Source organism: Mesorhizobium sp. WSM3873, assembly GCF_001672445.1.
Lineage (GTDB): Bacteria > Pseudomonadota > Alphaproteobacteria > Rhizobiales > Rhizobiaceae > Mesorhizobium.
This window is the reverse complement of record NZ_LYTM01000006.1, coordinates 111152-164769: the sequence shown is the minus strand read 5'-3', so window position 1 is coordinate 164769 and position 53618 is coordinate 111152. Positions and strand designations below refer to the sequence as shown.

Genomic DNA, 53618 nt, shown 5'->3' with positions numbered 1-53618 from the left:
GCCAAACGGACGGCCGAGACCGTCTGCCAGGCGATCGGCGAAATCCTCAACCGGACGACACCCGCCGAGTGCTCAAACTACTTCGCCAATGCAGGATACGACCGGAGATGACTTCATCCCGCTCTAGCAATTGGCCGGTGCCTACGCGACGTCGTCATCCACGGCGGGAGCGGGAGCGAAGCGGACGCGAAGACCCGAGGATCCATGCCGTGACCTTGGTCGAAGAATGCCGCCGAGCAGAATCCTGCACCGCTGCAACGCTCATAGATAACGGAATGGATTTTATGGTCTGCGCCGCGTCGCTTCGCTCCTTGCTCCGCCATAGAATGACGATGCGAGAAGCGTTTCGGCCAATCACGAAGGTAGGCGATCCGGCCGCCACTGCTTCAGCTTAATTGACCTCAAAACCCAGCTTCTGCCGCAGCCTCACCATCCGCTGGTCGGAGATGCGCAGGCGTTGCTCCCCGCCCTGTGCCACCCGGTTCAGCATGCTGAGCAGATCGTCCCGTTCGTGCGGCTCGAGGCGCTCGCGCAGGAACGGCGCCAGCTTGTCGATGACGATCGTGGTGTCGTCGACCTGCGCGGCCGCCCATTTGGCGTAGACGACGGCCTCGTCGGTTTTCTTAGGGTTGTCGGCAATCTGCGCGATCACCTCACGGATGACGGCTTCGCGCTGCGGCAGGATCGGGCCATGTTCCGAAACGATCGCGGTGATCAGCGTCGCGGCGGCCACGACCGGATCGTCGATCGCCGTCAGCGGCGAAAGTGCCGCCTGTTTGCGCAGCTTCTTGCGGCGGATATTGCCCTGCACGCGGCCGATAACGTCGGCGACCTCGCTGGCCGCCTCGTTCATCGCCTTCAGCCGGTACCACCAGATGGCCGCCACGCCGAGCAGGCCAAGCATAGCGAGCAGAAAAGGCATGCCGAATTCCCCCGAAACCGCGGCAACGATAGAAGAAGTACAGCATCGCTTCAACTCGCGACAATTGCGGCGATGAACAAACCGCTAATAGCTCCGGGTCATGACCCCGGTATGTCGTAGACAGCCCTGACCTCGACGGTGCCGAGCTCGGCCAGCGGAATGCCGTCTGCGATCGCCATCGCCTCGTCAAGATCCGCGGCCTCGACCATGACGAAGCCGAGCAGCTGTTCTTTCGTCTCGGCGAACGGCCCGTCGGTAACCAGCCGCTTGCCCTTGCGACGCCTGAGCGACTTCGACATCTTCACCGGCTGCAGCGCCTGCGCGATGATCAGCTTGCCTTGTCGATCGAGTCCCCTGTCATAGGCGAGCGAATCGGCGTCGAGCTTGGCGGATCGTTCCGGCGTGAGCGCGAAGAGGTCCTTTTCCTCGCCGTAGACCAGCAGGACATATTTCATTGTCAGTTCCCTTCCTGCGATGAACCATAGGAGGCGACCGCGATGCTGTCAGCCTTGCTTCTGGCCGCCGCATGATCGAGCAGGCATGCCGCAACCCCGATTATGGCCACGGCCGCCGCCAGCCGGCCGAGGCCGAAGGCCGGGGGATCCAGCCAGAACTCTTCCGGTCGCTGCACCCTTCGGCCGGGGCGCCTCCAAAGTGCGAAAAACAGATTGTCCATCTTCAACCTCCTTCGGCCCCGAACTTCGTGGCCGCCCCCAGGACGGTCCGGCCGCCGGGAAGTCGACATTTTTGCACGCGTTTTTTTCGAGAATTTTTTTGCGCGCGTCGACTTCGCGGGCACAATCGCGCCATGGTCTTCCGGCGCGCTCGCGCTATAGTTCAGCGGAACGCCGGCGCCCGCCGGCGCGAACCCCGACAAGCCAGGAGGACTTCATGGACCGCACCGCAAACGCCGTCTGGAAAGGCAATCTTAAAGAGGGCAAAGGCACGCTGGAGACGCAGAGCGGGACTCTGAAGGGCATACCCTATTCCTTCAAGGCGCGCTTCGAGGATGAGAGCGGCAAATCCGGCACCAATCCGGAAGAGCTGATCGCCGCCGCCCATGCCGGATGCTACGCCATGCAGCTGTCGCATTTCCTCGCCGATAACGGCACCCCGGCCACCGCGCTCGACTCCAAGGCTGTTGTGACACTGGTGCCCGGCACCGGCATAACCGGCAGCGCCATCACCCTGGTCGGCAAGGTCCCGGGCATCGATGCGGCAAAGTTCCAGGAACTGGCCGAGAAGGCCAAGGCCGAGTGCCCGGTCTCAAAGGCGCTCGGCGCCATCAAGGTCTCGCTCGACGCCAGGCTGGGCTGACTTAGACTGCGCGGGGCAGCGATCCGTCGCGCCCCTCTCTGCCCTGCCGGGCATCTCCCCCACGAGGGGGGAGATCGGATATTCGCGCCGGCTTTCGCCAATCACCGACGCCGCAGGAACGAGCGAGGCGCTGGAACTGCCAATCTCCCCCCTTTGTGGGGGAGATGTCCGGCAGGACAGAGGGGGGCGCTGTCCCGCCATCATCTCACGCTAGCCGCCCAGCGCCTCGATCTTCGCCCGCAACGAAGCAACCTCTTCCTCCAGAGCCCGCACCCGCGCTTCGAGATCGGACTCCGACGCCGCCGATTGCCAAGGCGCCGCCGCCGTGATTTCCACCGGCCCGCTCAAAAGATGCACGTAGCGCTCCTCGCGCTGGCCCGGTGCGCGCTCGAGCAGTTGCACCAGCGGCGGACGGCGGCCGATCATCAGGTCGAGATTGTCGCGAAGCTCTTCGATCGACCCGAAGCGCGCCATGCGCTCAGAACGGGCGAGCAGCTCATGCGCCGTCTGCGCGCCGCGCAGGAACAGCAGACCGACGATCGCGATCTGCGGCGTGGTCAGCGAAAAGCGCTGCGCCATCAGATGTTCGTAGCGCTCGACCCGCGAAGCAAAAGCCTGGCGCACCAGACCCTTCTGTTCGAGCGAGCTGAGCGCGCGCCTAACGTCGGTCAGTTCCAGCGCCATCACCGGCTCGCGCGCCGTCTTCTGGTTGGCGGCGGCATGCGCACCGTTGAGCGTCAGCGGATAGACATCCGGCGTCAGCTCCTTCTTCTCGATCAGTGAGCCGAGCACGCGGGCTTCGACAGGGGAGAGGGTGGGAAGATCGGTCATTGGGTTTGGCTTTTCGATAAAGTCGGTTCTCCGGGTACCGATTTTGACAGAAATCGGATCGCCGCGACAAGGCAGAACCTTCGGAACGTCGGCGGGACAGCGCCCCCCTCTGTCCTGCCGGACATCTCCCCCACTTGGGGGGAGATCAGCAGCTTCGCCGACGGCGCTCATCCTTCAACGTTGGCGATTGGCGAAAGCCGCGATGACAGCCAATCTCCCCACCCGTGGGGGAGATGGCCGGCAGGCCAGAGGGGGGCGCGAAGAATCGCTGCGTACGAACTTGAGCCGCTAAACTCTAGACGCGCCGCTCAACCATCATCTTCTTGATCTCCGCGATCGCCTTCGCCGGATTGAGCCCCTTCGGACAGGTTTGCGCGCAGTTCATGATGGTGTGACAGCGATAGAGGCGGAACGGATCCTCGAGATTGTCGAGCCGCTCGCCGGTCGCCTCATCACGGGAATCGATCAGCCAGCGATAGGCCTGCAGCAGCGTTGCCGGGCCGAGATAGCGCTCGCCGTTCCACCAGTAGCTCGGGCACGAGGTCGAGCAGCAGGCGCACAGGATGCACTCATAGAGCCCATCGAGCTTCTCGCGGTCTTCATGGCTTTGCAGCCATTCCTTGGCGGGCGTCGGCGAGACCGTCTTCAGCCAGGGCTCGATCGAGGCATGCTGGGCATAGAAGTTGGTAAGGTCGGGCACGAGGTCCTTGATCACCGGCATATGCGGCAGCGGATAGATCTTCACCGCGCCGGAAATGTCTTCGGCGCCCTTGGTGCAGGCGAGCGTGTTCGAGCCGTCGATGTTCATGGCGCAGGACCCGCAAATGCCTTCGCGGCAGGAGCGGCGCAGCGTCAGCGTCGGGTCGATCTTGTTCTTGATCCACAGCAGCGCGTCGAGCACCATCGGGCCGCAATCGTCCATGTCGACGAAATAAGTGTCCATGCGCGGATTCTCGTCGTCGTCCGGCGACCAGCGGTAGATGCGGTATTCGCGCAGATTGGTGGCGCCCTCCGGCTTCGGCCAGGTCTTGCCCTGCTGGACTTTCGAATTCTTGGGAAGCGTGAGTTCGACCATTACCTGCGGTCCTTTCGGATGACGAGCTTCAGCCCGGACCAGATTTCGTTGAGGGCCGCGACCTTGACGTCGACAAGGTCGCGCTTGAGCGCCTCGGCGCGGATGACGTCCTCGGTGACGTCGGTCGGCACGTTCGGAGCCTTCTTCAGCCAGGAGACCCAGACCATGCCGTCGCGCTTGATCGCCATCTCGATGCCGGCCAGGCCGTCCTCGATCTCGGCGCGCTGCCGGGTGAACGCGTGCACCGCATCGTATTTTCGGTTGCCCGAGATCGCCGACCAGTTGGGCAGCCGATCGACCCCGGCAAACGCGACGGCCCCAGCCAACTCGTCGAGCTCCGGCGGCAGCGCGATGAAGGCGGCGACCATGCCGTCCTTCAGGCCGAGCTTGGCCGGAAGGGGCGTGCCGGAATATCCCGCGGCCGCCAATGCCATGTCAGTAGACCCTGGCCTTTGGCGCGATCTTGGCCAGGCTGATGCCGCCATCCTTTTCCGCCAGCAGCGGGTCGGTGTGCACCGGGCGGTAGGAAAGCGTCACCTTGCCGGCCTCGCCGACGTGGGCCAGCGTGTGCTTGCGCCAGTTGGCGTCGTCGCGCGCCGAGAAATCCTCTCGCGCGTGCGCGCCGCGGCTCTCCTTGCGCGCCTCGGCGCCGTAGACCGTGGCGATGGCATTGACCATCAGGTTTTCGAGCTCCAGCGTCTCGACCAGGTCCGAGTTCCAGATCATCGAGCGGTCGAAGACCTTGACGTCCTTGAGCTCGCTCCAGATTTGAGAAACGCGCTGGCAGCCATTTTCCAGCGATTCCTGCGTGCGGAACACCGCCGCGTCTTCCTGCATCGCCCGCTGCATCTTTTCGCGCAGCGCCGCGGTCGGGGTCGAGCCGCTAGCGTGGCGCAGCTTGTCGAAGCGGTCCATGATCTTGTCGACCGATTCCTGATTGGGCGACGCAATCGCCGACTTGCGATCGATCACCTGGCCGGCGCGGATTGCGGCCGCGCGGCCGAACACGACGAGATCGATCAGCGAGTTGGAGCCGAGCCGGTTGGCGCCATGCACGGAGGCGCAGCCGGCCTCGCCCACCGCCATCAGGCCGGGCGACACGCGGTCGGGGTTGTCGAAGCTCGGGTTGAGCGCCTCGCCCCAATAATTGGTCGGCACGCCGCCCATATTGTAGTGGACCGTCGGCAGCACCGGGATCGGCTCCTTGGTCAGGTCGACGCCGGCGAAGATCTTGGCCGATTCGGAGATGCCCGGCAGCCGCTCGTGCAGCACCGCCGGATCGAGATGGTCGAGATGCAGGAAGATGTGGTCCTTGTTCTTGCCGACGCCGCGGCCCTCGCGGATCTCCAGCGTCATGCAGCGCGAGACCACGTCGCGCGAGGCGAGGTCCTTGGCCGACGGCGCGTAGCGCTCCATGAAGCGCTCACCCTCGGAATTGACGAGATAACCGCCCTCGCCGCGCGCGCCTTCGGTGATCAGGCAGCCGGCGCCATAGATGCCGGTCGGATGGAACTGCACGAACTCCATGTCCTGCAGTGGCAGCCCGGCCCGCGCGGCCATGCCGCCGCCGTCGCCGGTGCAGGTATGCGCCGAGGTGGCGGAGAAATAGGCGCGGCCATAGCCGCCGGTGGCCAGCACCACCATCTTTGCCGAGAAGCGGTGGATGGTGCCGTCGTCGAGATTCCACGCCACCACGCCGGTGCATGTGCCGTCCGGCTCCATGATCAGGTCGAGCGCGAAATACTCGATGAAGAACTGCGCGTTGTTCTTCAGCGACTGGCCGTAGAGCGTATGCAGGATGGCGTGGCCGGTGCGGTCGGCGGCGGCGCAGGTGCGCTGCACCGGCGGGCCGTCGCCATAATTCATCATGTGGCCGCCGAACGGACGCTGATAGATCTTGCCCTCTTCGGTACGCGAGAATGGCACGCCGTAATGCTCGAGCTCGTAGACGGCGGCCGGCGCCTCGCGCACCATGTATTCCATGGCGTCGACGTCGCCCAGCCAGTCCGAGCCCTTGACCGTGTCGTACATGTGCCACTGCCAGGAATCCGGGCCCATGTTGGAGAGCGAGGCGGCGATGCCGCCTTGCGCCGCGACCGTGTGCGAGCGCGTCGGGAATACTTTGGTGATGCAGGCGGTGCGCAGCCCCTGCTCGGCCATGCCGAGCGTGGCGCGCAACCCGGCGCCGCCGGCGCCGACGATCACCACATCGAATTTGTGATCGACAAAGGTGTAGGCCGAAGCCGTGCTGGCTGTGTTTGCGCTGGCCAAGACGTCAGCCTCCGAATGCGAGTTTGAGCAGAGCGAAGAGCGAGGCGACGCCGACTGCAATTGAGAAGAATGTGTTGAGGGCGATCAGCGCCAGCTTCATGCCCTCGCCATGCACATAGTCCTCGATGATGACCTGCATGCCGATCCGCATGTGGTAGAGCGCGGAAATCAGCACCAACGACAGCACCAGCGCCACGAAGGGGTTCGCGAGCGACGCCCGCACTTCCGCATAGCCGTGGCCGTTGAGGGCGATCAGGAAGCCGACGAAGAACAGGATGAGCGGGATATTGGCCACCGCCGTCAACCGCTGGCGCCAGAAATGGCCGGTACCCTCACGCGCCGAACCAAGGCCGCGAACCTTCCCGAGCGGCGTGCGCATGTCCGAATTCTTTGCGGTCATCAGAGTGCCCCCCGCGCCATGTAGCCCGCGATCCAGATCAAAAGCGTCAGCACGATCGAGCCGGCGAGCGTTGCCCATGCGATCCTCGAGGCGGTGTGTTTTTCGAGCCCGGCGCCGGTGTCCCAGACGAGATGGCGCAACCCGCCCAGCATGTGGTGCATCAGCGCCCAGGTGTAGCCGAACAGGATCAGCCGGCCGAGCCACGAGCCGAAGGCCCAGTTGATCCAGTCGAACGCAACCTGCGAACTCGACGCAGCGATCAGCCAGGCCGCCACTAGGAGCGTGCCGAAATAGAGCGCGCCGCCGGTGATGCGATGGATGATCGACATCGTCATCGTGATCGGGGGCCTGTAGATCGTCAGGTGCGGCGAAAGCGGCCGTTCACGTCTGGCAATTGCGCGGGTGGCTGGTGATTTGCTCATGGCTCCCCCAGATCGGCGTTCCTGAGCCGCGAAGGATGCGGCTTTTGCCGCACAACATAGGGCCTCGGATAGCGGGTTTCTAATGCGCTTTTTGCACCGCGTCAAAGCCGGAAAATCGTTTTGAAAACGTCATTTAGTCTGACAAAACGGGGAAATTCAGCTTCAATCGATTAGCGGCCGATCTGCAGCCGGCGCAACGTCGCTGCAGTGCAATAAGATCCGTTATCTTTTGCAGCTCTGCGGCGTCGACCCCTTCTTCATCACCAGCGCCTCGCGACCGTCGATCACGATTGCGTCATGCGTCGCCGCTTCCTGGTAGCGGCTGGTCTGGTTGGCGGGTGACGCTGGAAACACCTCGGCCGAGCCATCCGGCCCGAGCACACGCAGCGAAGAGCCGAGATTTTGGATGGTGATCATGCCGCCGTCGCCGCACCTGTAGATGGCCGTTCCGACGCCGGCTCGCGGCGTGGTCAAGTCGGTGGTGTTTTTGGTTGCGGGTGGCGAAGCTGTTGCCGATGCCTTGGGCGCTGCGGCAGCTCCGGCCCCGGGAGCGACGGGTTGGCTGGTTGGAACGGGCGAGACTGTTGGCAATAAAGTATTCGCCGCCTTCGGCACGCCGTCCTGCGGCACGCAGGCCGTAGCCGCAAGAAGCAGCGGAACAACGAGCGACACCCAAATCGCACGGCCAAACGTCATGTGCTGCCCCTTTCGTGCGCGGCACGCTAGCCACGCAATGCGCCCAGATCAAGCTCGCCTGGGTCAGACCGGGCCGGGGCGGGGCGATGGACGGAGTGGAGCCAAGGCGCCGAAATTAACCATGTTCATTAAGTTCCCCTCCTGAAGCCTGTCTGCCCCTTAACAAAGGTTAAGAAAAGGTTAATTTCCGATTCGCACGACGTTTGCAGGGCGATCCCGAGGGTCGCACCGTCCAAGGGAGAGCGACATGCGTTCGAATTCAGTGCGGGCAGGCCTGGCGGCCGCGACGCTGGCTGCACTTGCCACCGCCATTGCTGTGCCGGCCGAAGCCGGCCTGCGCCATCACGACCGCGTCTATGCCGATTCCTTCGGCAATCTCGTCATCGACAGCGCCGCCGGCTACAAGCGCATCATCGTCGGCGAGGGCCGGCACGCCAAGCAGCTCTCGAACTTCACCGGCGCCGGCCAGCCAGATGTCATCTACGATTCCGACGCTGCCGGCGCCCCGGGCTGCTACCAGCCTCCGGTCTTCATCAAGGGCCGTTCCTATATGTACGGCCTCTCCGACGGCGAGATGCCCAACCTCAGCCCCTGCCGCTGACCGCCGCCGGGAACTGCCGGCGCGCGGTCCCGAGCGAGACGCGAACGCAGTCGCGGCCGGCATTCTTGGCTGCGTAAAGCGCTTCGTCGGCGCGCCGCAGCAGATCTGAAAAATCCGCAGCCACGGCAAGCTCGGCGACGCCGAAGCTCGCGCTGCAGCGATGCTCGGCGGGCAGGCCCTCGATCGGCAGCCCGCCAAACGCGCTGCGCGCGCCTTCCGCGAACAATCGCGCGGCAGCGAGGTTGGTACCGGGCAGGATGATGGCGAATTCCTCGCCGCCGATGCGGCCGGCGACGTGATGCTCGGCCGCCGCCTCGCGCAGGAAGCCTGCGAACGTCTCGATGACACGATCGCCGCAGGCATGGCCGTAGCTGTCGTTGATCCTCTGAAGTGGTCGAGGTCGGCGATGACCAGCGCCACCGGTACGCCCCGGCGCACCGCATCCCGCAACGCCAGCTCGGCATGGCGTTCGAAACCGCCGCGGTTGAGGAGCCGCGACAGCGTGTCCGTCTCCGATTTCGACATCGCCTCGGCCAGCACGTCGCGCACCAGGATGGCGAGCGCGAGCAGCGCCAGCGCCAGACCGAACACGGTGCCAAGCGACTGCGACACCAGCGCATAACCCGTCTGCACATAGGATTGCGGATTGGCGCCCCAGCCGCCCAACGCGCCGGCGATGAAAGGCTTTGATGCGAACTGCAGGGCGCTTGCCGCGAGCACGAGCATCAGGAGGTGATCGAGCCGCTCGAGCCGCTGCCTGGAGGACAGCACGATGCCAAGCGCGGTGCACTGCATGGCCGCATAAGGAAGCTGATAGGCCAACATGCGGGTGAGCGAGTATCGCGGCAGGTCCTGCACCAGATAGACGGCGGCCGAGGCCACGGCCAGGAAGACCAGCATCGGCGCCCAGGGCGGCGTCACGCCATATTTGTGGGCAACCCCGCCGTTGAAGGCGATGGTCGCGCCGAGGAAGACAGCGAAGGCCATGACAACCGGCAGCCGGGCATCGGCAAAAGCGGGGATACTGAACTCGATGGCGAAATAGGCCATGCCGAGCAAATAGCCGAAAGCCAGCCAGCGCGCCGACACACGCCCGACGTCGTGGACGGCGATCGCCACGAAGGCCGCGGCCAACAGCCCGGCGACGACGAGATTGATCATCACGATGAAATCAGCGCTGCCCATGTTCCCTTCGAAGCCCCCCGGGCAGAAACCATCGACGGGCGAAAAACACGTTAACGCCGCATGCCTTCGGGCGGGGATGCTGGCTGTTGTCAGGTGCTCTGGAGTCTCCGATTTCAGCCGACGCTCACCGCTTCGGGCACGAAGGCGGTTTCGGGGCGCTCGTAGGAAAGGCGGACGCTGTCACGGCCATTCCTCTTGGCCTTGTAGAGCGCCTCGTCGGCGCGCCGCATCAGCGGCGCCAGACCTTCCGCGCCGCTGCGGGCCGCAACGCCGAAGCTCGCTGTCACCCTGGTGCCGGGCGGCAGGCCGTCGACGGCCCCGGCCGAATAGAAAGTGCGGATCGCTTCGGCGAAAAGGCGCGCCGCGGCGAGATCACTGAGCGGCAGAAGCACGGCGAACTCCTCGCCGCCGATGCGCCCCGCTGCGCCGCGCGCACCGGTGGCAAAGCGCAGCTTGGCAGCGAAATCGGCAATCACTCGGTCGCCCGCCTCATGTCCGTGCTGGTCATTGAGCGCCTTGAAGTGATCGAGGTCGGCAAGCACCAGCGCGACGGGAAACCCGGCCTTGGCGCATTGATCGAGCAGAAGTGCTGCCCGTTCCTGGAAGCCGCGGCGGTTGAGAAGGCCGGACAACGGGTCGGTGTGCGTCTCGGCCTTCAGTGCCTTCAGCACGTCGAGGGCGGCCGCCGTGAACAGGCAGAGCGCGATCAGAAGCGACAAAAGCGCGTGCGAGAGCAGCGCCGTCGTCCAGTAGGACGAGCCGTAGAAGCCGTCATAGCTTGGGAACGGTCCATGCGCGATGACGACGATCAGGGTACGGGCGGTGAAGTTCAGCGCGGAAAGCAGGGCCAGCGCGAATAGGATTTTCTCAGGGCCATTGTTGCGCACTGTCCTGAGCTCGACGGCGACGAGCAGGCTCAGGCCGCCGAAGCCGAAATTCATGCTGAGCACGCGCCAGGTAAGATCCGGCTGGACGAACATGAACCATGCGAAGGCTGCGAGCCCGCCGCCGGCCATGACACCGATGCCGAAATAGGGCACGCGCCGGCCGTAGCGCGCGATGATCGCGCCGGAAAGGCAGCAGGCGGCTATCGTGAAACATATGTTGGAGATCAGCTTGGTCGCCACGATGCCGAGCGGCAACGTGAAATATTGCAGCAGGAAACCCGACGCCGACAGGCAGTAGCTCGCCGCCAGCACCGCCAGATACGGACGATGGCGCTGATGGAACCACAGCACGAGGAACGCAGCGCCGAGCGCCAGCGCTATCGTCGGATTGAGCAGCGCTATGAGCAGACCGGTGTCCAACGGACCGTGACTTCCCCAAGTTACCCAAGGGGAGATGCTAGTCGGGAAGCACAAACAAGCGGTTAAGCGACGGCACGGAACAGCTCCGGGAGACCGGCGTTCTCAACACAAAACAGGAGAACGCCGATGGCCGGTACAATCACCCTGACCGAGCACGATGCGATCCGTTCCTGGGCGGCGGCGCGCGCCGGATTTCCGGCCATTGTCGACATTTCGCCCGAGGCCGGCACGCAACCCATGCTGCGCCTGGTTTTTGGCCAGAACGCCTATGAGGACGACGACCGCCCGGAGCGGCCTCCCAACGCCGGCGGCTACGAGCTGGTCGAATGGGACGAGTGGTTCAAGATTTTCGACGAGCAGCAACTGGCGCTGATCGTCGCTGCCGACGAGCCTGGCCGACGTGAGGAGTTCCACGAGATTATCCGGCTCGGCGACCGCTGAGCGACAAAAGGCCCGGAACGCGGTGCGCTCCGGGCCTTTGATCGCCTCCGCGGCAGGCCGTTACTTCCAGTCGCGGATATCGACGAAATGGCCGGCGATTGCCGCCGCCGCCGCCATGGCCGGGGAGACAAGATGGGTGCGGCCCTTAAAACCCTGCCGGCCCTCGAAATTGCGGTTCGAAGTCGAGGCGCAGCGCTCATGCGGCTTCAGCCGGTCGTCGTTCATCGCCAGGCACATCGAGCAGCCGGGCTCGCGCCAGTCGAAACCCGCGGCGACGAAGATCTTGTCGAGCCCTTCGGCTTCGGCTTGCTCCTTCACCAGGCCGGAGCCCGGCACGATCATGGCGTTCACGCGCGGATTGACCTTCTTGCCCTCGACAACCTTGGCGGCGGCGCGCAGGTCCTCGATGCGGCCATTGGTGCAGGACCCGATGAAGACGCGGTCGAGCGTGATGTCGGTGATCTTGGTTCCGGGCGTCAGCCCCATATAGTCGAGCGCGCGCAGCTTCGAGGAACGCTTGTTCTCGTCGGCGATGTCGGCCGGATTCGGCACGAAACCCTGCACCGAGACGACATCCTCGGGCGAGGAGCCCCAGGAGACGATCGGCGGCAGTTTTTGCGCATCGAGCACGACCACCTTGTCGAAATGCGCACCTTCGTCGGAATGCAGCGTCTTCCAGTAGGCAAGCGCGGCGTCCCAGGCGGCGCCCTTCGGCGCGCGCGGCTTGTCCTTCACATAGGCGAAGGTGGTCTCGTCCGGCGCGATCAAGCCGGCGCGCGCACCGCCTTCGATCGACATGTTGCAGATCGTCATGCGGCCTTCCATCGACAGCGAGCGGATCGCCTCGCCGGCATATTCGATGACGTAGCCGGTGCCGCCGGCGGTGCCGATCTCGCCGATGATGGCGAGGATGATGTCCTTGGCGGTAACGCCTTCCGGAAGCTGGCCGTCAACGCGCACCAGCATGTTCTTGGCCTTGCGCTGGATCAAGGTTTGCGTCGCCAGCACATGCTCGACTTCCGAAGTGCCGATGCCGTGCGCCAGCGCGCCGAACGCACCGTGCGTGGAGGTGTGGCTGTCGCCGCAGACAATGGTCATGCCGGGCAGCGTGAAGCCTTGCTCCGGCCCGATGATGTGGACGATGCCCTGGCGGACGTCGTTCTCCGAATAATATTCGATGCCGAAATCCTTGGCATTCTTGGCCAGCGCCTCGACCTGGATGCGGCTTTCCTCGTTCTTGATGCCGAACTTGCGCTCGGGCGAGGTCGGCACGTTGTGGTCGACCACGGCGAGCGTCTTCTCAGGATGGCGAACGTCTCGGCCGCTCATGCGCAGGCCTTCGAAGGCCTGCGGGCTGGTGACCTCGTGGACGAGGTGGCGGTCGATATAGAGCAGGCAGGTGCCGTCGTCCTGGCGGTCGACGACATGGTCGTCGAATATCTTGTCGTAGAGGGTGCGCGGTGCGCTCATGTGCGTAAATCCGTCGATATGAGAATGGCAAAAGCTGGCGCCGGGGCTTCTGACCGGCGAAGCGACCGGATCGGTCGCCTCAGCTAAGTCGGCTGGTGAGCGCGCCGCAGACGCGCGCGGCAAATCGCGACGGCAGGCGCTTCCTGTCCTGCAGCACGAAACCCTTATAGGCCGGATCGCTGAAAAGCTCTTCCATGGCGCTGCTCATATCAACGTTTTGGCTTTTCGGCAATTGCGGTAGCTTTGCCTTCTCCCCTTGTGGGAGAAGGGGAAGCCGCGCTCACAGCACCTCGAATACGAAAGTCTTCACCAGCGCGTCCGGGTCGCCGATCGCATAGCAGCGAAACCACGGACTTTCCTCGGCCAGCCGCCATTTCCTTGCCTGCCTGAGATCGTCGAACACCGCCTGGAAGCCACCGCTCTCAAAAACCTGGTCGCGCACTGTGAAGATGGCGTGGCCGCCGCTCTTCGTGATGCGCACGAGTTCGTGCAGGCCCTCGGCCGGCGCGTGGCCGATGGTGAAGACGCCGGTCGAGAAGAAGGCGCGGAAATGACTGTCGGGCCAGGGCAGCGGACCGCCGAGCATCGCCTTCTTCAGCTCGCCATAGGCATTGCGGCTGCCTGCGATCTTCAGCATGTCGTCTGAAAGGTCGAGACCGCAGATGTCGCCATAGCCCAGCGCTTCCAATGACGGCCCGGACAGGCCGGTGCCGCAGCCGGCGTCGAGCAGCGGGCCTTCGCCCGCCGGCACATGCCGCGCCACCCAGGCGGTGATAAGGAAGGGCAGCAGATAGCCGAGCGAGGCGGTCTCGCCGTCATAGGTCGCCGCCCATTCGGCATAGGCCTTGGCGAGCGCCTCCGGCGTCTCGGCCGAATAGACGGAGTCCAGCGCCGCATTGGGCTTGTCGAAATTCATGGGTCAGCTCCTGGACGTTACCAACCCAGCAAGCGTAGCGCGCTCTTGGCCCGGGGGCTATTGCTCATCCTGCCGTCGCAGCCGTTTCTCGAGCGCCCGCAGCGCCAGCGACAGGCCGACCGTCAAGATCAGATAGATATAGGCGACGATCGAATAAGTCTCGAAGAAGCGGAACGAGCCGGCGGCATAGACCTTGCCGATCTGGGTGATGTCGGCAACGCCCAGCACCGAGACCAGCGAGGAGTCCTTGACCATGGCGACGAAATCGTTGCCGAGCGGCGGCAGGATGGTGCGGATCGCCTGCGGAAAGACAATCAGCCGGAAGCGCTGCACGCGCGTCAGCCCGAGCGCCTTTGCCGCCTCGATCTGACCCTTCTCGACCGACAGGATGCCGGCCCGGAACACTTCCGAGATGAAGGCCGAATAGCCGATGGTCAGAGCCATTATGGCGCGCCACAGAAGCGAGATGTCGCGCACCAGGAGCTCGCCGATCCAGCCGGCGCTCTGCAGCGGCGCCGTCAGCGCGTTCCACGCCGCGACGAATGCCGGCGCCCCGGCAAAAGCGATCCAGAACAGCAGCACCAGGATCGGCACGCCGCGGATGATCTCGACATAGAAGCGCGCGATCTGGCGCAGCCATTGCGACCCCGACAAGGCCATCAGCGCGATGCCGAGTCCAAGCGCCGAGGCCAGCGCGAAGCCGACCACGGTGACGAAGACGGTGATGCCGATGCCCTTGGCGACGGTGGCGAAGACCTCGGCGTAAAGGTCGCTGGCGGCGATGGCCAGCGCCGCGGCGAGCGCCAGAACGGCCGCTGCGGCCAGCCACCAAGGGAATTCGGATTTGGCGGTGGACGTCGTGGCGGACATCAGGATGTGCCGCCAGCATCGTTGCGAAGGCCGCGTTCCGGCACAGCCCCCTCTGCGCTGCCGGGCATCTCCCCCGCAGGCAGGAAGATCAGCAGCTTTGTCGCCGGCGCTCTTCTTGCAACGTCGGCGATTTGCGAAAGCGAAGGCGACAGCCAATCTCCCCCTTTGCGGGGGAGATGTCCGGTAGGACAGAGGGGGGTGGGAAGGAATGAGACTTTCGCGGTTTTCCGCCCGCCGCCGTCGCCGATCATTCGCAGCAAAGGAGCCTACTGCCCCATCTTGTAGTCGAGGAACCACTTCTTGTTCAGCGCATCGAGCGTGCCATCGGCCTTGAGCGCGGCGATCGCGGCGTTGACCGGCTTCACCAGGTCGGAGCCCTTGGGGAAGATGAAGCCGAAATCCTCGCTGCCGAGCGGCCCGCCGATCTGCTTCAGCTTGCCTTCGGAGGCATCGACATAGCCCTTGCCGGCGGTGCCGTCGGTCAGCACCACGTCGACATCGCCGGACTTCAGCGCCTGCACGCTGGCGCCGAAGGTCTCGAACAATTTTATGCGCGGGTTCTGCTCATTGCCGTCGAGCACGCTGTAGACGGCGGTGTAGAAGGGCGTCGTGCCGGCTTGCGCGCCGATCAGCCCGTCCTTGAAGGCGGCAAAGCTCTTGGCGTCGGTGAAGCGGCTCTCGTCGCCGCGCACCAGCATGAACTGTTCCGATCGCATGTAAGGGTCCGAGAAGTCGACCTTCGCCTTGCGCTCGTCCTTGATGGTGATGCCTGTCATGCCGATATTGTACTGGTTGTCGGAAACGGCCTGGATCATCGCGTCCCAGGAGGTGTTCTGGTACTCGACCTTGAAATTCAGCCGCTTGGCGATCTCATCCATCGCGTCATATTCCCAGCCGATCTGCTTGCCGGTCTTCTTGTCGATGAACTGCAGCGGCGGGTAAGCGTTTTCGGTCACCACCACGACCTTTCTGCCGCCGAGATCGGGCAGCGTGTCGGCGAGCGCCGCAGCGGGCGCGAGAAGGCAGGCCAATAGGCCGGCCAGCAGCAGTTTCGACTTGATCATGACGAACTCCCGAACGTGACTGGCGGCGCTACGCTCGCCCAAGAGAAAAACCGGCGCCGACTTTAGCTTTCCGCAAGCGCCTTGCAAGCCGATCCGCTGCATCGATAAGCGCCAAAGCGGATTCCCATGCTCTGATCGGCACGCTTCCCGAACCCAGCCTGCGACGGACCATCCCGCGGAATCCGCGACCGCTTCGCGCAACCCGGCGACCAGCCGGGTCGGCGTGCCATGCAGGGCTTTCAGCTCGGCGCGTTCCGGCGGCATGCTGCAGGCAAGCGCCGCTTGCACATCCAAACGAAAAAGGCGGCCGAAGCCGCCTTTCCAAAACAATCTGCGGAAGCGCCTTATTCGGCCGACGCAGACTCCGCAGCCTTCTTCTCGGCGGCGTCCTGCGCGGCTTTCTCCGCAGCCAGCGCCTCGGCGGCGGCGACCTTCTCGGCCTCGATGCGGGCGCGTTCGGCGTTCAGCGCATCACGCTCTTCATCGTTCAGCTTGCGGGCGCGCACGCCGGTGTTTTCCGAAATGCGGGCCGACTTGCCGCGACGGTCGCGCAGGTAATAGAGCTTGGCGCGGCGCACCTTGCCACGCCGCACGATCTCGACGCCTTCGACCATCGGCGAGTAGACCGGGAACACGCGCTCGACGCCTTCGCCGTAGGAAATCTTGCGGACGGTGAAATTCTCCTGGAAGCCGGAGCCGGAACGGGCGATGACGACGCCCTCATAAGCCTGGACGCGGGTGCGGCTGCCTTCGGTGACGCGCACCTGGACGCGCACAGTGTCGCCAGGCTGGAATTCGGGCAGCTTGCGCTTGGCTTCGATCTTGGCGGCCTGCTCGGCCTCGAGCTGACGGATGAGATCCATCTCAAATATCCACTTCTTGTTCTTCCGACAGCCAGAGCGTCCTCGACTTGCCTTGCAGTTCCAACGACCGCTCGGCTATGTCCTTTGCCCAGACATTCAAATCGGGGGCATCGGACAGGGACGGCTACACCGCCATTTGTTGACGGGTCCGGAAGATCGTTCTTCCGGTTCGGGCGGCGACATACAGCTATTTCGGCGCTTTGTCACGCCTTTGACGCCTAATTTTTGAAAACTATGGCCTCATCATATTGCCGCCGTGCCGGGTTGCGCGCGCCATGCAAGCTTTCTAAGTCGGAGAAAGCTATTTCCCAGGCCTCGCTCGATGACATTCTTCGATGCCGTCCTGCTCTTCTTCGCGGGCTTTGTCTCGGGCGCGGTGAACGCCGTCGCCGGCGGGGGCACTTTCGTCACCTTCGGTGCCATGACGCTGGTCGGCCTGCCGCCGATCGTTGCCAACGCAACGTCCTCGGTGACACAGTTTCCGGGCTACATCACCTCGACGCTCGCCTATCTCGACGACATCAGACATTTCTGGCGCCAGGCGCTTGTGCTCTGCGTGATATCCGGCTTCGGCGCGCTGGCCGGTTCGCTCATTCTGCTGGCGCTCTCCAACACGTCCTTCCGTGCGCTTGTGCCCTGGCTGCTGATCGCCGCGACCGCCCTGTTCGCGGCCGGTCCGTGGCTGAAGCCGGCGGCCGGACCGGAGCACCAAGCCTCGCTCGGCTCGCTCGCGGGGTCGCTGGCGCAGTTCCTGACCTCGGTCTATGGCGGTTTCTTCGGCGCCGGCATGGGCGTGATGATGCTTGCCACCCTCGGCCTGACGCAGGCCGGCGACTACCACAAGCTCAATGCGTTGAAGAACATGCTGGCGGTGGTCATCGCGGCGATCGCCATCCTGGTTTTCGTTTCGGGCGGCGTCGTCGCCTGGCCGCAGGCGATCGTCATGATCCCCGGCGGGGCGCTGGGCGGCTATGCCGGGGTGTGGATCGCCAGGCGCGTGCCGCAAGGCGTCGTGCGCGGCTTCGTCGTCGGCGTCGGCCTGTTTCTGGCCTTTTATTACCTCACCAAGGGCTGAGCACCCGCCAGCAGATCGGGCCGGCGCTCCCGCGTCAGCTTCTCCGCCTCGGCACGACGCCACGCGGCGATCTTCTTGTGATTGCCGGAGGTCAGCACTTCGGGGATTTGCCTGCCCTCGAACTCCTGCGGCCGCGTGTAATGCGGATGCTCGAGCAGGCCGTTCTCAAAGCTTTCTTCCTCGCCCGAGACGGCGTTGCCCATCACCCCCGGCAGCAGCCGCACCACCGCATCGAGCAGCACCAGTGCCGCCGGCTCGCCGCCCGACAGGATGAAATCGCCGATCGAGACTTCCTCCAGACCGCGCGCCTCGATCAGCCGCTGGTCGACGCCCTCGAACCGGCCGCACAGGATGACGGCACCCGGCCCGGCGGCGAGCTCGCGCACCCGGGCCTGCGTCAGCGGTTTTCCACGCGGGCTCATCAGCAGCCTTGGACGTTCATCGCCCTGCGGCGAAACGTGGTCGATCGCCCTGGCCAGCACGTCGGCGCGCATCACCATGCCGGCGCCGCCGCCGGCCGGCGTATCGTCGACGGTGCGATGCCGGTCAGTGGCGAAATCGCGGATCTGGATCGCTTCCAGCGACCAGGTGCCGGCTTCCAGCGCCCGGCCGGCGAGCGAAAGCCCAAGCGCACCCGGAAACATCTCCGGATAGAGCGTCAGCACCGAGGCGGCAAAGCTCACCGGTTGCCCCCGGCGTCCTTCGGTCCGCGCGGCCGGCCCTTCGGGTCGAAACCGGGCCGCCCGGCGGCTTCGCTATCCTCGTCCTCGACCAGCCCCGCCGCCAGGGGATCGACCTGAACGAAGCCGTCGGCGATCGACACATGCGGCACCGCGGCTTGCGTGAACGGGATCAGCACGCCCTTGCGGCCCGCGAGCGTGACGTCGAGTATGTCGCCGCCGCCGAAATTATGCACGGCGACGACCCTGCCGATGACGCCGGTATCGTCCCTCACCTCAAGGCCGATGAGGTCGGCATGGTAGAACTCGTCCTCCTCGCCGTCGTCCGGCAGCACCGAACGGTCGACGAACAGCTCCGTGCCGGCAAGCGCCTCGGCCGTGTTGCGGTCGCTGACGCCCTTGAAGCGCACCACCACGACCGTGCCGGCCGGCCGGATGTCGAGGATCTGGAAGGCTCGGCCATCCTTGGCATGCAGCGGCCCGTAGTCGGCGAGCGCCAGCGGATCGCCGGTGAAGGTTTTCACCCGCAACTCGCCCTTGATGCCGTGCGCGGCGCCGATCACGGCCATCTGTACAGGGTTCTCGAGCTTCGACATCGGCATCACTTCCTTTGCCCTGCTCTAACCCTCTGAAGCCGCCATTTCAATGATCGGCTCTTCACCGCTTCCTAACCTGACTGCCCGAAAATGCTGGCATGCAGGAATTCCTAATCCCGGCAAAACCCGACCTCCAGGCGGCGCGCGAGAGCTGGCTCAAGATGCTGGCGCGGGAGCGCCGGCTGTCGCCCGAAACGGTCGAAGCCTATGAGCGCGACACGCGCCAGTTCCTGCATTTTCTGACCGGGCATTGCGGCGGCCCGCCCGGCATCTCCGATATCGCCGACCTGCGGCCGGCCGACCTGCGCGGCTTCCTCGCCGCGCGCCGCAACAGCGGCGCCGGCGCCCGCACGCTCGGCCGCGGCTTGGCCGGAATCCGTTCGCTGCTGCGCTTTCTCGAAAAGCGCGGTCTCGTCAACGCGGCGGGTGCGGCCGCGCTGCGCGCGCCGCGCCAGCCGAAATCGCTACCGAAACCGCTGACGGCGAGCGATGCCAAGCAGGTCGTGACTGTCGAGGGCCAACTGGCGGAGGAACCCTGGATCGCCGCCCGCAACGCCGCCGTGCTGACGCTGCTCTACGGCTCCGGCCTGCGCATCTCGGAAGCGCTGGGCTTGGCCGGGGCCGATCTCGCCACTGAGGCTGACACGGTCCTGCGCATCACCGGCAAGGGCGGCAAGACAAGGCTGGTGCCGGTGCTGCCGGTGGCGCTCAGGGCGGTCGCCGAATACCGGCGGCTGTGTCCCTTCCACATCGATCCGAAAGAGCTGCTGTTCCGCGGCGCTCGCGGCGGCCCGCTCAATCCGGCCATCGTCCAGCGCGAGATGGCGAAGCTGCGCTCGGCCCTCAACCTGCCGGAAACCGCAACGCCGCATGCCTTGCGCCATTCCTTCGCCACGCATCTGCTCGGCCGTGGCGGCGACCTGCGCACCATCCAGGAACTGCTCGGCCATGCCAGCCTGTCGACCACCCAGGTCTATACCGGCGTCGATACGGCAAGGCTGCTCGACATCTACGACCGGGCGCATCCAAGGGCGTGAAGCGTTTGGCGAAGCCGCCCCGCTTCCTCGTGCCAAGGCGGAGCAACGAGCGGAGTGAACCCTGAAATCGTGCTGCAGGTCGAAACCGGCGGCTGTCGAGCAGCTGCAGGTAGCCTGACCCAACCTTGACATTCTTCGAAAGTCGGCCGCCCGTTTCCCGACGGCCGCCTCTCGAATACCCTAGGTCAGCGCATCACATAGACGATGCGCCGCGTGCCCGGATCGACCAGCGCCGGCTGGTTGTTCACATAGACATAGCGGTAGTTGTAATCCGGGATCTCGCGCAGCTCGACCGTGTCGGGCAGCACCGCGCCGGTCACCACTTCGCCCTCGAGATAGACCGGTTCGACCCGGTGCGTGGTGACATAGGTGCCGACCTCGGCCGGCGGCCTGGCGATCGGCTCGATGGCATCGTCGCCGGAAACGATGGCGCCCGTGTAGGTGTCAGTGGTGTAGATATCATCGGTCGGCGGAGCCACGACGGCAATGCCGGCGTCGGCCGGCCGGCGCGTCACGACAACACGGCTGCCGCCGAATTCGGCAGTCACATAGTCGGAATAGACCCAACCTTTGCCGCCGGCTTCGGCGATGGTGCACCATTTGCTGCCTTCGATGCAGCCTCTGAGCGTCGCCGACTGGCCGGCAGCCAGCACGCCGATAACGGGATATTGCGGGCCGGGGCCGGCGCGGACATTCAGATCCGTCACTGCCGAGACGGGCGTGTCGGCAAGCGCCGCGCCCGACATGGCAAGCAGCGCACCGGCAAGTGCCGGAAACAATAGACTTTTCATGATTTCTCTCCGTTCTCAACGCTCCCTCGGGCTCGAAAACGAACCAGAACCTTATGCGTTCCGGCTAAAGTGCCGTCGCCTGCTCACGAATTGTTCCATTTGTTTTGGGCAAGTCGGTCAAAAGCTGGTGAACGAAGGCCAGTTTTTGCGCCGTCACCTCCGAAATGACGAAGGGATAAAGGTCGGGCAGACCCATGCAGCGGTTGATCGAATTGGAGGCCTCCGACAGCACCAGCCAGCGGGCGAGGATCCTTTCGAACGGTTCCGGCGCCGGATCGGGTTCGGCGGGCTCCCGAAGCGGATCTCCCCCTGTATCGCTAGGCGGCAGGTCGTTGGCTTCCACTGTCTCCAGCCGGCCGAGCGGAAAATTCAGCGCATGCACCATCTCCAGCGTGTCGGTGATGTGCAGGTGGTGCGCCCAGGTCTCGGCCCAGTCTTCCCAGGGGTGGGACGCCGCATAGGCCGAGATGTGGCGCTGCTCCCAGTCCGGCGGCGCGCCGTTGGCGTAGTGTGCCTTCAGGGCTTGCTCGTAGTCGACCCGCTCGTCGCCGAACAGAGCGCGAAAGCCCGAAAGTCGCTCGGGATCGTCGCGGATCAGCCGATCCCAGTAGTAGTGGCCGAGCTCGTGGCGGAAGTGGCCGAGCAAGGTGCGGTAGTTCTCGCCCATCTCGACGCGCCGCCGCTCGCGCTCGGCGGAATCGGCCTCGGCGACGTTGAGGGTGATCCTGCCGTTGTCGTGGCCGGTCAGGATGCGCTCGCCGCCTGGTCCGCCGCCGATCGGATCGGCGAGGAAGTCGAAAGCGAGCCCGGCCTCGTCCTGCGGTCCGGCCTTGGGCGCGACCGGCAGGCCGAAGGCAAGCAGCGAATAAACGGCGCGTTTCTTGGCCGCCTCGACGCGGATCCAGCGCCGGCGGTTGCCGTCCACCGATAGGTCGGGGATCAATTGGTTGAGCGCGCAAGCTTGGCAGAAAATCCTGCCCGGCTCGGCACGCCAGTTGCAGGCGCACTCGTCGGCATTTCCGCATGGAACGGCGTCGCCGCCGGAAAGCACGAAACACGCCCGCTCCGGATCATAAAGCACCAGGCTTGAACAATTCAGGCATTGCGCGTTCTCGAAATAGAGACGGTGGCCGCAATGAGGGCAGTCGAACAGCTTCATCGGTCATCGAACCGCGGGAAAAGGTCAACGAAGTTGGGCAACGCCCAAACGCCCGTCGCCGGCCGTCGTTCCGTTTCTATTTCGTCGCGAGCAGGGCGACGCCCCGCCACGCTTTCGCCTGACAATGTCGCACCGCAACACGTCTGGATGAGCGGTCCGGCGACATGCTCGCCGGCGAAGAAGATCTTCTCCGCCACCGCCTGCAACAGTGTGGCGCGCGCTTCGGAACTGCCGGGATGGGCAGCCGCATAGCCGAGCCTGCGCCAATGATCACAATATCGACGTCTTCCCTCAAGACACGCCACAATAAATCCTTGCGCCATAATTTATGCTTGATCGTGGGCAAATTCCCCGGCATTCGCCAGCTTCAAGCGCCGCGCAGCCCGCGCGGGCGGTGACAACCGGGCGCTTCACTGGCAGATTTGCAGCCGGGACGTGATTCAGGCAACCAGGAGAACGATATGGCATTTTTTGCCAAGGGAAGGATTTTCATGGCCGCCGTTGTGGCGGCTTTCGGGCTGGCGACAGGCGCGCAGGCCGCGGCCAGCTGCGGCAAGAACGGCGCCGGCTTCGACGCATGGAAACAGCAATTTGCCGCGGAAGCACAAGCCGAGGGCGTGGGCCAGAGGGGTCTGTCCGCGTTGGCCGGCGCGACTTACGCGACAAGGACGATCGCTGCCGACCGCGCGATCCACAAGGCTTTCAGCGGCTCGGTTGAAGCGTTCATGCAGCGTCGTGGCGGGGCCGCGATCATTTCCAAGGGCCGTGCGTTGAAGAAGCAGAACGCGGCGATGTTCGACAGGATCGAACAGACTTACGGCGTGCCGCCGGGCGTCCTGCTCGCGATCTGGGGCATGGAGACCGGCTTCGGCGCGTCGATGGGCAACCAGAACACGGTCTCCGCCATTCTGACGCTGGCCTATGATTGCCGCCGCCCGGACTATTTCACCCCCCATGCCATCGCCGCCCTGAAGCTGGTCGATCGCGGCGCGCTGACCGCCTCCTCGGTCGGCGCCATGCATGGCGAGATCGGCCATACGCAGTTCCTGCCCGGAAATGTTCTGAAGTATGGCGTCGGCAACGGAAATCTGCGCGACAGGAACACGGCGCTGGCTTCCACCGCCAACTTCCTCAAAGCCCATGGCTGGCAGGCCGGCGCGGGATATGAGGCGAATATGGGCGCCATCGCCGGCTGGAATTCGGCAAGCGTCTATCAGCAGGCCATCGCCCGCATCGCCGAGGCGATCGACGCCAACTGATGCAATATCTCCATTCCGAGGAGAAGCCCGGCCTGCGCCGGGCTTTTTGTTACGGAGCAAGGATCAAAACCCAACCACCGGGAACGACCAGGTTCGATCTCATCACCTAACTCTCAATCATTCGCGTAGCCGCTCAATGGACATTTCCGGGAAACGGGAATCTGGAAGGTACCGGTAGTGCCGTTGCAGGTACGGAATTTGGGGTTCCGCGGCGCTGAAGGAGCCGCCTTTGGCCTGTCCTCGATCACCGTCGGGACTCCGGCAGCTTGCGAGTAGCTGCCGCCTAAGGGGCATTTCTCGGAAGCGGCAACCTCGAAGGAGCCGGTGATAACATTTGAGCAGGTACGGAATTTAGAGTTCCGCGGCGCCGTTGTGGCCGCAGCAGCCGCCTTGGACTTGCCCTTGATGACCAACCAGATTTCGGTCGGTTGGTCGAGCTGCAGCCTGTTTATGTCGGAGTAGCTGATGCGGCCGCTGCGTATCCCCTCGGCTATGCGCTGGCAGAACAAGGCCGGCATGCGCTCCTGCGCGACGCCCATGAAGGAGGCGATTTCGTGCTTGAACGTGATGCTCCATAGATGGACAGCGGAGATGCACCCGTCCAAACTAGCCGCAGGCGCCTGCTTCGTGGCTGCTTGCGAGGACCCGCACGTCATCAAGGTCAACGCCGTTGCGACCAGAAGAGAAATACTACTTTTCACTGTCAAAACCTCCGCATCCCGCTGGCGAACTTAATTGGAGCGGCGGAAAGGTCAAACGATAGTTCTCTGAAGTGGTCTGAACTTTCTTAGATTAGATACGCGAAATAAAACCCGACGTCTCCGCCGGGTTTTTCCCGCTTATCTCAACTTTCGACGTTCGGATATCAGCCTTCGCGGTTCCTTGCCGCCAGCGTCCGCAACCGCAGCGCATTGAGACGGATGAAGCCGGCGGCGTCCTTCTGGTCGTAGGCGCCGCGGTCGTCCTCGAAGGTGACCAACGCGTCGGAATAGAGCGTCTTCTTCGACTTGCGGCCGGTGACGATGACATTGCCCTTGTAGAGCTTCAGCCGCACCGTGCCTTCGACGTCTTCCTGGCTCTTGTCGATCATCGCCTGCAGCATCACGCGCTCGGGCGAGAACCAGAAGCCGTTGTAGATCAGCTCGGCGTAGCGCGGCATGAACTCGTCCTTGAGGTGCGCGGCACCGCGGTCGAGCGTGATCGATTCGATCGCCCGGTGGGCAGCGATCAGGATGGTGCCGCCGGGGGTCTCGTAGACGCCGCGCGACTTCATGCCGACGAAACGGTTTTCGACAAGGTCGAGGCGGCCGATGCCGTTGTCGCGGCCGAGGTCGTTAAGCGTGGCCAGCATGGTCGCCGGCGACAGCTTCTTGCCGTTGAGCGCAATCGGATCGCCCTTCAGGAACTCGATCTCGATCTCGGTGACGACGTCCGGCGCGTCCATCGGCGAGACGGTGCGCTGGTGGACGAATTCCGGCGGCTCGCTCCACGGATCCTCGAGCACCTTGCCTTCCGAGGAGGAATGCAAAAGGTTGGCGTCGACCGAGAACGGCGCATCGCCGCGCTTGTCTTTCGGCACCGGGATCTGATGCTGCTCGGCGAAGTTGATGAGATCGGTGCGCGACTTGAACGACCAGTCCCGCCATGGCGCGATGACCTTGATGTCGGGGTTCAGCGCGTAAGCCGAAAGTTCGAAGCGGACCTGGTCATTGCCCTTGCCGGTGGCGCCATGCGCGATGGCGTCGGCACCTGTTTCTTTGGCGATCTCGACCAGATGCTTGGAGATCAGCGGCCGGGCGATCGAAGTGCCGAGCAGATATGTGCCTTCATAGACGGCGTTGGCGCGGAACATCGGGAAGACGAAGTCCGAAACGAATTCCTCGCGCACGTCGACGATGCGGATGTCCTTGATGCCCATCATCTCGGCCTTGCGGCGCGCCGGCTCCAGCTCGCCGCCCTGGCCGAGATCGGCGGTGAAGGTGACGACTTCGGCGCCGAGCTCGGTCTGCAGCCATTTCAGGATGATGGAGGTGTCGAGGCCGCCGGAATAGGCGAGCACGACTTTCTTGACGTCTTTGGTCTTGGACATTTTGGCGGTTCCGCGGGAAGATGGCTTCGCGGGCGAGGTATCACGGCCCTTCCGGGCGGCGCAAGAGACGAACAGATGCCCGCCGGTGGCACAGGCTGGGCCAGATGTTTGCCTGAACAGACGCTGGCGACGCAAAAATCGCCGCGTTATAGAGCTGCGCGATCCACTCCGAGGCGACCCATGTCCTTCATTCCCGACACTTCGACGCTCATCCAGTTCGCCATCGCCACGCTCATCCTGGCGATCACGCCGGGACCGGACATGACGCTGTTCGTGTCGCGCACGCTGAGCCAGGGCCGAGCCACCGGCTTCGCCTCGATGGCAGGCGCGCTATGCGGCACGTTGGTCCACACCACGCTGGTGGTGGTCGGCGTCTCGGCGCTGATCGTGGCCTCTCCCATGGCCTTCTTTGCGCTGAAGATTTTCGGCGCCGGCTATCTGGTGTTTTTAGCCTGGCAGGCGGTGACCAAAGGCTCGGCCTTTTCGCCGGAGAAGAAGACGGGACCGCAAATCTCGCTGTTCCGCAGCTGGGCGGCCGGGCTCGGGGTCAATCTCCTCAACCCGAAGATCATCCTGTTCTTCATGACGTTCCTGCCGCAATTCGTCTCCGCGCATGACCCGTACGCGCCCGGCAAGCTGTTCTTCCTCGGCGTCACGTTCATCGTGCTGTCGATTCCGGTGACGGCGCCGATGGTGCTCGCGGCGGAGAAATTCGCGGCGGCGATGAAGGCGAGCCCGCGCGTCACGCGCGTGGTCGACTATCTGTTCGGCGGCGTGTTCTCGGCCTTCGCGCTCAAGATCCTGACGGCACAGGCGAAGTAGAGCCCGCGCCGAGCTCAGGGCTCCAGATCGGGCAGCGCCTCGCGGCGCCAACTGCCGGCCCAGCGGCCGGCGGAGAGCCAATAGAAGATGCCGCCGACCATGCCGCTGCCGATCAGCGCGAGCCTGACATTGTTGTCGGCGACATCGAAATCGCCGTCGCCGATGTTATGCGCGAAGCCGAGGAAGACGACGGCGATCACGGCGCCGCCCAGCGCATAGAACAGCCAGTCGCGGCGGCCGAGCACTTCGGCGATCAGGATGACGATCGCCGCCGGCATGAAGCCGAAATAGGCGACGAACAGTGCCAGGAAAGGCACCGAAAAATAGAGCGCGGGCGCGATCGTCTGATGTCCGGGCTCCGGCGCATAGCCGAAATAGCCGAGGAACAGCACGTTGAGAAAGGCGCTCGCCGCCAGCGAGGCGATGACATAGCCGATCAGGATGGCGGCGAAGCGGACGAGATAGGCGATGATACGCCTCACGCCTCGCCGTGCCCCGCGATCATCATCGCTTCAAGCGCCAGCCGGTCGACCTTGCGCATGCGTTCCGATTCCGACTTGAGCTGGCCGCAGGCGGCGAGGATGTCGCGGCCACGCGGCGTGCGGATCGGTGAGGCATAGCCGGCATTGTTGACGTAATCGGCGAACTTCTCGATCGTCTCCCAGTCCGAGCACTGATAGTTGGTGCCGGGCCACGGGTTGAACGGGATCAAGTTGATCTTGGCCGGAATGCCCTTGAGCAGCTTGACCAGCGCCTTGGCGTCCTCGAGGGAATCGTTGACGTCCTTCAGCATCACATATTCGAAGGTGATGCGGCGGGCGTTGGAGAGACCCGGATAGGCGCGGCAGGCAGCGATCAGTTCCTTCAGCGGATACTTCTTGTTGATCGGCACCAGCAGGTCGCGCAGGTCGTCATTGGTGGCATGCAGCGAGATCGCCAGCATGACGCCGATCTCCTCGCCGGTGCGGGCGATCTCCGGCACGACGCCCGAGGTCGACAGCGTGATGCGTCTTTTCGAAAGGGAAAGTCCGTCGCCGTCGGAAGCGATCAGCAGCGCCTTCTTCACCGCCTCGAAATTGTAGAGCGGCTCGCCCATGCCCATCATGACGATGTTGGATACCTTGCGGCCCTCGGCCGGCACGATGGCGCCGTCCGGCGTGTCGCGGTCGGGGAAGTCCCCGAGCCGGTCGCGCGCGGTAAGCAGCTGCGCCAGGATCTCTTCCGTCGTCAGGTTGCGCACCAGCTTCTGCGTGCCGGTGTGGCAGAAAGAGCAGGTCAGCGTGCAGCCGACCTGCGAGGAGATGCAGAGCGTGCCGCGGCCTTCCTCCGGAATATAAACGGTCTCGATCTCGACCGGACGGCCGGCGCCGCGCGGCGGAAAGCGAAACAGCCATTTGCGTGTGCCGTCGGAAGAGATCTGCTCCTCGACGATCTCGGGCCGCGCGACGGTGAAATGCTTGTCGAGCTCGGCGCGCAGATCCTTGGAGATGTTGAACATATGGGCGAAGTCGGAGACCCCGCGCACATACATCCAGTGCCAGAGCTGCTGGGCGCGCATCTTCGCCTGGCGCTCCGGCACGATGCCGGCCTCAACCAGAGCGGCGCCAAGCTCGGCGCGCGTCAGGCCGATCAGCGACGGCTTTTCGGCCGGCGTGGCGCGGGCGCGCAAGGCGTCGCGAGCGCCTTCGGCGGTCAGATCGAATGAAAGGGTCATGGTTGCGCCAATATAAGCGGTTTGCGGCCGATTTCAGCATCGTGCCTGAAATGAAACGCGCGCATAGCACAGCTTGCGACCGGAGTCATGGTCGGCGGCACAGGCGGCCGGTGCCGCTATTCCCGCCCCGGCTGAGATCACATATTCGTGTTGGCGTAACAGCGCGAAGCGCACCCGCGAACCTGAAAGGGGCGACTATGCCCTTGCAGAAATGGGAGTACGCGGAATGCATTCGATCAAGCTTGTTGCCGTCGCCGGTCTCGCAAGCCTTTTTGCCTCGCAGGCGTTCGCCGAGGATACGATGGGCACGATGACCATGATGAAGGGTGGGCAAGTGACGGCGATCATGCCCGACGGCCATATGGGCACCATGATGCCTGACGCCAAGATGAGCGCCGAAATGATGAAGATGGCGAAGCCGATCAAGCATTGCATGATGATAATCACCGACGCCAAAGGCAAAGCCTACATGATCGATACGTCGACCAAGAAGGCCCAGGCCGAATGTGAAAAGATGGCGATGTGAGAGTGGTCGGACTCGCCAACCCTGCTGCCCGCCGGCGCAGGCCGGCGGGATATCCAAACCGCGGTCCTGCCCTGGCTCCTCGATCTCCGATTTTCGTCGCTCGCCTCGACCTGACCTGACCTCGCAGGCTTGATCCTCCCTCTCAGTGTGCTAGGGGCGGGTCATCACCCAGAGGACAGGCATGGCCGGCATATCGCGTAGATACCCGATGCTGCGGCGCTCGCAGGCTATGTGGGCGTCGCGCCGCGTCTGGCAGCCGCGCCTTGTGTTCTGGGCCGGCGCCATCTCGATCGGGTTGATCAGCGTGCTGTTCGCCATGCTGGCCGACCGGGCGCAGGCGCTGTTCCACGTCGTCACCGGCGGCGATAGCGGCAGCTGGCGCTTTTATCTGCCGCTGGTCATGACGCCCGCGGGCTTCGTGATTTGCGCCTGGCTTGCCCATTCCTTCTTTCCGGGATCGCAAGGCAGCGGCATTCCGCAGGCGATCGCTGCCCGTCACCTGCGCGATGACGAGGATCGCGGCCATCTTCTTTCGCTGCGCCTGGCAGCGGGCAAGGTTGCGCTTACCGTCATCGGTCTCGCCTGCGGCGGATCGATCGGCCGCGAGGGCCCGACGGTGCAGGTCGGCGCCTCGCTCATGCTTCAGGCGGCGCGCTGGGGCGGCATGGCGCAGGCGCGCGGCCTGATCCTGGCCGGCTCGGCTGCCGGCGTCGCCGCCGCCTTCAACACGCCGCTCGCCGGCATCGTCTTCGCCATCGAGGAGATGGGTCGCGCCTATGAGTCGCGCACCAACGGGCTGGTGCTGACGGCGGTGATCCTCGCCGGCCTCGCCTCGCTCGGCCTGCTCGGCAACTACACCTATTTCGGCGTCGCCAGGGACACGGTGGCCTTCGCCACCGACTGGCCGCTGGTGATTGCCTGCGGCGTCATCGGCGGCGGCTTCGGCGCGCTGTTTTCGCTGTTGGCGCTGAAGATCACGCGACGCGTCCGACGCTGGAATGGCCTGCAGCCATTGTGGCGCGCGCTGCTCGTGGCAGGCATCTGCGGCCTGGCGGTTGCCGCGATCGGTCTCGTCTCGGGCGGCCTTACCTTCGGAACCGGCTACGCTCAGGCCCGCGGCGCCGTCGAAGGCGCGCCGCTACCGGCGTTCTTCTTCCTGGAAAAATTCGCCGCCGGCGTGCTGTCGATGGTGTCGGGCATTCCGGGCGGCATCTTCGCGCCGTCGCTGGCGGTGGGCGCCGGCCTCGGCAGCACGCTTGGCCTGGCGTTCGGCGCAGGCACAGGCCTCGCCGCGCTGCTCGGCATGGCCGGCTATTTCGCCGGCGTCGTGCAGGCGCCGATGACGGCCTTCGTCATCATCCTCGAAATGACCGGCAACCACGACAACGTCATCGCGCTGATGTGCGCGGCGATGCTGGGCTACGGCACGGCGCGGCTGATTTCCAACGAGCCGCTCTATCACGCGCTGTCGCGCGTGTTCATCGCCGAAGCGATCAGGCGGCGCAGGGCCGTCGAGCAGCAAGGCTGAATGGCGAGCTTGGCGCTGTCGCCTTATTCGCTTGTCCCTGGCAGCACTTGCGGGAGGCGGACTTCCATATTGCCATCCTCCGCCAAGGGAGCCTCAGCCTATTTGCACTTGGCGATCGAGGCCAGCGCGGCCGAGATGCCCTTCAGAGAAAAGACGTAGGAAGTCGGGTTGCCGCGACCGGACTTCGCCTGCACCTTCATGTCGGTGCCCGTCTTCATGGCGGCGATCAGCACCGGCTCTTCAGCGGCGTTCTCGACCCAGGCCGATTTGCCGCGGGTGAACATCGAGAAGGACTTCTTGTCGATGGTGACGGTGGCCTTGGAGCCTTCCTGGAAGTTGTAGCCGGCGATGAACTGCGGCTCATAGGACACCTGCTGCCCGGGCCGCTGGCTGACGAAGAAGAACATGTCGCCATGGTCGAGCTTCGGCGGCTGCTTGTCGGTCGGCACCGTGAGCACATAACAGACCTTGCCGCCTGCCGACTGATAGCTGTAGGTGCCCCAGGCGTTGTGCTGGCCGATCTTGGTCGCCTGCTGCGCCAGCGCCGGCGCCGCGAAGGCGGCCGCCAGGACCAGGCTGGAAACTGTAGCAATCAATCCGCGCATCGTTCTTCCCGTATTCCGAAATGGTGCGGAGGCGGGCCGCATGGCGTCCTGCCGTCGCTTCATTTTGATTTAATCAGGGTTACCAAACGGTGAATTTTTCCCAACAAAAGGAACTCACCCCAGGAAACCGCCGCCATTCGCGCCGCCGCTTCCACGCGGCGGTCGCGATGTCCCGGCGCGAACTTGGAGGGCACGAAAGCGGCAAGAGTTTGTCTTTTCGCGCGGGCGGTTTCGCGGTTTCGTTGTGGCGAAAAGTCAGCCAGGATCAACCTTTGTCGGCGAGGGCGTCCCTGGCGGCCTGCCGGTGCGCCGGGGTGATATGGGCGCTGACGGCGGTGATTGCCGCGGTGAGCACGGCAAGGTCATCGGTGAACCCGAGACCGAGCACGAAGTCGGGGATGAAATCCACCGGCAGCACGAAATAGCCGAGCGCGGCAAGCAGGGTACCCTTGGTGCGCAGCGGCGTGTCCTTGTCCATGGCGCAATAGTAGGCGGCGACCACCTCCTCCATGAACGGTATCTGCCGGGCAGCCTTCTTGGCGGTGCGCCAAAACTTCTCGCGCACCTCACCTTCGCCGGCGAGCCTGTCGCCGAAGCCAAAGAAATCGAAACGGGATTCCTGCGCCATCAATCTCTCCTCGGCCACGCGCCAGCTTGCGTTGCGGCCACCGCGGAAGATGTGGTGAAAGCGGCACCCCCCTGCAAGGTCTCCACCGTTACCAGCCCGGCAAATCGGAATCGGACTTATCGGCAGTCGTCAGCCGAAATAGCGGTTCATCCGCTTCGCCAGTTCGATGTCGAGCGCCGTGACGCCGCCGGCGTCATGCGTGTTCAGCGTGACGTCGACGGTCTTGTAGACGTTCGACCAATCGGGGTGGTGGTCCATCTTCTCGGCGGCCAGCGCCACGCGGGTCATGAAGGCGAAGGCCTCGGAGAAGTTCTTGAAGCCGAAGCTGCGCTTGATGGAGGCGCCGTCGGCCGCCAGCGACCAGCCTTCGAGTTCCGCCAGCGCTGCGGTGATCGCTTCCTTGTTGAGTTTTTCCCTGGTCATGTCGGGTTCCCGTGCTATTCGGAGGTAATCCAACCATAGCGCCGGATCGATGAGCGCAAAGCCCATAAAATCCATTCTGTTCGTCTGCCTCGGTAACATCTGCCGCTCGCCCTTGGCCGAAGGCGTCTTCCGCGCCGTGTGGGCCGAGCGCGGGGAAGGTCGGGACATCCTGCTCGATTCGGCCGCGACCAGCGGCTGGGAGGTCGGCTCCGCGCCCGATCCGCGTTCGATCGCGGTTGCCACAAGGCACGGCATCGACATTTCCGCGCAAAAGGCGCGCAGGATAGCGCTGGACGATTTCTCGCGCTTCGACCTGATTCTCGGCATGGACCGGACAAATGTGCGCGATCTGAAGGCGTTGGCGCCGCAGGCCGCGCGCGACCGCATCCATCTCTTCCTGGAGTTTGCCAGCGGAAATGCGCGCGATGTGCCGGACCCTTACTACGAAGACCAGCAGGCCTTCGTTTCGGTCTATCGCATGATCCGCGAGGCGTCGGAGGCGCTGGCGAAGCGGCTGGAAGCGAGCGGATCGGCGCCAACCAGCGGCCAGGCTTCCTCGACGATGTAGGGGCCGCCGCCGACCGAATCCCGCGACGACATCAAGACGAAGCGGCCGACCCGGAAGGGCAGCGTGGAAAAGTTGCCGCGCGCCGACAGATATTGCGCGACGTCCGCCGGGCTCGAATTGCGCAGGCGCGCGAGCGTCACATGCGGCGAGAATTTGCGCGGATCGGCCGGCAGGCCGAGCCGCTGGCAGATGCGGTCGATCTCGCCCTGCAGCGCCACCAGGTCCGGCGAGGCGGACACGCCGGCCCATACGGCGTGCGGCTTCTTGCCGCCGAAAGCGCCCACGCCGGAGAGCGCCAGGGGGAAGGAGGGACGGTTGACGCGATCGAGCGCATTGGCGATGTCGTCGGCGATATGGCCCTCCACATCGCCGATGAAGCGCAGCGTCAGATGATAGTTTTCGACGTCGATCCAGCGGGCTCCGGGCAGGCCGCCCCGGAGCAGCGAGAGTGAAAGCGCGGCATCACGCGGAATTTCGAGGGCGGTGAAAAGACGTGGCATGGGAAGCCTCCTGTCCTCGAATCGAAACTCTCGCCCCTAGCGAATCATCGATAGCCATGCGGGGCAAGCGGTTTGTTGTCCACAAGCTTTCCCCTGGGGAAACCGTGGCGTTTTGGTCCCATCACGCGCCGCCCTTGGCGGCGATGGCCTTTTCCACGACCGGTAGAATGCCTTTGACCATGACGTCTATTCCCTTCGGGTTGGGATGAAGACCGTCCTCCAGCTGCATGGCCGGGTGGCCGGCGATCCCGTCAAGAAAAAACGGATAGAGCGGAACGGCGTATTTCGCGGCAAGCTTCGGGTAGATGGCGTCGAAGGCCTTCTGGTACTCGGCGCCCAGATTGGGCGCTGCAAGCATGCCTGCCAGGAGCACCGGAATGTTCCGCTGCTTCAACTTGGCCAACATAGCGTCGAGATTTTTCTCGGCGATCTCGGGCGACACGCCGCGCAGCATGTCGTTGGCGCCGAGCTCGAGGATGACGAGCCCGGTGCCGTCGGGCACCGACCAGTCGAGCCGCGCAAGGCCGCCGCTTGTGGTGTCGCCGGAAACCCCGGCATTGCCGACGGCGACGTCGAGGCCTTTTGCCTTCAAGGCCGCCTGCAATTTATCGGTGAAGCCCTCATCGGGACCAAGGCTGAACCCCGCCATCAGGCTGTCGCCGAAGCCGACGATATTGAACGTATCGGCGCGCGCCGGCGAAATGGCGCCGCAAACCACCAGGAGAAGAGTGAGGGCTGCGGCAGCTGAGTGTTTGAAAGCCATGCGGCGAGCCCCATATGACCGACACGATTCATGCAAAGGAGACATTTTTTGCCTCCTTCTTCCACGATATAGGGCGCATTCATTGTGACAGAAGCCGTCATCGCATTGAGGGATGTCTCGCTGACGCTCGGCGAGGGCGCCTCCTCCGTCCATGTGCTGGAGGGCATCAGCCTCGATGTGGCCGCCGGCGAAGCCACCGGGATCGTCGGCCCGTCGGGATCCGGCAAGTCCACCTTGCTGATGGTTCTGGCCGGGCTGGAAAGGGTCGATTCGGGCACGGTGCGGATCGCCGGAGAATTGCTCAACGGCAAAAGCGAGGACCAGATTGCTTCATTTCGGGGGCGAAACATCGGCATTGTCTTCCAGTCCTTCCACCTCATCCCCAACATGACGGCGCTCGAGAATGTCGCGGTGCCGCTGGAGCTCGCCGGGCACAACGACCCGTTCGGGGTGGCCGCGCAGGAACTCGCGGCGGTCGGCTTGAGCGACCGCGTGACGCACTATCCGGGAGAGCTTTCGGGCGGCGAGCAGCAGCGCGTGGCGATCGCCAGGGCCCTGGCGCCTTCGCCGCGCATTCTCATTGCCGACGAGCCGACCGGCAACCTCGACCAGGCAACGGGAAAGCAGATCGCCGACCTCCTCTTCGCCAAGGCGGCCGAGCGCGGCATGACGCTGGTGCTGGTCACGCATGATCCGGCGCTTGCGGGCCGCTGCTCGCGCCAGGTGTCGATGCGCTCGGGACGCATCGAGGACGCGCCAAGACAGGCTAAGGTGCCGGCCTGATGCGGACTTTGACGCTGGCCCTCCGCTTTTCGCTGCGCGAAATGCGCGGCGGCCTGTCCGGCTTCATGATCTTCCTCGCCTGCATCGCGCTTGGCGTCGCGGCGATCGGCGGCGTCAATTCGGTGGCGCAGGCGATTACCGCCGGCGTAGCCAACCAGGGCCAGACGCTGCTCGGCGGCGACTTGCGCTTCCAGATCAACCAGCGCAGCGCTTCGGACGCCGAGCTCGGCTTCATCAAGAGCCTCGGCACGGTCTCGCTGAATTCCGGCATGCGCTCGATGGCGCGGCTCGAGGACGGCTCCGACCAGGCGCTGGTCGAAGCCAAGGCGGTCGACGACGCCTATCCGCTTTACGGCACGCTGGAGACCGATCCGCAGCTGCCCAGGAATGAATTGTTCGGCGAAAGAGCCGGCATCTTCGGCGCCGCCGCGCCCGCTCTCTTGTTCGATCGCCTCAATCTGCATATCGGCGACCGCTTGAAGCTTGGCGGCGCAACGTTCGAGCTGAGGGCCCGATTGATCAGCGAACCCGACGCGATTTCCGACGGTTTCGGCTTCGCGCCGCGGCTGATGATTTCGCACGACGGGCTGGTCGCGTCAGGGCTGGTTCAGCCCGGCAGCCTGGTCGAGAACGCCTATAAGATCCGACTGCCCGATGGCGCGAGCGAGGCGCGCATCAAAGGCATTCAGGCCGAAGCGGCGAAGGATTTTCCGCAGGCCGGCTGGTCGATCCGCACGCGCAGCAACGCAGCGCCGGCGCTTTCCGCCAACATCCAGCGCTTCTCGCAGTTCCTGACGCTGGTCGGGCTGACGGCGCTTGTGGTCGGCGGCGTCGGCGTGGCGAATGCGGTCCGCGCGTATCTCGACGGCAAGCGCGGCGTCATCGCCACCTTCAAGAGCCTCGGCGCCTCCGGGGGCTTCGTCTTCACCATCTATCTCGTGCAGATCCTTTTGATTGCCGGCCTCGGCATCGTGCTTGGCCTGATCCTGGGTGCGGCAATGCCGTTCGTGGCGAGCGCGCTCCTGCAGTCGGTCATTCCGGTGCCGGCGCAAGGCGGCTTTTATCCCGGCGCGCTTGCGATCGCGGCCCTCTTCGGCCTTTTGGTGACGCTGGCCTTCGCGCTGCTGCCGCTCGGCCGCGCCCGCGACGTGCCGGCAACGGCGCTGTTTCGCGAAATGGGGTTCGAAAGCCGCGGCCTGCCGCGCCTGCCCTATGTCGGCGCCGCGCTGACGATCGTGCTCGCGCTGGCGGCGCTCGCCATCCTTTTCGCCGACGATCGGCGCATCGCCTCGATCTTCGTCGGCGCCACCGCCTTTGCCTTCCTGGTGCTGCGGCTGGTGGCTGCGCTGGTCCAATGGCTGGCCCGGCGAAGCCCGCGGCTGCGCTCGGTCTCTCTCAGGCTGGCGCTCGGCAATATCCACCGGCCCGGCGCGCTGACGCCATCGGTGGTGCTGTCGCTCGGGCTCGGCCTGACGCTGCTGGTGACGCTGGCGCTGATCGACGGGAATCTCAGACGCCAGATCTCCGGCAGTCTGCCGGAGCGGGCGCCCAACTTCTTCTTCGTCGACATCCAGAGCAGCGATGTCGATGCCTTTGCCGGCCTGGTCGAAAAGGAAGCGCCGCAAGGGATGCTGGTCAAGGTGCCGATGCTGCGCGGCCGGATCATGGCGCTCAACGGCATCGACGTCGACAAGGTGAAGGTCCCCGCCGACGGCGCCTGGGTGCTGCGCGGCGACCGCGGGCTGACCTATGACGCAAAGCAGCCGGAAAACGCTACGCTGACCGAAGGCAAATGGTGGCCGCAGGACTATTCCGGCGAGCCGCTGGTGTCGTTCTCGGCCGAGGAAGGCAAAGCGATCGGGCTGAAGCTCGGCGACACGGTCACGGTCAACGTGCTCGGCCGCAACGTGACGGCAAGAATAGCCAGCTTCCGCCAGGTCGAGTGGGAAACCATGGGTATCAATTTCGTTATGATCTTCTCGCCCAATACGTTCGCCGGCGCGCCGCATGGCTGGCTGGCGACGCTGACCGACAGAAAGGCCACCACGGCCGACGACGCGCGGCTGCTCAACGCTGTCACCCGCGCCTTTCCGGCAGTGACGACGGTGAGGGTCAAGGACGCGCTCGACATCGTCAACCGGCTGGTCGCGCAGCTGGGCACTGCGATCCGCGCCGCAGCCGGCGTGGCGCTGATCGCCTCCGTGCTGGTGCTCTCCGGGGCTTTGGCCGCCGGCAACCGGGCGCGCATCCACGACGCGGTGGTGCTGAAGACGCTCGGCGCGACAAGGAGGACGCTGATTGCGGCCTTCTCGCTGGAATATGTGCTGATCGGTCTTGCGACCGCGCTGTTCGCGCTTGCCGCGGGCGGCGTCGCGGCATGGTTCGTGGTGGCCCGCATCATGACGCTGCCGTCGCACTTCATGCCGGAAGTTGCGGTGGCGACGATCCTCGTCTCGCTCGCCGTCACCGTCGGCATCGGCCTTGCCGGCACCTGGCGGGTGCTTGGCCACAAGGCGGCGCCGGTGCTGCGCGAGCTTTGATCCGGTAGCGCCCTTGGATGGCCTGTCTGCGTTAAATCTTGGTAAGAATGCCGGCGGGAAAAGGCTGAAAATCGGGCTTTTGCCTTCTCACGAAGCGTTACCGCTCGTTACCGTCTTGTTCTTGAGGTCGAGAACGCTCATATTTCGCGCTAGGCATGCTGGAGTCCCGCCAGCGGCGCCTGGTCCAAGGAGGTCGCTCCAAGGACCTGTCACCGGACGGGGCAGAAGCAATAGAGGATTTCCAATGGCTGATCCCATTCGCAACTACCAGACGTCCGCCGCCTCCGGCGCGCGCGTCGATATCGATCAGGGCCTGCGGGCCTATATGATCAAAGTTTATAACCTGATGGGGCTTGGCCTGCTCATCACAGGCATTGCCGCCTGGGGCGCATTCCAGCTTGCCGTCACCGGCGACGGCCAGCTCACCGCCTTCGGCCAGCTCATCTATGCTAGCGCGTTCCGCTGGGTCGTTATCCTGGGGCCTCTCGCTGCCGTGATGTTCCTGTCCTTCAGGATCCAATCGATGAGCGTGGCTGCGGCGCAGACCACGTTCTGGGTTTATGCCGGCCTTGTCGGCCTGTCGCTGTCGACGATCTTCCTCGTCTACACCGGCACCAGCATCACCCAGACCTTCTTCGCCACGGCCGCGGCCTTCGGCGGGCTGTCACTCTACGGCTACACGACCAGGCGCGACCTGAGCGCGTTCGGCTCGTTCCTGATCATGGGCGTGATCGGCCTGCTGATCGCGATGGTCATCAACATCTTCCTGGCGTCGTCGGCGCTGGCCTTCGCCATTTCGGCGATCGGCGTGCTGGTGTTCGCGGGTCTGACCGCCTACGACACGCAGCGCATCAAGGAGATGTATTTCGAGGGTGACGTCGCGGATGTCGCCGGCCGCAAGGCGATCATGGGCGCGCTGCAGCTCTATCTCGACTTCATCAACCTGTTCATGTTCCTGCTGCAGTTCATGGGCGACCGTCGCTAAACGGTAGCCGTCCGGCTGGACCATAGACTTCGGAAAGGGCGGCCCAACGGCCGCCCTTTCCTTTTGTGCGCTCCTCTGCTGATATTGAGGCAACAGGAAGAACTGCACAAATTATGGGCAATCTGGCGATCAGAGCCGCTACTGCGGCCGACCTCGACCGAATCACCGAAATCTATGCGGACGCGGTCACGCACGGCACCGCAAGCTACGAACTGGAGCCGCCCAGCCGCGCCGAAATGGGCGATCGATTCGACAGTTTGGCACGAGGCGGCTTTCCCTATCTTGTGGCTGAAAGGGAGGGCGTCGTGCTCGGCTACGCCTATGCCGGACCGTTCCGGCCCCGGCCCGCCTATCGCTTCACCGTCGAGGACTCGGTCTATGTGGCGCCCGAGGCCAAGGGCCAGGGCATCGGCCGCCTGCTGATGCTGGCGCTCATCGAGGCGGCGCGCCTGGCCGGCTTTCGCCAGATCGTCGCGGTCATCGGCGACGGCCATGCCGACAGCGCCTCGGTGCGCCTGCACGAGAGGCTCGGCTTTCGTCACGCCGGGCGCCTGGAAGGCTCGGGCTACAAGCATGGGCGCTGGCTGGACACCGTGTTCATGCAGCTGCCGCTCAACGGCGGCGCGGAAGTGCCGCCGGATCCGGAGTCACTGCCGGAGCGGAGATTTCGCGGCAAATTGGATAGTTAAGCTTCGACCAGCTTCAGCTTGGGATCGAAGACGCCGAGCACGCGGCCGAGTTCCTGGCCGCGCTTGAGGATGCGCCCGCCGGCGGCGATGACGGCGAAGGCGCCCTGTCGGCGCGCCAGTTTCGGGTCCTTGACGATCTGGAACAGCGGCACTTCGCTGGCGCGGCGGAAGACCGAAAAGACAGCGCGATCGGAAAGATGGTCGATCGCATAGTCGCGCCATTCATTGGCCGCCACCATGCGTCCGTAAAGCCTTAGGATCTGGTCGAGCTCGCGCCGGTCGAAGCGCACCGGCTGGTCGAGGCGTGCGCTGCGCGCCTCATGCAGCGGGATCAGTATTCCGGATGCTTCCCCATCCTCCGCCCCGCTGCTGTGATCGGTCATGCCGCGATCCTTCGATTGAATCTTGCGCCGGCCAAGGTTCGCGCTTTCGCGGCCGAATTGCAAGGGCCGGCGAAGCAGGCTTGCGGTCCGCCGTTTCCGAAAGGTCCAGTCACGTTTGCAAAACGCGTGTTGGAATTGGTGATGCTCTGCCACATTGTCGCCACAAATTATCCGCGCTCATGCCCCAATGTCCGACGAGTTTACCCGCGTTGCCTGAGACGGTTCGGTCCGGCACCGGCTCGTAAACCCCAAGCCCCCCGCCCACGGGTCAGCGTCGGATCGAACCAACCTCGGTTTTTCCTTGGAAAAATCAGGTGCGACGATCCCAAAACCTGAATAACCGGCGTCAGAAGCAAGCTGACGCCGGTTTTTTCATGCCTGTCCGCTCTGGCCCGCCGGCCCCTGTGTCGCGGCCAGGCGGGCGTCATCACAATGCACGATCAGGGAATGAGAGCTGGAACCGCTGCGCTGGATGAGCGACCAGTCCTAAGGAGCGCATACAGGATCTCATCGCGCCAGATGCCGCCGACACGCAGATGATCACGCAGTAGGCCTTCGCGCCCGAATCCGAGTTTCTCGACCAATTTGCGCGACGGGGTGTTGTTGGGATCGATGAACGCCTGCATACGGTGCAGGCCGAGATCGTCGAAACAGAAGTCGAGCATCGCCGAGACAGCCTCGGTGGCCATGCCCCGGCTCTGATATGCGGGGTTGATGAAATAGCCGATGGCCGCACGCTTGTTGCGGATGTGGCCATCGTGATAGCTGACGAGGCCGAGGCAGCGGTCAGTCTCAATGTCGGCGACCGCCCAGTGCCGATGGTAGGACGGGGTGCAGGCGACATATCTGAGCACGGTGCGCTTGGTCTCGGTCCGCTTGGTGTGGACTGGTGCGTTCCAAAACCGCATCGCCTCCGGGTCGGCAAAGCATTCGTGCATCGCATCCGTGTCCTCAGCCCTGAACTGACGCAGGCGCAGCCGCGTCGTCAGGAGAATCGGGTGCGGCTCGGGTCGCTTTGCCATGGATGCTCTGCTTCGTGGGCCCCGGCCGGCTTTCGTCGGCGATCAGGTTTTGTCAGCGGAGCCGTCAGAGCCGGTCAGGCTTGCGGATGAGCGCGGCGCCGAGAATCGGTCCCGGGACGCCGTCCTTGCCGACGGACTGCAGCAGCACGGCACAGCCGCCCTTCTTCGCAATCTCCGTCATCGGCAGCTCGTAACGCTGCGCCTTGCCGTTCCACATGCCGGCGATCTGGATGTCGGAAACGGCGTTCCAATAGGTCATGTTGCGGCCGCTGTTTTCGCCCTGGCCGATCTTCACCATCTGCGGCGGATCGAAATAGACGATCACCACATGGGCGTCGGTCGGCCCATTGCCGGCATCGCCGGCGTCAATCATGACCCGATCGCTGGTGCGGCTCACCTTGATGCCGACCCGCATGCCCTCGCCGGTCCTGTCCATGCGGGCCAGCGCGCCGTCTATCTCCTTGCGGTTGGCGCCGTTGACATGGCTGCGGCCGTTGATGACGGCTTGCGGGGTATAGACCGAACGGCTGCCAAAGGCGCGCATATAGTCATACTGCCGCTCGGTGTTCTCTTTGTTGCTCAGCGTGTCCTGCCAGCCCAGATAGTCCCAGTAATTGACGTGATATGCGAGCGCGACGACATTTTCCTTCGCCGCCAGCTCGGCGAAGAATTCATCGGCCGGCGGACAGGAGCTGCAGCCCTGGCTGGTGAACAACTCGACGACGCCCAAAGGCTTTTCAGTCTGCGGCTTGCCGGTCGCGACTTTCTCAAGCTCGGCTGCTGAGGCCACGCGGCTCAACGCCGTGAGGACCAGCGCAACTGCCGTAAGCCGCAATGGTCCTCGCAATGCCATGACCGTTCCAATTCCCGCCGGTCACGCCGGCCTTGTTCTGGTTGCTAAAATATGTGGCAGAACGGACAGTCAACGGGAAGTCACGTTGCGGTGAAATTTTGTCGCCGCGACCGTAGGTAAGGCGGCGACAGGAGGGGCCACTGCATTCTTCGACCCGGTTCGATTTCGGGACCGCATCGCCGCGAAGCGGTAAGTTTGCTGCTGCCGGAGGATTTCTATTGCGCGCCAATCGGACTTGGACTTTGAGCTGGGCTGAGAATGCTTGGCCTGCCGCAGTTTAACTAGGACGTCAGTAGGCACCAGGCAGTGGGAAAATCTCCCCCTGCCTATGCCTACCGCCTATTCCCTGTCGCTACGCAGCCAAATCGCGCAGCACGTATTGCAGGATGCCGCCGTTCTTGAAGTAGTCGAGTTCGTCCAGCGTATCGATGCGGCAGATGATCGGCACGTTCTTCAGCGTGCCGTCGCCATAGGTGACCTTGGCCGTCATCTTCTGGCGCGGCTTGATGGCATCCAGGCCGTCGATCTCGACCAGCTCGTCACCCTTGAGGTTGAGGGAAGCCCATGAGGTGCCGTCCTCGAAGACAAAGGGGATGACCCCCATGCCGACCAGGTTCGAGCGGTGGATGCGCTCGAAGGACTGGGCGATGACGGCGCGGACACCAAGGAGGTTGGTTCCCTTGGCCGCCCAGTCGCGCGAGGAGCCGTTGCCATATTCGACGCCGGCGAAGATGACCAGCGGCACGCCTTCCTTCTTGTATTCCATGGCGGCATCGTAGATCGACATCTCCTCCTTCGAGGGATAGTGGATCGTGTAGCCGCCTTCGCGGCCGTTCTCGCCCAGCATGTGGTTGCGGATGCGGATGTTGGCGAAGGTGCCGCGCATCATCACCTCATGGTTGCCGCGCCGCGTGCCGTACTGGTTAAAGTCGGCGACGCCGACGCCGTGCTCGGTGAGGTACTTGCCTGCCGGCGAAGCCGCCTTGATCGAGCCGGCCGGCGAGATGTGGTCGGTGGTGATCTTGTCGCCGAAGAGACCAAGCACGCGCGCGCCCTTGATGTCGCCGACCTTGCCGAAGGCGCGGCCCATGCCGGCGAAATAAGGCGGGTTCTGCACATAGGTCGAATGATCGTCCCAGGCATAGGTCTGGCCTTCCGGCGCCTTCACCTTCTGCCAATATTCGTCGCCCTTGAAGACGTCGGCATATTTGCGGGCGAAAAGCTCGCGCGTGACGTTCTTCTCGATGAACTCCTGGATCTCGGCCGAGGTCGGCCAGATCTCCTTGAGATAGACCGGCTTGCCGTCGCTGCCCTCGCCGAGCGGCTCGGTGGTGAGGTCCTTGGTGACGGTGCCGGCCAGCGCATGCGCCACCACCAGCGGCGGCGAGGCGAGATAGTTCGCCTGGACGTCCGGAGAAACGCGGCCTTCGAAGTTGCGGTTGCCGGACAACACCGCGGCAGCGATCAAGCCTTTGTCGTTGATGGTCTTGGAGATCGGCGCCGGCAGCGGGCCGGAATTGCCGATGCAGGTGGTGCAGCCGAAGCCGACCAGGTTGAAGCCGATCTGGTCGAGTTCCTTCTGCAGGCCGGATTTCTCGAGATATTCGGCGACCACCTGGCTTCCCGGCGCCAGCGAGGTCTTCACCCACGGCTTCTGCTTCAGGCCGCGCCGGTTGGCGTTGCGGGCCAACAGGCCGGCGCCGATCAAGACGCTCGGGTTGGAGGTGTTGGTGCACGAAGTGATGGCGGCGATCACGACGTCGCCATGGCCGAGATCGTGAGCGGTGCCTTCGACGGCGTAACGCTTCGAGATCTCGACGGCCTTTTTATACTCGGTCTCCATCGCCTTGGCGAAGCCGGCGGGAATATCCTGCAGCGCGACGCGGCCTTCCGGGCGCTTCGGGCCGGCCATCGACGGCACGACGTCGCCGAGATCGAGCTCGAGCAGATCGGTGAAGACCGGATCGGCCGAGCCGGCGTCGCGCCACATGCCCTGCGCCTTGGAATAGGCCTCGACCAGCGCGATGCGGCTTTCCTCGCGGCCGGACATCGTCAGATAGCGGATGGTCTCGCTATCGACCGGGAAGAAGCCGCAGGTGGCGCCATATTCCGGCGCCATGTTGCCGATGGTGGCGCGGTCGGCCAGCGTCATATTGGAGAGGCCTGGGCCGAAGAACTCGACGAACTTGCCGACGACGCCCTTCTTGCGCAGCATCTGGGTGACGGTGAGCACCAGGTCGGTGGCGGTGACGCCTTCCTTGAGCTTGCCGGTGAGGCGGAAGCCGATCACTTCCGGCAGAAGCATGGAGACCGGCTGGCCAAGCATCGCGGCCTCGGCCTCGATGCCGCCGACGCCCCAGCCGAGCACGCCCAGGCCGTTGATCATGGTGGTGTGCGAATCGGTGCCGACGCAGGTGTCGGGATAGGCTGTGGTCTCGCCCTCTTCCGCGTTGGTCCACACGACCTGTCCCAGATATTCGAGATTGACCTGGTGGCAGATGCCGGTACCAGGCGGCACGACGCGGAAGTTGCGGAAGGCCTGCTGGCCCCATTTCAGGAACTTGTAGCGCTCCTCGTTGCGCTCATATTCGAGCTCGACATTGCGGGCGAAGGCCATCGGCGTGCCGAATTCGTCGACGATGACTGAGTGGTCGATGACGAGATCCACCGGCACCAGCGGGTTGATCTTCTCCGGATCGCCTCCGAGCGCCCTGATACCGTCGCGCATGGCCGCGAGATCAACAACGGCCGGAACGCCGGTGAAATCCTGCATCAGCACGCGGGCCGGGCGGTAGGCGATCTCGACACCGGCAGTGCCCTTGTCGGTGAGCCATGCTGCGACCGCCTGGATGCTTTCCTTGGTGACCGAGCGGCCGTCTTCGTTGCGCAGCAGGTTCTCCAGCAGCACCTTCATCGAATAGGGCAGCTGGGCAATGCCGCCAAGGCCGTTTTTCTCCGCCTCTGCGAGGTCGAAATAGACATAGTCCGCGCCACCCACGGTCAGGGTGCGGCGGCAGTTGAAACTATCGAGGGATTTCGTCACGGCGATCCGTCCTTGTCTGTTCAGCCTGAAAGGGAACGGACGCCGTTGGCATGCAATCACGCGCAAAGGTGCGGGTACGGCCATTTCCGCTGTCCGCTCCCGAGCAACCCGAGCCGTTGAAGGCGGCGCGTGCGCTGGTTCGGCGCTAATTCTGTTCCCGCGCCGACCGCTGGCACGGATGAACCGCATATAGAGAATTTTCTGGAATAGTTCTAGACAGTCGAAAAGCAAATTTGTGCGATGCGGCGGCGGCCGCGAAACGGTGCTTTCGGGACGGGCAAGGATGCGGCTGATCGCCGAAAATCTGGGCGGCGAGCGCGGCGACGAGACGGTTTTTTCCGGCATCGAATTCGCCCTCGACAGGGGCGAGGCACTCGTCGTCACCGGGCCGAACGGCGCCGGCAAATCGACCCTTTTGCGGGTCATCGCCGGCTTGCTGCCGCCGGCCGAAGGCAAGGTGAAGGTCGAGGGCGGCGGCGACGAGTTTCCATCGGTCGCTTCGGCCTCGCACTATCTCGGCCATCTCAATGCGATGAAGACCGCCCTCAGCGTCGAAGAAAACCTGGGCTTCTGGCGCGCCTTCCAGGGCGAGGCTGGTTTGAGCGTGGGGCAGTCGCTGGAGACGGTCGGATTGGACGGGCTCGGGCACCTGCCGTTCGGCTACCTTTCGACCGGGCAAAGGCGGCGCGCGTCGATCGCGAAGCTCCTGGTCAGCCGCCGGCCGGTCTGGCTGCTCGACGAACCGACCGCAGGGCTGGATAAGGCTTCGGAGGAACGATTCGCGGGATTGATGAGAGGGCATTGCCGAGAGGGAGGCATCATCGTGGCGGCCACGCATTTGCCGCTCGGGCTCGAGGGAGCCAAGACGTTGAGGATGGGTGACTGATGTCGGCGCGAGGCACCCCTGGGCGAAGGCATACCAAGTCATGCTAGCCCTCTTCCTCCGCGATGTCCGCCTCTCCATCCGCGCCGGCGGCGGCGCGCTGATCGGCGTCATCTTCTTCCTGGCGGTGATTGCCACAATCCCGTTCGGCGTCGGGCCCGACCTCAACCTGTTGTCGCGCATCGGTCCGGCGATCCTGTGGATCGCTGCCCTGCTCGCCTGCCTGCTTGGGCTCGACCGCCTCTTCCAGGCCGATCGGGAGGACGGCTCGCTCGATCTTCTGGTGCTCAACAGCGACCGTCACATGCTGGCGTTGACGGTGCTGACCAAGTGTCTGGCGCATTGGGCGGGCAGCGTGCTGCCGCTGGTGATGGCGGCACCTTTGCTCGGCCTGTTCATGAACATGGAGCCGCTCGGTATCGGCGCGACGGCATTTACGCTTCTTGTCGGCACGCCGGCCATAACCTTCATCGGCGCCGCCGGAGCGGCTGTGGCTGTGGCGCTGCCGCGCGGCGGGCTTTTGATCTCCGTGCTGGTGCTGCCGCTCACCATTCCGGTGCTGATCTTCGGCGTCTCGGCGAGCTATGGCGCGGTGGCCGATCCCGCGCCGTTCCTGCAGCCCTTCCTCATTCTTGCCGCGCTGACGCTGTTTCTTGCCGTGGTCGGGCCGCTGGCCTCGGCGCTGGCGTTGCGGCACGGGACGGATTGAGGCGCTGGGGCGTTTCTCAACTGCGGCGCCGCGCCTGATTGCGCGGCATGTGACGCAGAGTTAAGGGAAGGCATGGTCGAACGGATTGGCAGGGCAGGCGCGGAAGGTGCGCAGATGGAGCGGCTGGTATGAGCGCGCATGCTCTCTATGTCGCCGCCGCCTATGCCATCAGCGTGATCGTGCTCGTCGGGCTGATCGGCTGGATCCTGCTCGACCAGCGGGCGCGCAAGCGTGAGCTCGCGGCGCTCGACGCGGCCGGCGTGCGGCGGCGCTCCGACAAGGCCGGGACGGCGAAGCCGTGAGCGCCGAAACCGGAGCCCCGGCGTCGCCCCGTCGCCGCCTGTTCGTGCTGCTTCCGCTGCTGGTTTTCCTGGGCTTGGCGGGGTTGTTCCTGTCGCAGCTTTTGTCCGGCCGCGACGAGTCTGAAATTCCCTCGGCCCTGATCGGCCTGCCGGCGCCGCAGACGAACCTCCCGCCGCTCGAAGGCTCGAACCTGCCAGGGCTGGACTCGAAATCCTTCGCCGGCAAGGTGACGCTGGTCAACGTCTTCGCATCATGGTGCGCGCCGTGCCGGGAAGAGCATCCGGTGCTTTTGGCGCTGTCGCAGGACAAGCGGTTCACGCTTGCCGCGCTGAACTACAAGGACGAGCCGGCAAACGCCCGTCGCTTCCTCGGCGATCTCGGCAATCCCTACCAGGCGATCGGCGTCGATCCGGCCGGGCGCGCGGCGATCGACTGGGGTGTCTACGGCGTGCCGGAGACCTTCGTCATCGGCAAGGACGGCAAGATTGCCTACAAGCATGTCGGGCCGCTGACGCCGGAATCGGCGAGAGATTTGCTGTTGCCGCAGATCGAGAAGGCCCTGGCGGCTTCGGGTTAGGCGGCCCCTTGCGTCGTCATTCCAGTGCGAAGCAAGGCGCGAAGCGACGCGGCGCATAGGCCGGCTCGACCGGCCTCGGACTCAACCGTAGATCTGCTTGTGGATCTGGTAGAGCATCTCGGAGCGGTCGGCACGCAGATCGGCGAGATCGCGGCTCGACAGGTTCTCGATTTCTGCGACGAGACGATTGTAGTGGCGGCGCTTGGCGAGGTTGGTGCGAGCGCGGGTGACGAGGTTGTCGAAGATCATGATGAGGTTCCTTCTGAGTTATTCCTCCCTGATCGATGGCGAGAATGACATAGGAATGGTGCATTGCAAAAGAAAGATGTTGCAATGCACCATTGCAAGCAGCGCATAGCCGGTTAATGGCGTCTTAGCCCCTCCACGCGTCAACATGCCGTGAGAGGCATCCGCGATCTTGCCTTCTCCGCTCTGTGCTGGCTTGATCGCGCGTCTTTTGATTGCCGGGAGGGAAAGCATGACGGCCGCTGACTATGAACTTCTCGATCCGCGTTTCTCGCGGCTGTTCAACGCCAATGAGCGGGTTGAGAAGCTGTTCACCGGGTGCCGGTGGGCGGAAGGCCCGGCCTGGTTCGCCGCCGGCCGCTACCTCGTCTGGTCCGACATCCCCAACAACCGCATGCTGCGCTACGACGAGACCGATGGCAGCGTCAGCGTCTTCCGCCAGCCGTCCGGCAATTCCAACGGCAACACCGTCGACCGGCAGGGCCAGCTGATCACCTGCGAGCATTCGGGCCGCCGCGTCAGCCGCACCGAGCATGACGGTTCGGTCACCACCATCGCCGACAAATGGCGCGGCAAGCGGCTCAACTCGCCCAACGACGTCGTCGTCCGTTCCGACGGCTCGATCTGGTTCACCGATCCCGCCTACGGCATCGACAGCGATTATGAAGGCGACCACGCCGAGAGCGAGGTCGGCGCCTGCAATGTCTACCGCGTCGACCCCGGCACGGGCGAGATCGATGCCGTCATCACCGACATGGTCAGGCCCAATGGGCTCGCCTTCTCGCTCGATGAAAGCCTGCTCTATGTCGCCGACACGGGCCGCACCCATGGCGCCAAGAACCCCGCGCATATCCGCGTCTTCAATGTCGGCAAGGCCGGCAAGAAGGTCTCGGGCGGCAAGGTCTTCGCCGACTGCACGGCCGGCCTGTTCGACGGCTTCCGGCTCGACGAAAGCGGGCGCATCTGGACGAGCGCCGCCGACGGCATCCATTGCTACGATCCGGACGGCACGCTGATCGGCAAGATCAAAGTGCCGGAAGTCGTCGCCAATTGCGTCTTCGGCGGCGCCAAGCGCAACCGCCTCTACATCTGCGGCACCACCTCGCTCTATGTGGTCTGGCTGATGGTGAATGGGGCGAAGACCTATTGACCGGCAACGGCGTCAGCGGGGGCGGATAAAGCCGGCGAAATCCTGAAGTGCTTTGCGCATCGCCTGTCGGTTCGACGGCTCAGCCAGGATTTCTTCCACCTCCGGCGGCTTCTTGCCGAGCAGCGCGATCTCGAGCGCGGCCTTTTCGTAGAGCGCGAAGGACATCGTGCGCATGATCTCGGCAAGGGCGGCGCGGGCAAAGAGCGACCGCGGCGAGGCGTGCACCAGCATCGCCGGCTTGCCGACGGCGGCATCGCGCGACACCAGCCAGTCGAGCGCATTCTTCATGCCGCCCGGCACGCCATGGGCGTATTCGGGACAGGAGACGACGACGCCATCGGCGTGGCTGACGGCCTCAATCAGGTATCTTGCCTCACACGGCGTGCGCTCGCCCTCTTCATCCGGGTTGAAGATCGGCAAGCGGCCGAGACCGTCATAGACGGTGACGCGGCAATCCGCGGGCACGTTGGCGGCAAGCGCCGCGACAAGGGCCGAATTGGTCGAGGCGGCGCGCAGGCTGCCGGATATGGCGAGGAGGTTCAGCAAGGGTGACGGGGGCGGTTCGGACGAATCGTGCCCGGGAGCCTACCACATGGTCTGCCGGTAATCGTCGTCCAGTTCGCGGTCGATCTCGCCGGCGCTCTCTGTAAGCGCCAGCTGGTCGCGGATGATCTGGCCGAGCGTCGGCAGGCTCGCGCGGTCATACCAGGTCTCCGGCTCCCACAGCTCGGAGCGCATAAAGGCCTTGGCGCAGTGCATGTAAGCGGCCTTGACCGTCACCACGATGACGCTCAGCGGCTCCTTGCCGTCGACGGCCAGGCGGGCGCGCAGTCCGGCGTCGATGGTTATGTGGGCTTCGCCGTTGACGCGCAGCGTCTCGTTCATGCCGGGAATGAGGAAGAGCAGCCCTACCGACGGGTAACGAACGATGTTTTCCAGCGTGTCCAGCCGGTTGTTGCCTGGACGGTCAGGGATGGCGATGGTGGAACTGTCGAGGATGGCGGTGAAGCCGGGCTTGTCGCCCTTCGGGGTCACGTCGGCATTGCCGGCGCCGTCGGAGGAGCCGATCAGCACGAATGGGCTCTTGCCGATGAAGGAACGGCAGTGGCCATCGAGCGCCTTGAGTTCCTTGCGGATCGACCCGTCGGTCGGCCGCGGCGTCTTGTAGATCGTCCTCAGCTCATCGCGCGTGGTGAGGAATTCCATGCCGCCCCTCCCCGGAACCTGCTCTATTTACTCGCCTGCTCTTCCTTGGTTTTTTCCTCCAGCGAGTGGCGCATGATCAGCGGCATCTGGCTGAAGGTGAAGAGAAGCGTGATCGGCATGATGCCCCAGACCTTGAAGGTAACCCAGGCATCGGTTGAAAAATTCCGCCACACGACTTCATTGACGAGGGCCAGGAAGAGGAAGAACAGGCCCCAGCGGAAGGTGAGCTTGCGCCAGCCTTCGGCATCGAGGCTGAAAGCCGAGTCGAAGACATAGCCAAGCAGCGACTTGCCGAAGAAAAGGCCGCCGAGCAGCACGCCGCCGAACAGCGTGTTGACGATGGTCGGCTTCATCTTGATGAAGACGTCGTCCTGCAGATAGAGCGTCAGCGCGCCGAAGATAAGGACGACGACGCCCGACACCAGCGGCATGATCGGCAAGGTGCGGGTGAGCAGCCACGAGGCGATCAGCGCCAACGCGGTGGCGGCCATGAACAGGCCGGTGGCGACGAAGATCGGGCCGCCGAGCTCGGCCAAGGCCGGAAATTTCTGCGCCAGCCATTCGCCGCGCGCATTGGCGAAGAAGAAGACCAGCAGCGGCCCGAGCTCGAGCACCAGCTTGAGCGGCGGGTTGATGCCCTCCTTCTTCTGTTTCTGCGGGTCGGACGGGTCGCGTTCGAGGATGTTCATGAAAGTCCTTGTTGTCCCGAAAGTCGGCGCTTTTGGGATCGTTCAAGCAACGCCGGCGATCGCCCTGGCGAATTCGCTGGCCGAGAAGGGTTCGAGGTCGTCGACCTGCTCGCCGACGCCGATAAAATAGACCGGCAATCTATGCTTGGCGGCGATCGCCACCAGAATACCGCCGCGCGCCGTGCCGTCCAGCTTGGTCATCACCAGGCCGTTGACGCCGGCGACGTTGCGGAAGATCTCGACTTGGCTGAGCGCATTCTGGCCGGTGGTGGCGTCCACGGTCTGCAGCACGGTGTGCGGCGCCTCCGGATCGAGCTTGCCCAGCACGCGCACGATCTTTTCCAGCTCCGCCATCAGCTCGGTCTTGTTCTGCAGGCGGCCGGCCGTGTCGATGATCAGCACGTCGGAGCCTGCCTCCTTCGCCTTCTCGAAGGCATCGTAGGCGAGGCCGGCGGCGTCGGCGCCAAGCTTGGTGGCGATGACCGGCGACTTCGTGCGTTCGCCCCAGATCTTCAGCTGCTCGATGGCGGCCGCGCGGAACGTGTCGCCGGCCGCCAGCATGACCGAAAGCCCGCCTTCGGTCAGCTTGGCCGCCAGCTTGCCGATGGTCGTGGTCTTGCCGGTGCCGTTGACGCCGACGACCAGGATGACATGCGGCTTGTGGCTGAGATCGAGCTCGAGCGGCTTGGCGACCGGGGTCAGGACTTTTTCGACTTCCGCCGCCATCACGGCGCGGACCTCCGAGTCGGAAACGTCCTTGCCGTATCGGCTTGAGGCGAGAGAATCGGTGACGCGCAGCGCCGTCTCGACGCCAAGATCGGCGCGGATCAGCACATCCTCCAGATCCTGCAGCGTGTCTTCGTCCAGCTTGCGCTTGGTGAAGACGCCGGCGATGTTGCCGGTGAGCTCGCGCGAGGAACGGGCAAGCCCGTCGCGCATGCGCTGGAACCAGGAGCGCCGCGGCGCCGGCTCCGGTGCCTTCTGCGGCTCGGCCTTCTGCTCGACCTTTTTGGCGACCGTCACCTTGCCGGCAGAGGGGGTCGGCGGCGGCGCGGGGACGGCTTCCGGCTCGGGCGCGATCTCGGCAAGGATCCGCCCCGGCTCGACCGGCGCAGCCTGGCGAATGGGAGGCAGGGCTTCCGCCGGCGGAGCCGGCTCCGGTGGCGGCAAATCCTCCGCAGGCTGACGCTGCGCCTCACCCTCATCCTCTCCCCGTGAAGAACGGGGAGAAGGGGGCGTCGGCGTTGGCGCTTCTTCCTTCTCCCCGTCACTATACGGGGCAGGCGGATGGGGCGCGGCGCCGACCTCTAAAGATGGCTCGATAGAAGGTGCCTCGCCCGGTGGAACTTCGATCGGCGCTGGCGCCTCGGCCGGGACTTCGTTGGGCGTCGTCGGCACTTCGACGGGCCCCGGCACCGGCTGCGGCTCCGGACGCGAAGGCTCGATCTCCGGCTCGGCCGGCGCGGGTGCAGGCACCTCCTGCGGTGCCGGCGCGGGCACCGGCTCAGGTGCAGGTCCGGGCGGAGCGGGCACTTCCTCGGGTGCAGGCGGCTGCGGCTGCTCCGGGGCGGGCCGCGGCTCTTCTTCCGGCTGGGGCTGCGGCAGCGGCTCCGGCTCGGATGGAACAACCGGCTCCGGTGCCGGCGGGATGACGGGTTCCGGCGCCGGCGGAATGTCCGGTGCGGGTTCGGGCTTCGGCTCCTCGGGAACCGGTTGTGGCGCAGGTCCTGCCTCCCCCTCGATGGGGGAGGTCCCGAGCGCAGCTCGAGGGTGATTGGCGCCGGCGTCGGCGCTGCGGGACGCAGGCTCCTGCTCGGTTTCCGGTTTCAGCGCCTCGAGCGCGTCCCATTTGATCGGCGGCAGGAGCGCGGTCTCGTCGACGCGCTCCTCGACGACTTCCTTCTTGCCGAACGAAAATATCTTCTTGAAGAAACCAGCCATACGTCTTGCAGTCTCAGGCGGCTTGAGCGGCGAGCGGCGCCGCGATCAGCCGGGCGCCGTCATGGCCGGTGACAACCGCCTCGACGATCTCGCCCGGCTGTCCAACGCCAATCGCGGCAAGCGTGAAACCTTCGGTGCGGCCGAGCCCGTCGCGCTCGATCAGGAGCGACTGCCGCGTGCCTGCAAGGGCAGCCAGATGGCGGCGATAGGCGGCCTCGCCGGCGGCACGCAGCCGTGCGGCGCGCTCTTTCACCACCTCGCGGCGCAGTTGCGGCATGCGCGCGGCGGGCGTGCCCTCGCGCGGGCTGAACGGGAAGACGTGAAGATGCGTCAGGCCGCATTCCTCGACGATTTTCTCCGAGTTTTTGAACATCGCTTCGGTCTCGGTCGGGAAGCCGGCAATGATGTCGGCGCCGAAGACGATGCCGGGACGGAGCTTCCGGACCTCCTCGCAGAAGCGGATCGACTGATCGCGCAAATGCCGGCGCTTCATGCGCTTCAGGATCATGTCGTCGCCCGATTGCAGCGACAGATGCAAATGCGGCATCAGCCGCGGCTCGGTGGCAATCGCGTCGAGCAGCTCGTCGTCGGCTTCTATGGAATCGATCGACGACAGCCTCAGACGCTCCACCTCGGGCACTTGGCGCAGGATCGTCTTCACGAGCTTCCCAAGCTTCGGGCTGCCCGGCAGGTCGGCACCGAAACTGGTCATGTCGACGCCGGTGAGCACGATCTCGGCATAGCCGTTGGCTGCGAGACGCTTGACCTGCTCGACCACGGAGCCCATCGGCACCGAGCGCGAATTGCCGCGGCCGTAAGGAATGATGCAGAAGGTGCAGCGATGGTCGCAGCCATTCTGCACCTGCACGAAGGCGCGCGCCCGGCCCTCGATGGCGTCGACCATGTGGCTCGCCGTCTCGCGCACCGAGAAGATATCGTTGACGCGCGCCTTCTCGGTATCGTTGACACCGAAGTCCGGCAGCGCGCGGTAGGAGTTCGCCTTGAGCTTCTCCTCATTGCCGAGCACCAGGTCTACCTCGTCCATGGCGACGAAATTCTGCGGCTCGGTCTGCGCGGCGCAGCCGGTGACGATGATGCGCGCTTCAGGGTTCTCGCGACGGGCCTTGCGGATCGCCTGCTTGGCCTGGCGCACGGCTTCGGCGGTGACGGCGCAGGTGTTGAAGATGACGGCGCCGCCTTCCAGCGCGCCGAGGCCGGCGGTCTCGGCCTCGCGGCGCATCACCTCCGATTCATAGGTGTTGAGGCGGCAGCCGAACGTGACGACGTCGATACCGTTGCCGATAGGCCCTTCGGGCGCCGGGCCCTTTTGAAGAGCGGACATCAGGCGGCGCTTTCCGTGTCGCGGGCCCAGGCGCCGGTCGAAGGGTCGAAGCTGCCGGAAAACTCCCATTCGGCGGCGCCGGTCAAAATGACGTGATCGTCGTCGCGCCACTCGACATTGAGCTCGCCGCCGCCGGGCGTGACCAGCGACACGCTGCGGCCGGTGCGCTTGGTGCGGGCGGCTGCCACCACGGCGGCGCAGGCCGCGGAGCCGCAGGCCTTGGTCAGACCCGCGCCGCGCTCCCAGGTGCGGATGATCATCGTCTCGGGCGAGGTGACCTGAGCGATGGTGATGTTGGCGCGCTCGGGAAAGATCGGATGGTTCTCGAGCAGCGGACCGAATCGGTCGAGCTCGTAGGACCAGACGTCGCGGTCGACCCAGAAGATCGCGTGCGGATTGCCCATCGAGACGACCGAAGGCGAATGCAGCACCGGCGCATCGATCGGGCCGATCTGCAGTTCGATCATGCGAGTGTCGCGGAACTCCTCGGCAAGCGGGATCTCCTGCCAGCCGAAACGCGGCTTGCCCATGTCGACCGAGATCGAGCCGTCGGCATGTTCCTGAGCATTGAGAATGCCGGCGCGGGTTTCGAAGGTGAAGGTCTTTTGGCCGGTCTCGGCCGCAAGCGCCTGCACGACGCAGCGCATGCCATTGCCGCAGGCCTGCGCACCGGTGCCGTCCGAATTCAAGATGTCGACGTAATAAGCAGTGCCGGTCGTGCGCGGATCATGGATCGCCATGATCTGATCGAACTTGGTCGCCGCGTCGGCATTGAGGGCAATCGCCGCGGCTGCCGTCACCTTGTCGGCACGGCCGCGCATATCGGCGACGATGATCTCGTTGCCGATGCCGTTCATCTT

60 protein-coding genes and 1 pseudogene (1 of these 61 cut by a window edge) are annotated in these 53618 nt (G+C 64.6%); 19 read left to right on the top strand and 42 right to left on the bottom strand.

The features are described from left to right. Window positions 1-391: 391 nt before the first annotated feature. The 3 genes from A9K71_RS06250 to A9K71_RS06240 all read right to left on the bottom strand — a co-directional run bounded on the left by A9K71_RS06250 (window position 392) and on the right by A9K71_RS06240 (window position 1598). On the bottom strand, window positions 392-922 hold the full coding sequence (locus A9K71_RS06250) for a hypothetical protein (RefSeq protein WP_066991877.1): 531 nt from the start codon (window positions 920-922) through the stop codon (window positions 392-394). Between the two features lie 98 nt (window positions 923-1020). Continuing rightward, a complete protein-coding gene (locus A9K71_RS06245) occupies window positions 1021-1377 on the bottom strand; it encodes a YciI family protein (protein ID WP_066991875.1) in 357 nt (118 codons plus the stop codon). A 2-nt stretch (window positions 1378-1379) separates the two neighbouring features. Next, the gene (locus A9K71_RS06240) at window positions 1380-1598 is read right to left on the bottom strand and encodes a hypothetical protein (protein ID WP_066991872.1); all 219 of its coding nucleotides are present in this window, start codon (window positions 1596-1598) and stop codon (window positions 1380-1382) included. Between the two features lie 215 nt (window positions 1599-1813). Here A9K71_RS06240 and A9K71_RS06235 point away from each other — a divergent pair, with 215 nt between their 5' ends. Next, window positions 1814-2239 carry an OsmC family protein gene (locus A9K71_RS06235; protein ID WP_066991942.1) on the top strand — a complete coding sequence of 142 codons (426 nt, stop codon included), beginning with the start codon at window positions 1814-1816 and terminating at the stop codon, window positions 2237-2239. Window positions 2240-2449: 210 nt separating this feature from the next. Here the strand turns inward: A9K71_RS06235 and A9K71_RS06230 are convergent, their stop codons facing one another. The 7 genes from A9K71_RS06230 to A9K71_RS32995 form a co-directional block, all read right to left on the bottom strand. Then, on the bottom strand, window positions 2450-3070 hold the full coding sequence (locus A9K71_RS06230) for a DUF480 domain-containing protein (RefSeq protein ID WP_066991869.1): 621 nt from the start codon (window positions 3068-3070) through the stop codon (window positions 2450-2452). Window positions 3071-3365: 295 nt separating this feature from the next. Next, window positions 3366-4145, bottom strand: coding sequence for a succinate dehydrogenase iron-sulfur subunit (locus A9K71_RS06225; protein ID WP_066991866.1), 780 nt, complete (start codon window positions 4143-4145; stop codon window positions 3366-3368). After that, the gene (locus tag A9K71_RS06220; RefSeq protein ID WP_066991863.1) at window positions 4145-4579 is read right to left on the bottom strand and encodes a DUF3052 domain-containing protein; all 435 of its coding nucleotides are present in this window, start codon (window positions 4577-4579) and stop codon (window positions 4145-4147) included. The genes A9K71_RS06225 and A9K71_RS06220 overlap by 1 nt, the downstream gene beginning before the upstream one ends. 1 nt (window position 4580) lies before the next feature. Then, a complete protein-coding gene (gene sdhA, locus A9K71_RS06215; RefSeq protein ID WP_066991860.1) occupies window positions 4581-6416 on the bottom strand; it encodes a succinate dehydrogenase flavoprotein subunit in 1836 nt (611 codons plus the stop codon). A 4-nt stretch (window positions 6417-6420) separates the two neighbouring features. Next, complete coding sequence (gene sdhD / locus A9K71_RS06210) at window positions 6421-6816, bottom strand: succinate dehydrogenase, hydrophobic membrane anchor protein (RefSeq protein ID WP_066991857.1); 396 nt, start codon at window positions 6814-6816, stop codon at window positions 6421-6423. Then, window positions 6816-7238: a succinate dehydrogenase, cytochrome b556 subunit gene (gene sdhC, locus A9K71_RS06205; protein WP_066991855.1), complete on the bottom strand. Its 423-nt coding sequence runs from the start codon at window positions 7236-7238 to the stop codon at window positions 6816-6818. Before sdhC ends, sdhD begins: the two co-directional genes overlap by 1 nt. Before the next feature lie 222 nt (window positions 7239-7460). Next, entirely contained in the window at window positions 7461-7655 is a 195-nt protein-coding gene (locus tag A9K71_RS32995) for a hypothetical protein (protein WP_336619659.1), read from the bottom strand. A gap of 526 nt (window positions 7656-8181) precedes the next feature. On the opposite strand from A9K71_RS32995, the gene A9K71_RS06195 reads away from it, so the two are divergent. Continuing rightward, window positions 8182-8535, top strand: coding sequence for a hypothetical protein (locus A9K71_RS06195; RefSeq protein ID WP_066991849.1), 354 nt, complete (start codon window positions 8182-8184; stop codon window positions 8533-8535). Here the strand turns inward: A9K71_RS06195 and A9K71_RS06190 are convergent. Further along, window positions 8519-9720: pseudogene (locus A9K71_RS06190) on the bottom strand (GGDEF domain-containing protein). The gene A9K71_RS06195 and the pseudogene A9K71_RS06190 overlap by 17 nt on opposite strands. Before the next feature lie 113 nt (window positions 9721-9833). Next, window positions 9834-11027, bottom strand: a complete 1194-nt coding sequence (locus A9K71_RS06185) for a GGDEF domain-containing protein (RefSeq protein ID WP_066991846.1) — start codon at window positions 11025-11027, stop codon at window positions 9834-9836. Between the two features lie 126 nt (window positions 11028-11153). Here A9K71_RS06185 and A9K71_RS06180 point away from each other — a divergent pair, with 126 nt between their 5' ends. Next, window positions 11154-11468: a hypothetical protein gene (locus A9K71_RS06180; RefSeq protein WP_066991843.1), complete on the top strand. Its 315-nt coding sequence runs from the start codon at window positions 11154-11156 to the stop codon at window positions 11466-11468. A gap of 60 nt (window positions 11469-11528) precedes the next feature. Here A9K71_RS06180 and leuC read toward each other — a convergent pair whose 3' ends face one another. The 5 genes from leuC to rplS all read right to left on the bottom strand — a co-directional run bounded on the left by leuC (window position 11529) and on the right by rplS (window position 16651). After that, entirely contained in the window at window positions 11529-12938 is a 1410-nt protein-coding gene (gene leuC / locus A9K71_RS06175) for a 3-isopropylmalate dehydratase large subunit (protein ID WP_066991840.1), read from the bottom strand. Between the two features lie 280 nt (window positions 12939-13218). Continuing rightward, window positions 13219-13854 carry a class I SAM-dependent methyltransferase gene (locus tag A9K71_RS06170; RefSeq protein ID WP_066991837.1) on the bottom strand — a complete coding sequence of 212 codons (636 nt, stop codon included), beginning with the start codon at window positions 13852-13854 and terminating at the stop codon, window positions 13219-13221. A gap of 57 nt (window positions 13855-13911) precedes the next feature. Further along, window positions 13912-14724, bottom strand: a complete 813-nt coding sequence (locus A9K71_RS06165) for an amino acid ABC transporter permease (protein ID WP_066991834.1) — start codon at window positions 14722-14724, stop codon at window positions 13912-13914. A 266-nt stretch (window positions 14725-14990) separates the two neighbouring features. Further along, window positions 14991-15788 (bottom strand): transporter substrate-binding domain-containing protein, encoded by a 798-nt coding sequence (locus A9K71_RS06160; protein WP_066991938.1) that lies wholly within the window; start codon window positions 15786-15788, stop codon window positions 14991-14993. Between the two features lie 344 nt (window positions 15789-16132). After that, window positions 16133-16651, bottom strand: a complete 519-nt coding sequence (gene rplS / locus A9K71_RS06155) for a 50S ribosomal protein L19 (protein WP_040974610.1) — start codon at window positions 16649-16651, stop codon at window positions 16133-16135. A gap of 322 nt (window positions 16652-16973) precedes the next feature. Here rplS and A9K71_RS06150 point away from each other — a divergent pair, with 322 nt between their 5' ends. Continuing rightward, complete coding sequence (locus A9K71_RS06150) at window positions 16974-17726, top strand: sulfite exporter TauE/SafE family protein (RefSeq protein ID WP_066991831.1); 753 nt, start codon at window positions 16974-16976, stop codon at window positions 17724-17726. On the opposite strand, the gene trmD is transcribed toward A9K71_RS06150, so the two are convergent. Beyond that, window positions 17708-18409 (bottom strand): tRNA (guanosine(37)-N1)-methyltransferase TrmD, encoded by a 702-nt coding sequence (gene trmD, locus A9K71_RS06145; protein WP_066991828.1) that lies wholly within the window; start codon window positions 18407-18409, stop codon window positions 17708-17710. The two genes, A9K71_RS06150 and trmD, sit on opposite strands and share 19 nt — an antisense overlap. Continuing rightward, entirely contained in the window at window positions 18406-19002 is a 597-nt protein-coding gene (rimM, locus tag A9K71_RS06140) for a ribosome maturation factor RimM (protein WP_066991935.1), read from the bottom strand. The genes trmD and rimM overlap by 4 nt, the downstream gene beginning before the upstream one ends. Window positions 19003-19100: 98 nt before the next feature. Between rimM and A9K71_RS06135 the strand changes: the two genes are divergently transcribed. Continuing rightward, complete coding sequence (locus A9K71_RS06135; RefSeq protein WP_066991826.1) at window positions 19101-20039, top strand: tyrosine recombinase XerC; 939 nt, start codon at window positions 19101-19103, stop codon at window positions 20037-20039. Between the two features lie 185 nt (window positions 20040-20224). On the opposite strand, the gene A9K71_RS06130 is transcribed toward A9K71_RS06135, so the two are convergent. Both A9K71_RS06130 and A9K71_RS06125 read right to left on the bottom strand, forming a co-directional pair. Continuing rightward, a complete protein-coding gene (locus A9K71_RS06130) occupies window positions 20225-20830 on the bottom strand; it encodes a DUF1236 domain-containing protein (RefSeq protein ID WP_066991818.1) in 606 nt (201 codons plus the stop codon). A gap of 64 nt (window positions 20831-20894) precedes the next feature. Further along, window positions 20895-21989 carry a putative zinc-binding metallopeptidase gene (locus tag A9K71_RS06125; protein WP_066991816.1) on the bottom strand — a complete coding sequence of 365 codons (1095 nt, stop codon included), beginning with the start codon at window positions 21987-21989 and terminating at the stop codon, window positions 20895-20897. Between the two features lie 461 nt (window positions 21990-22450). Between A9K71_RS06125 and A9K71_RS06120 the strand changes: the two genes are divergently transcribed. Beyond that, window positions 22451-23248 (top strand): lytic transglycosylase domain-containing protein, encoded by a 798-nt coding sequence (locus A9K71_RS06120; RefSeq protein WP_066991813.1) that lies wholly within the window; start codon window positions 22451-22453, stop codon window positions 23246-23248. 113 nt (window positions 23249-23361) lie between these two features. Here the strand turns inward: A9K71_RS06120 and A9K71_RS06115 are convergent, their stop codons facing one another. Both A9K71_RS06115 and A9K71_RS06110 read right to left on the bottom strand, forming a co-directional pair. Continuing rightward, window positions 23362-23949, bottom strand: a complete 588-nt coding sequence (locus tag A9K71_RS06115; RefSeq protein ID WP_245299536.1) for a hypothetical protein — start codon at window positions 23947-23949, stop codon at window positions 23362-23364. Window positions 23950-24113: 164 nt separating this feature from the next. After that, window positions 24114-25337, bottom strand: coding sequence for an argininosuccinate synthase (locus tag A9K71_RS06110; RefSeq protein ID WP_066991809.1), 1224 nt, complete (start codon window positions 25335-25337; stop codon window positions 24114-24116). 180 nt (window positions 25338-25517) lie between these two features. Here A9K71_RS06110 and A9K71_RS06105 point away from each other — a divergent pair, with 180 nt between their 5' ends. Continuing rightward, the gene (locus A9K71_RS06105; RefSeq protein WP_066991805.1) at window positions 25518-26159 is read left to right on the top strand and encodes a LysE family translocator; all 642 of its coding nucleotides are present in this window, start codon (window positions 25518-25520) and stop codon (window positions 26157-26159) included. 14 nt (window positions 26160-26173) lie between these two features. Here the strand turns inward: A9K71_RS06105 and A9K71_RS06100 are convergent, their stop codons facing one another. Further along, window positions 26174-26641 carry a hypothetical protein gene (locus A9K71_RS06100; RefSeq protein ID WP_066991800.1) on the bottom strand — a complete coding sequence of 156 codons (468 nt, stop codon included), beginning with the start codon at window positions 26639-26641 and terminating at the stop codon, window positions 26174-26176. Then, complete coding sequence (gene rlmN / locus A9K71_RS06095) at window positions 26638-27873, bottom strand: 23S rRNA (adenine(2503)-C(2))-methyltransferase RlmN (RefSeq protein ID WP_066991796.1); 1236 nt, start codon at window positions 27871-27873, stop codon at window positions 26638-26640. Before rlmN ends, A9K71_RS06100 begins: the two co-directional genes overlap by 4 nt. A gap of 226 nt (window positions 27874-28099) precedes the next feature. Between rlmN and A9K71_RS06090 the strand changes: the two genes are divergently transcribed. After that, entirely contained in the window at window positions 28100-28399 is a 300-nt protein-coding gene (locus A9K71_RS06090) for a hypothetical protein (RefSeq protein ID WP_066991794.1), read from the top strand. Window positions 28400-28580: 181 nt separating this feature from the next. Beyond that, window positions 28581-29927 (top strand): chloride channel protein, encoded by a 1347-nt coding sequence (locus A9K71_RS06085; protein ID WP_066991790.1) that lies wholly within the window; start codon window positions 28581-28583, stop codon window positions 29925-29927. Between the two features lie 98 nt (window positions 29928-30025). Here the strand turns inward: A9K71_RS06085 and A9K71_RS06080 are convergent, their stop codons facing one another. The 4 genes from A9K71_RS06080 to A9K71_RS06070 form a co-directional block, all read right to left on the bottom strand. Continuing rightward, window positions 30026-30532, bottom strand: a complete 507-nt coding sequence (locus A9K71_RS06080; protein ID WP_066991787.1) for an invasion associated locus B family protein — start codon at window positions 30530-30532, stop codon at window positions 30026-30028. 59 nt (window positions 30533-30591) lie between these two features. Next, on the bottom strand, window positions 30592-30801 hold the full coding sequence (locus A9K71_RS31190) for a hypothetical protein (protein WP_127214559.1): 210 nt from the start codon (window positions 30799-30801) through the stop codon (window positions 30592-30594). Continuing rightward, complete coding sequence (locus A9K71_RS06075) at window positions 30798-31160, bottom strand: YkvA family protein (RefSeq protein ID WP_066991933.1); 363 nt, start codon at window positions 31158-31160, stop codon at window positions 30798-30800. The genes A9K71_RS31190 and A9K71_RS06075 overlap by 4 nt, the downstream gene beginning before the upstream one ends. Before the next feature lie 129 nt (window positions 31161-31289). Beyond that, complete coding sequence (locus A9K71_RS06070; protein WP_066991930.1) at window positions 31290-31583, bottom strand: 4a-hydroxytetrahydrobiopterin dehydratase; 294 nt, start codon at window positions 31581-31583, stop codon at window positions 31290-31292. Window positions 31584-31632: 49 nt separating this feature from the next. Between A9K71_RS06070 and A9K71_RS29935 the strand changes: the two genes are divergently transcribed. Then, entirely contained in the window at window positions 31633-32151 is a 519-nt protein-coding gene (locus A9K71_RS29935) for a low molecular weight protein-tyrosine-phosphatase (protein ID WP_082980364.1), read from the top strand. Here A9K71_RS29935 and thpR read toward each other — a convergent pair. Next, window positions 32055-32651, bottom strand: coding sequence for an RNA 2',3'-cyclic phosphodiesterase (gene thpR, locus A9K71_RS06065; RefSeq protein ID WP_066991784.1), 597 nt, complete (start codon window positions 32649-32651; stop codon window positions 32055-32057). The genes A9K71_RS29935 and thpR overlap by 97 nt on opposite strands. Window positions 32652-32772: 121 nt before the next feature. Next, a complete protein-coding gene (locus A9K71_RS06060; RefSeq protein WP_066991781.1) occupies window positions 32773-33414 on the bottom strand; it encodes an arylesterase in 642 nt (213 codons plus the stop codon). Window positions 33415-33498: 84 nt separating this feature from the next. Between A9K71_RS06060 and A9K71_RS06055 the strand changes: the two genes are divergently transcribed. The 4 genes from A9K71_RS06055 (at window position 33499) to A9K71_RS06040 (ending at window position 38411) form a co-directional block, all read left to right on the top strand. Then, on the top strand, window positions 33499-34197 hold the full coding sequence (locus A9K71_RS06055; RefSeq protein ID WP_066991778.1) for an ABC transporter ATP-binding protein: 699 nt from the start codon (window positions 33499-33501) through the stop codon (window positions 34195-34197). Continuing rightward, window positions 34197-36737, top strand: a complete 2541-nt coding sequence (locus A9K71_RS06050; RefSeq protein ID WP_066991775.1) for an ABC transporter permease — start codon at window positions 34197-34199, stop codon at window positions 36735-36737. Before A9K71_RS06055 ends, A9K71_RS06050 begins: the two co-directional genes overlap by 1 nt. Before the next feature lie 244 nt (window positions 36738-36981). Beyond that, window positions 36982-37722 (top strand): Bax inhibitor-1/YccA family protein, encoded by a 741-nt coding sequence (locus A9K71_RS06045; RefSeq protein ID WP_066991772.1) that lies wholly within the window; start codon window positions 36982-36984, stop codon window positions 37720-37722. A gap of 110 nt (window positions 37723-37832) precedes the next feature. Then, complete coding sequence (locus tag A9K71_RS06040; RefSeq protein WP_348626978.1) at window positions 37833-38411, top strand: N-acetyltransferase family protein; 579 nt, start codon at window positions 37833-37835, stop codon at window positions 38409-38411. On the opposite strand, the gene A9K71_RS06035 is transcribed toward A9K71_RS06040, so the two are convergent. From A9K71_RS06035 to acnA, 4 genes are all read right to left on the bottom strand, one after another. Next, a complete protein-coding gene (locus A9K71_RS06035; RefSeq protein WP_066991927.1) occupies window positions 38408-38794 on the bottom strand; it encodes a DUF2794 domain-containing protein in 387 nt (128 codons plus the stop codon). The two genes, A9K71_RS06040 and A9K71_RS06035, sit on opposite strands and share 4 nt — an antisense overlap. 440 nt (window positions 38795-39234) lie before the next feature. After that, window positions 39235-39816, bottom strand: a complete 582-nt coding sequence (locus A9K71_RS06030; RefSeq protein ID WP_066991766.1) for a GNAT family protein — start codon at window positions 39814-39816, stop codon at window positions 39235-39237. Between the two features lie 64 nt (window positions 39817-39880). Continuing rightward, window positions 39881-40669 carry a thioredoxin family protein gene (locus A9K71_RS06025; RefSeq protein WP_066991763.1) on the bottom strand — a complete coding sequence of 263 codons (789 nt, stop codon included), beginning with the start codon at window positions 40667-40669 and terminating at the stop codon, window positions 39881-39883. 352 nt (window positions 40670-41021) lie between these two features. Then, the gene (gene acnA, locus A9K71_RS06020; protein WP_066991761.1) at window positions 41022-43712 is read right to left on the bottom strand and encodes an aconitate hydratase AcnA; all 2691 of its coding nucleotides are present in this window, start codon (window positions 43710-43712) and stop codon (window positions 41022-41024) included. Window positions 43713-43995: 283 nt separating this feature from the next. On the opposite strand from acnA, the gene ccmA reads away from it, so the two are divergent. The 4 genes from ccmA to A9K71_RS06000 all read left to right on the top strand — a co-directional run bounded on the left by ccmA (window position 43996) and on the right by A9K71_RS06000 (window position 46184). Further along, entirely contained in the window at window positions 43996-44598 is a 603-nt protein-coding gene (gene ccmA, locus A9K71_RS06015; protein WP_066991924.1) for a heme ABC exporter ATP-binding protein CcmA, read from the top strand. A gap of 40 nt (window positions 44599-44638) precedes the next feature. Then, window positions 44639-45304, top strand: a complete 666-nt coding sequence (gene ccmB / locus A9K71_RS06010) for a heme exporter protein CcmB (protein WP_066991758.1) — start codon at window positions 44639-44641, stop codon at window positions 45302-45304. Between the two features lie 128 nt (window positions 45305-45432). Next, the gene (gene ccmD / locus A9K71_RS06005; protein ID WP_066991755.1) at window positions 45433-45606 is read left to right on the top strand and encodes a heme exporter protein CcmD; all 174 of its coding nucleotides are present in this window, start codon (window positions 45433-45435) and stop codon (window positions 45604-45606) included. Beyond that, entirely contained in the window at window positions 45603-46184 is a 582-nt protein-coding gene (locus A9K71_RS06000; RefSeq protein WP_066991752.1) for a DsbE family thiol:disulfide interchange protein, read from the top strand. The genes ccmD and A9K71_RS06000 overlap by 4 nt, the downstream gene beginning before the upstream one ends. 81 nt (window positions 46185-46265) lie before the next feature. On the opposite strand, the gene A9K71_RS29930 is transcribed toward A9K71_RS06000, so the two are convergent. Further along, window positions 46266-46433: a hypothetical protein gene (locus tag A9K71_RS29930; protein ID WP_082953829.1), complete on the bottom strand. Its 168-nt coding sequence runs from the start codon at window positions 46431-46433 to the stop codon at window positions 46266-46268. A 229-nt stretch (window positions 46434-46662) separates the two neighbouring features. On the opposite strand from A9K71_RS29930, the gene A9K71_RS05990 reads away from it, so the two are divergent. Beyond that, window positions 46663-47580 (top strand): SMP-30/gluconolactonase/LRE family protein, encoded by a 918-nt coding sequence (locus A9K71_RS05990; protein WP_066991747.1) that lies wholly within the window; start codon window positions 46663-46665, stop codon window positions 47578-47580. A gap of 12 nt (window positions 47581-47592) precedes the next feature. On the opposite strand, the gene A9K71_RS05985 is transcribed toward A9K71_RS05990, so the two are convergent. The 6 genes in view from A9K71_RS05985 to dapF are tightly spaced (at most 42 nt apart) and all read right to left on the bottom strand, a layout consistent with a single transcriptional unit that may run on beyond the window. Further along, a complete protein-coding gene (locus A9K71_RS05985) occupies window positions 47593-48126 on the bottom strand; it encodes an NADPH-dependent FMN reductase (RefSeq protein WP_066991745.1) in 534 nt (177 codons plus the stop codon). 39 nt (window positions 48127-48165) lie between these two features. Next, complete coding sequence (locus A9K71_RS05980) at window positions 48166-48786, bottom strand: pyridoxamine 5'-phosphate oxidase family protein (protein ID WP_066991742.1); 621 nt, start codon at window positions 48784-48786, stop codon at window positions 48166-48168. Window positions 48787-48809: 23 nt separating this feature from the next. Next, window positions 48810-49475 carry a septation protein A gene (locus tag A9K71_RS05975; protein ID WP_066991739.1) on the bottom strand — a complete coding sequence of 222 codons (666 nt, stop codon included), beginning with the start codon at window positions 49473-49475 and terminating at the stop codon, window positions 48810-48812. A 42-nt stretch (window positions 49476-49517) separates the two neighbouring features. After that, window positions 49518-51416 (bottom strand): signal recognition particle-docking protein FtsY, encoded by a 1899-nt coding sequence (ftsY, locus tag A9K71_RS05970; protein WP_066991736.1) that lies wholly within the window; start codon window positions 51414-51416, stop codon window positions 49518-49520. A gap of 13 nt (window positions 51417-51429) precedes the next feature. Next, entirely contained in the window at window positions 51430-52758 is a 1329-nt protein-coding gene (gene mtaB / locus A9K71_RS05965) for a tRNA (N(6)-L-threonylcarbamoyladenosine(37)-C(2))-methylthiotransferase MtaB (protein WP_066991733.1), read from the bottom strand. Then, window positions 52758-53618, bottom strand: the 3' portion of a protein-coding gene (gene dapF / locus A9K71_RS05960) for a diaminopimelate epimerase (RefSeq protein WP_066991730.1). Its footprint extends 24 nt past the window's final position; 861 of the gene's 885 nt are visible here — the last part of the coding sequence; its start codon lies beyond the right edge, outside the window; its stop codon occupies window positions 52758-52760. The genes mtaB and dapF overlap by 1 nt, the downstream gene beginning before the upstream one ends.

Excerpts from the sequence above, each read along its gene's own strand:
- A9K71_RS06035 (WP_066991927.1), bottom strand. The coding sequence starts at position 38,794 with ATGACCGATCACAGCAGCGGGGCGGAGGATGGGGAAGCATCCGGAATA.
- A9K71_RS06075 (WP_066991933.1), bottom strand. The coding sequence starts at position 31,160 with ATGGCGCAGGAATCCCGTTTCGATTTCTTTGGCTTCGGCGACAGGCTC.
- A9K71_RS06245 (WP_066991875.1), bottom strand. The coding sequence starts at position 1,377 with ATGAAATATGTCCTGCTGGTCTACGGCGAGGAAAAGGACCTCTTCGCG.
- ccmD (WP_066991755.1), top strand. The coding sequence starts at position 45,433 with ATGAGCGCGCATGCTCTCTATGTCGCCGCCGCCTATGCCATCAGCGTG.
- A9K71_RS06240 (WP_066991872.1), bottom strand. The coding sequence starts at position 1,598 with ATGGACAATCTGTTTTTCGCACTTTGGAGGCGCCCCGGCCGAAGGGTG.
- A9K71_RS06250 (WP_066991877.1), bottom strand. The coding sequence starts at position 922 with ATGCCTTTTCTGCTCGCTATGCTTGGCCTGCTCGGCGTGGCGGCCATC.
- rplS (WP_040974610.1), bottom strand. The coding sequence starts at position 16,651 with ATGGATCTCATCCGTCAGCTCGAGGCCGAGCAGGCCGCCAAGATCGAA.
- A9K71_RS05975 (WP_066991739.1), bottom strand. The coding sequence starts at position 49,475 with ATGAACATCCTCGAACGCGACCCGTCCGACCCGCAGAAACAGAAGAAG.
- A9K71_RS06025 (WP_066991763.1), bottom strand. The coding sequence starts at position 40,669 with ATGGCATTGCGAGGACCATTGCGGCTTACGGCAGTTGCGCTGGTCCTC.
- A9K71_RS06220 (WP_066991863.1), bottom strand. The coding sequence starts at position 4,579 with ATGGCATTGGCGGCCGCGGGATATTCCGGCACGCCCCTTCCGGCCAAG.
- leuC (WP_066991840.1), bottom strand. The coding sequence starts at position 12,938 with ATGAGCGCACCGCGCACCCTCTACGACAAGATATTCGACGACCATGTC.
- A9K71_RS06120 (WP_066991813.1), top strand. The coding sequence starts at position 22,451 with ATGGCATTTTTTGCCAAGGGAAGGATTTTCATGGCCGCCGTTGTGGCG.
- A9K71_RS06150 (WP_066991831.1), top strand. The coding sequence starts at position 16,974 with ATGACATTCTTCGATGCCGTCCTGCTCTTCTTCGCGGGCTTTGTCTCG.
- A9K71_RS06030 (WP_066991766.1), bottom strand. The coding sequence starts at position 39,816 with ATGGCAAAGCGACCCGAGCCGCACCCGATTCTCCTGACGACGCGGCTG.
- A9K71_RS06225 (WP_066991866.1), bottom strand. The coding sequence starts at position 4,145 with ATGGTCGAACTCACGCTTCCCAAGAATTCGAAAGTCCAGCAGGGCAAG.
- ftsY (WP_066991736.1), bottom strand. The coding sequence starts at position 51,416 with ATGGCTGGTTTCTTCAAGAAGATATTTTCGTTCGGCAAGAAGGAAGTC.
- A9K71_RS29930 (WP_082953829.1), bottom strand. The coding sequence starts at position 46,433 with ATGATCTTCGACAACCTCGTCACCCGCGCTCGCACCAACCTCGCCAAG.
- sdhC (WP_066991855.1), bottom strand. The coding sequence starts at position 7,238 with ATGAGCAAATCACCAGCCACCCGCGCAATTGCCAGACGTGAACGGCCG.
- A9K71_RS06195 (WP_066991849.1), top strand. The coding sequence starts at position 8,182 with ATGCGTTCGAATTCAGTGCGGGCAGGCCTGGCGGCCGCGACGCTGGCT.
- A9K71_RS06170 (WP_066991837.1), bottom strand. The coding sequence starts at position 13,854 with ATGAATTTCGACAAGCCCAATGCGGCGCTGGACTCCGTCTATTCGGCC.
- A9K71_RS06070 (WP_066991930.1), bottom strand. The coding sequence starts at position 31,583 with ATGACCAGGGAAAAACTCAACAAGGAAGCGATCACCGCAGCGCTGGCG.
- rlmN (WP_066991796.1), bottom strand. The coding sequence starts at position 27,873 with ATGACCCTTTCATTCGATCTGACCGCCGAAGGCGCTCGCGACGCCTTG.
- A9K71_RS29935 (WP_082980364.1), top strand. The coding sequence starts at position 31,633 with ATGAGCGCAAAGCCCATAAAATCCATTCTGTTCGTCTGCCTCGGTAAC.
- A9K71_RS06110 (WP_066991809.1), bottom strand. The coding sequence starts at position 25,337 with ATGTCCAAGACCAAAGACGTCAAGAAAGTCGTGCTCGCCTATTCCGGC.
- A9K71_RS05980 (WP_066991742.1), bottom strand. The coding sequence starts at position 48,786 with ATGGAATTCCTCACCACGCGCGATGAGCTGAGGACGATCTACAAGACG.
- A9K71_RS06050 (WP_066991775.1), top strand. The coding sequence starts at position 34,197 with ATGCGGACTTTGACGCTGGCCCTCCGCTTTTCGCTGCGCGAAATGCGC.
- A9K71_RS05990 (WP_066991747.1), top strand. The coding sequence starts at position 46,663 with ATGACGGCCGCTGACTATGAACTTCTCGATCCGCGTTTCTCGCGGCTG.
- A9K71_RS06180 (WP_066991843.1), top strand. The coding sequence starts at position 11,154 with ATGGCCGGTACAATCACCCTGACCGAGCACGATGCGATCCGTTCCTGG.
- A9K71_RS06125 (WP_066991816.1), bottom strand. The coding sequence starts at position 21,989 with ATGAAGCTGTTCGACTGCCCTCATTGCGGCCACCGTCTCTATTTCGAG.
- A9K71_RS06045 (WP_066991772.1), top strand. The coding sequence starts at position 36,982 with ATGGCTGATCCCATTCGCAACTACCAGACGTCCGCCGCCTCCGGCGCG.
- A9K71_RS06060 (WP_066991781.1), bottom strand. The coding sequence starts at position 33,414 with ATGGCTTTCAAACACTCAGCTGCCGCAGCCCTCACTCTTCTCCTGGTG.
- A9K71_RS32995 (WP_336619659.1), bottom strand. The coding sequence starts at position 7,655 with ATGATCACCATCCAAAATCTCGGCTCTTCGCTGCGTGTGCTCGGGCCG.
- rimM (WP_066991935.1), bottom strand. The coding sequence starts at position 19,002 with ATGTCGAAGCTCGAGAACCCTGTACAGATGGCCGTGATCGGCGCCGCG.
- A9K71_RS06085 (WP_066991790.1), top strand. The coding sequence starts at position 28,581 with ATGGCCGGCATATCGCGTAGATACCCGATGCTGCGGCGCTCGCAGGCT.
- A9K71_RS06130 (WP_066991818.1), bottom strand. The coding sequence starts at position 20,830 with ATGAAAAGTCTATTGTTTCCGGCACTTGCCGGTGCGCTGCTTGCCATG.
- A9K71_RS06080 (WP_066991787.1), bottom strand. The coding sequence starts at position 30,532 with ATGCGCGGATTGATTGCTACAGTTTCCAGCCTGGTCCTGGCGGCCGCC.
- ccmB (WP_066991758.1), top strand. The coding sequence starts at position 44,639 with ATGCTAGCCCTCTTCCTCCGCGATGTCCGCCTCTCCATCCGCGCCGGC.
- thpR (WP_066991784.1), bottom strand. The coding sequence starts at position 32,651 with ATGCCACGTCTTTTCACCGCCCTCGAAATTCCGCGTGATGCCGCGCTT.
- sdhD (WP_066991857.1), bottom strand. The coding sequence starts at position 6,816 with ATGACCGCAAAGAATTCGGACATGCGCACGCCGCTCGGGAAGGTTCGC.
- A9K71_RS06090 (WP_066991794.1), top strand. The coding sequence starts at position 28,100 with ATGCATTCGATCAAGCTTGTTGCCGTCGCCGGTCTCGCAAGCCTTTTT.
- A9K71_RS06160 (WP_066991938.1), bottom strand. The coding sequence starts at position 15,788 with ATGATCAAGTCGAAACTGCTGCTGGCCGGCCTATTGGCCTGCCTTCTC.
- ccmA (WP_066991924.1), top strand. The coding sequence starts at position 43,996 with ATGCGGCTGATCGCCGAAAATCTGGGCGGCGAGCGCGGCGACGAGACG.
- mtaB (WP_066991733.1), bottom strand. The coding sequence starts at position 52,758 with ATGTCCGCTCTTCAAAAGGGCCCGGCGCCCGAAGGGCCTATCGGCAAC.
- A9K71_RS06105 (WP_066991805.1), top strand. The coding sequence starts at position 25,518 with ATGTCCTTCATTCCCGACACTTCGACGCTCATCCAGTTCGCCATCGCC.
- A9K71_RS06230 (WP_066991869.1), bottom strand. The coding sequence starts at position 3,070 with ATGACCGATCTTCCCACCCTCTCCCCTGTCGAAGCCCGCGTGCTCGGC.
- A9K71_RS06165 (WP_066991834.1), bottom strand. The coding sequence starts at position 14,724 with ATGTCCGCCACGACGTCCACCGCCAAATCCGAATTCCCTTGGTGGCTG.
- A9K71_RS06135 (WP_066991826.1), top strand. The coding sequence starts at position 19,101 with ATGCAGGAATTCCTAATCCCGGCAAAACCCGACCTCCAGGCGGCGCGC.
- A9K71_RS06235 (WP_066991942.1), top strand. The coding sequence starts at position 1,814 with ATGGACCGCACCGCAAACGCCGTCTGGAAAGGCAATCTTAAAGAGGGC.